Source organism: Mitsuokella sp. AF21-1AC, from assembly GCF_003458855.1.
In the GTDB taxonomy this organism is placed as follows: domain Bacteria; phylum Bacillota; class Negativicutes; order Selenomonadales; family Selenomonadaceae; genus Mitsuokella.
In genome coordinates this window covers 264-56,692 of the sequence record NZ_QRVW01000016.1, presented here as the reverse complement: position 1 = coordinate 56,692, position 56,429 = coordinate 264, and the positions used below count along the sequence as shown (strand labels likewise).

The following is a 56,429-nucleotide window of genomic DNA, read 5'->3' as shown; positions in this document are numbered from 1 at the left end:
GAAGCAGCAGGGCAGATTCGCGGCGATGCCGGGAAAGGCATGTATGTCAGGATTTGTATCGGGATGATCGGATTTTGTCATAAAAATACCTCATTCCAATCGAGAAGTTCAAGTATATTCTAACTGAATTATACCATATCCTGCTGCATTTCGTCGCGGTTTGCATTCTTGATTCAGCGCTTTTCGTGTGACTGAGTTACGAAAGAAATTGTGTTCGCATGATAAAATAAACATATCATTTGTAAGCGTGTACGCGAAGCGCGTGCCGGAGAAGGGGGAACCATCATGAGTATTGTCGATTCCATTGCCAAACGTCGTACGTATTACCAGCTCAACAAGAATCTGCCCGTTGCGGAGCAGGAGGTCATCGGGCTCGTCGAGACGATTACGGAGCTCGTGCCGGATGCCTTCAACATGAAGAGCGCCCGCGCCGTCGTCGTGACGGGCGGCCAGCAGGATGCGCTCTGGGATGCCATCTACGACGCGTTTGATGGCAAGGTCGCCCGCGAGAAGATCGACGGTTTCCGCGCCGCCTACGGCACGATCCTCTATTTCTTCGACACGGACGTCGTCAAGGGCCTGCAGGAAAAGTTCCCGCTCTATGCAGCGAACTTCCCCGTCTGGGCCCAGCAGGCCAACGGCATGCTGCAGTTCTCCATCTGGAGCGGCCTGCGCGATCTCAACGTGGGTGCCAACCTTCAGCACTACAACCCGGTCATCGATGAGAAGGTCAAGGCCATGTTCGGCCTGCCTGCCTCGTGGCGGCTCGTCGCGCAGATGCCGTTCGGCGGCATCGTCGCGGAGCCCGATGCCAAGGAAAAAGAAGACATCGCGAAGCGCGTCAAGGTCATCCGCTAAGAGCCGGCGGCTCCTGCGGCAATGCCAACATACACGGATAGAAAAGCCCCGGTTCCTTTTGATGGGAACCGGGGTTTTTGACTGCGGATTCATTTGACTTTTTCCTGTTTGGACTGACGTCGGGCATGGGGCAGGTAGAAGAGGAGGCCGAAGAGCACGGCGCAGGCCGCAATCGCCGCACCGACAAAGCCGATGTCCGGCAAGAGAGAGGCGGCGGCCAGGCGCCCGCCGATGAAGGTGCCGCCGCCGATGCCAACGTTGAAGATGCCCGAGAAGATGGACATGGCGACGGGCGCTGCGGCCAGCGAGCAGTTGCGGATGAGCTCGGCCTGCATCGTCACGTTGAACAGCGTGGAGATTGTGCCGAGCAGCATGCAGCAGGCGATCATCGACGGCATGAAGGCGGCAGATGGCAGGAAGCACATGAGCGCCACGAGCAGGCCAAGGAGCCCCGCGCGGAAGATGGGGAAGCGGTGGCGGCCGTAGAAGCGCGAGAACAGGACGCTGCCGAAGAAGCCGCAGACGCCGAGCACCATGAGCGTCCAGGTGATGGCATCCGGCGCGAAGCCGGCGATCGTGCCGAGGAACGGCTCGATGTAGCTGTACGTCGTGAAGTACGCCGTGGCGAAGAGCACGGAGAGCACGAAGATGCCCGAGACGAGCGGATTGCGCACGAGCGCCGGCAGGTCGCGCGTCGAAAACGTGGAGTTGTTCGTGAGCGAGGGGAAGACGCGCCAGAGATAGAGCAGGGCCAGCGTCGAGATGACGGCGAGCACGAGGAAGGTCATGCGCCAGCCGAGCGCGAGGCCGACGACGCGCCCGAGCGGCAGGCCGAAGATCATGGCGACTGAGGACCCCGTCGCAATCGTCGAGAGCGCGAAAGGCTGATGCGTCCTCGTCACGAGGCGCGTGGCGAGTGGCGCGGCAATCGACCAGAAGATGGAATGCGCGCAGGCGACGAGGATACGCGCCCCCATGAGCATCGGGAAATTCACGGCGAGCCCCGAGCCGGCCTGGCCGAGGGCGAAGAGCGCGAGCGTCAGGAGCAGCAGACGCTTGAGCTCCATGCGGCAGGTCGCGAGCATCAGCGGCAGCGACAGGATGCCGACGACCCAGGCGTAGACCGTGATCATGATGCCCGTCGCGGCCGGCGTCATGCCGAAGGAGTCGGAGATGTCTGTCAAAAGTCCGATGGGCATGAACTCCGACGTATTGAACACGAAGGCGGAGACCGCCAGCCCCGTGAGCGGCAGCATGTATTTGAAGGGAATGGGTGGCAGCATGTGGATACAAACCGTCCTTTCATCTTGTCATCGTGGATTGGCAACAGTTCCATGCTAGCGGTGCTTCTTCCTTTTGTCAAGCCTTGTTCCAAGTCTTGTTCCAGAAATAAAGCCGGAGATTTTTTCCCGCACATGGATGTCAGGAAGCCGCAAGTTGTGATAGGATACATAGGGATAGTTTTCAGTATACGCGGCTTGGATTCGCATTCGATTAGAAACGGAATAGAAAAGGAAGAGTATATGGCATATCAATGGAACTGGCAGCACTTCACGCCGCAGGATTTTGCGGCCCTGCAGAGGAGGCTGCGGGATGCTTGGCGGGAAGTCCTGCCGGGCGGAGAATATTTCGGACAGATCCGAACCCAGGATGTCTGCTGGGACATCCAGACGGAATGGCTGAGGGAAGAGGAGGAGCCGTATGTGACGCTAAGCCCCTTTTTCCCGCACGATGCAGCCTCGCCGGAGCCTCCGTATCAGGAAATGGTGCCGGGCATGCCCTTCGATACATATGATGAGGCGAGCCTCGTCATTTCCCGCCGCGCCTTCCTGCGCTGGCCGTATTTGCAGTTCTGCGACTTCGTCACGCGGCATTTGGCAGAGAAACTCAAGGCCCCCGTCTTTGCGGCGGCTCTGGCAGAAGATACGGGCTTCTGGGACCGCCATGACGCGCGCCTCCGGGCCCTGCGCGAGGTGGCCGCCGCGGAGAAGCGGGATGACCCCGGCGGCAAGATGTGATATGATATGGACGTATGATAGTTAGACCAGGACAGATAAGAGAAGGACAGGATGAAGAAATGATCAAAGCAGATTATCATGTGCATTCCGCATTCAGCCGCGACAGCCAGACGCCGATGGCAGACCAGGTCAAAAGAGCCGTCGAGCTCGGGTTCCAGGAACTCTGTTTCGCCGAGCACGTCGATTACGGCATTGCCGTTGACCCGTCGGAGGACGCCCCCATTGTTTATCTTTCCGGACAGCCGATGGTCAACGTGGATTACCCCGCGTATTTTGCAACGCTTGCACGCCTGCGCCAGGAATACGCAGACCGCATCAAAATCCGGGGCGGCCTGGAGTTTGGCGTGCAGGTGGAAACCATCCCGCAGTTTGAGAAGCTTTACCACGCGTATGAGGATCAGTTGGATTTCATCCTGCTTTCCTGCCATCAGGCGGAAGGCAAGGGCTTCTGGACGGGTGAATTCCAGGAGGGGCGCACGCAGCAGGAATACAATGAAGGCTATTACGATGCCATCTACCACGTCATGCAGAACTACAAGGACTACAACATCCTCGCGCATCTCGACCTCATTGTGCGCTACGATCCGGCCGGCGTCTATCCGTTCGCCAAGATTCGTGATCATGTGGCAGCCGTCCTCGAGCTTGCGATTGCCGACGGCAAGGGCATCGAGATCAACACGTCGAGCTGGCGTTACCATCTCCCCGATACGCAGCCCTCGCGCGACATCCTGAAGCTTTACAAGGACCTCGGCGGCAAGATCATCACCATTGGCTCCGACGGCCATACGACGTCGCAGCTCGGCGCGCATTACGAGGAGGCCGCCGCCATCCTGCGCGATGAGATCGGCTTCCCTGCCATCTACACGTTTGAAAAGGGCAAGCCCTGCGGCCACAAACTGTAAGATTTCGCAGCGGGTCGTCTGGCGGCATGTTCGGCAGCAGTTTGAGAAAGGACGATTGCCATGAAGAAATGTATCGTAGTCATCGATATGCAAAAGGATTTCATTGACGGCAGCCTCGGCACGCCGGAGGCACAGGCGCTCCTGCCGCGCCTCCTTGCGTATGTGCAGCAGGCAAAAGACGCCGGTGCGGCGCTCGCCTTCACGCTCGACACGCACGGCGCGGACTACCTCTCAACGCAGGAGGGCCGCAAACTGCCCGTCCCGCACTGCATCAAGCCCGAGGCGGGCTGGCAGCTCGCGGAGGAGCTTCAGCCGCTTGCCAAAGAGGCCGTGGCCGTCGTCGAGAAGCCGGCCTTTGGCTCGCTCGAGCTGCCGAAGCACCTCGCCGCTTACGACGAGATCGAGCTCGTGGGCCTCTGCACGGATATCTGCGTCATCGCCAACGCCATGATCCTCAAGGCCGCCTTCCCCGAGAAGACGATTGCCGTCAAGGCCGATTGCTGCGCCGGCGTGACGCCCGCGAGCCACGAGTGCGCCCTGGCCGCGATGCAGGCCTGCCAGGTCGACATCCGCTGAGTCTGCCGACAGACGAAAAAGAAAGGAATCATATGGACGAAAAACACGAAGCACATACATGCGGCTGCGGCTGCCACCACGGCCATGATCATGCACATGACCATATGTCTCTGCCTGGCATGCAAACGCCCGCCGGGGACAGCCTCGACCCGCAGGATATCCGCTTCCGCCAGACCCTGCAGAAGATGCAGACCATGGCGAAATCGATGCAGGGCCTGCACGCGGAGATTGACGCGGCACTTGCAAAAGTCAGCCGGCAGAACGTCGGCTACATCCTGACGCAGAAGAAGAACGTCAAAAAACTCGAGCAGCTCTACGAAGACTGCTTCTCGCAGCCGCTCGGCCACCCGCTCTACGAGACCATGCGTCAGGCCGAGCAGGAGTACCTCGTGAACATCAAGAGCATCCTGCACGAAGCCCAGCAATTAAAGCGCGAGCAGGCCATAGCCAAAACGACGACAGAAAAATAAATCCGGAAACAGGACAGCAGAACAAACTGCTGTCTTTTGTTTTTCAACGCCAAGCCTTCCCCGCGCACGGGGAAGGGGGACCGCGAAGCGGTGGAAGAGGTCCATGGACGGACGGGCAAGGACAATACTTGCCTGTAAGTTCTTGCAAGCGTCGTAGCCCGCGCACGAGAGCGAAGCGAAGGCGCTGCGGGATGTATTCCGGCTTCAACGCGCAGCTAAATGTGCCCCAACATGCTGCGAGCAGCGAAGAAGTTTCGCCGCCTGCCGCGGCGTTCCGACATCCGGCGCGAAGAGCCTTTCGTATTGGGTCCCAGCCCTGCGGGCAGTCGCTGTGCGTCTCCAGGCGGAATACATCCCTCCGCTCAAGCTCTTGCTTTTCGGCAGAACACGAGCGCAGCAAGTTGCGTGCCTTCTCCGCGCACGGAGAAGGTGCCCCGTAGGGGCGAAAGAGGTCCTTGAGCTGACGGGCAAGAACAAAACTCAACTGCAAGTTCTTGCAAGCGTCGTAGCCCGCGCACGGGGGCGCGAAGCACGGGATGCCGGTGGCATCCTCGGGTGTGGCCCGCAGGGCCGAAAGGGGTCCTTGAGCTGACGGGCAAGAACAAAACTCAACTGCAAGTTCTTGCAAGCGTCGTAGCCCGCGCATGGGCGCGAAGCGCGGGATGCCGGTGGCATCCCCGGGTGTGGCCCGCAGGGCCGAAAGGGGTCCATGGGCGAGGATCTGTGCATGACCGATGACGCTGCGGGACGCATTCCGGCTTTAGCGCGCAGCTAAATGTGAAAGACGGGGACGAGGGCGCAACGCTGCGCGAAGTCGGCTGGCTAAAGGGATTTTTCCTTTTTAACGAAGCCTGACGAACGTGCGAAACGCGCGCTGCTTGAACGACGCTCGTTCGCCAGGAAGCTGGCAAGGAAAAATCCCTTCTTAACGCCAGGCGCCAACGCTCCGCTTATGCGCCCTCGTCCCCTCAGGTATTATCGCGGGCAGTCGCTGCGCGCCTCCAGGCGGAACACATCCCTCCGCTCGGTATTCCACAAACTGTGCATCGAAGCGCAGCCTTCCCCGCGCACGGGGAAAGTGCCCCGTAGGGGCGGAAGAGGTCCTTGAGCTGACGGGCAAGGACAATACTTGACTGTAAGTCCTTGCAAGCGTCGTAGCCCCGCGCACGGGGAAGGGGGACCGCGAAGCGGTGGAAGAGGTCCATGGACGGACGGGCAAGAACAATACTTGCCTGTAAGTCCTTGCAAGCGTCGTAGCCCCGCGCACGGGGAAAGTGCCCCGTAGGGGCGGGAGAGGTCCTTGAGCTGACGGGCAAGGACAATACTTGACTGTAAGTCCTTGCCAGCGTCGTAGCCCCGCGCACGGGGAAGGGGGACCGCGAAGCGGTGGAAGAGGTCCATGGACGGACGGGCAAGAACAAAACTCAACTGCAAGTTCTTGCAAGCGTCGCAGCCCGCGCATGGGCGCGAAGCGCGGAATGCCGGTGGCATCCCCGGAGAAGGTGGCCCGCAGGGCCGAAAGGGGGCTGTGGGCGAGGGGTCGCGCATATTTCGATTTACATGGAAATAGCAAGCTGCTGTGAGCAGTTACCCCTTCAGTCAGCTGCGCTGACAGCTTCCCCGAAGGGGACGCCATCTGCACGAGCCCCTAGCCTTCCCCGCGCACGGGGAAGGGGGACCGCGAAGCGGTGGAAGAGGTCCATGGATGACGGGCAGCAACGTTACTCGATTGCAGGCCCGCACAAGCGTCGCAGCTCCCCGCAGGGGGAAGGGGGACCGCGAAGCGGTGGAAGAGGTCCGTGGACGGATGGGCAAGAACAATACTTGCCTGTAAGTTCTTGCAAGCGTCGTGGCCCCGTGCACGGGGAAGCGACGGGCGGCACCTCTTTTTTGACAATTGCTGGTAAACTTGTTAAACTGTAAACCATACAGTCCCGCGAAACGAAAATGGAGCGTGATTTTTATGAAACGACAAGAGATATCCTGGCATAGTCCCAGGCTGGACCGCAATATGAATATCCGGATCTTCGGCCATACGGGAACGCCGTTCCTCATTTTGCCGACGCAGGATTCCATGTGCGACAACTTCGAAAACTTCGGCATGATCGATACGCTGCGCGAGCCCATCGAGCAGGGGAAAATCCAGCTGTTCTGCGTCGATACGGTCGATCAGGAAACGTGGTCGAACGTCTGGGGCGACAAGGGCTGGCGCGCCGCGCGGCAGGAGGCGTACTACAACTACCTCATCGAAGAGGTCCTGCCCTTCATCCGGCAGGAGAACGGCACGGGACGCCTGCCGGTCGCGGCGGGCTGCAGCCTCGGCGGTCTGCATGCGGCCATCGTCTTTTTCCGCCGCCCCGAGTGCTTTTCGGCCATGCTCTCGCTCTCGGGCGTTTACGATGCCAAATTCTTCTTTGACGGCTGGCTCGACAGCACGCTGTACCAGAACTCGCCGCTCGATTTCCTCGCGAATATGCCAAAGGATCATCCGTACATCAATATGTACAACGAGAAGCGCATCGTGCTCTGCGTCGGCCAGGGCCGCTGGGAAGAAGAAGGCCGCCGCACGACGGCGCTCATGCGCGACGTCTTCCAGCAGAAGGGCATCCATGCCTGGGTGGACTTCTGGGGCTACGATGTCGACCACGACTGGTGCTGGTGGAAGAAGCAGATCGTTTACTTCCTGCCGTATGTCCTCGGCGAGACGAATCAGCCGGGCTGAACGGACGCGATGGCTGGAGCCGGCAGCTCAGGCAGCGCGTAAAGGTTCGTAAAGGACAGAAAGACTAGAAAGAAAGCAAGAAAGGGTAAGAAAGGAACCGACACATCATGAATTTCGTTTTTATCTCCCCGCATTTTCCCAAGCATTACTGGCAGTTCTGCGACCGCCTGCACAAAAATGGTGTCAACGTGCTGGGCATCGGGGATTGTCCGTATGATGACCTGCAGGAGGAGCTCAAGGGTGCTTTGACGGAATACTACTATCTGCCGCATCTCGACGACTACGAGCAGATGCTGCGGGCCGTCGCCTTTTTTACCTTCAAATATGGCAAGATCGACTGGATCGAATCGAACAACGAGTTCTGGCTCGAGCAGGACGCCCGCCTGCGCACGGACTTTCATGTGACGACGGGGGAGCAGGCTGACAACATCCAGCGCATCAAGAACAAGTCGGCCATGAAGGCGTACTATGCCAAGGCCGGTGTGCCGACGGCCCGCCTGCACAAGGTCACGGACGAGCAGGCGGCGCGCGCCTTCATCGCCGAGGTTGGCTACCCCGTCATCGTCAAGCCGGATGTCGGCGTCGGCGCCTGCGATACGTACAAGCTCTCCTCGGATACCGACCTTACGGCCTTCTTCGAGAAGCTTCCTGCCGTGCCCTACGTCATGGAAGAATTCATCACGGGCGACATCTGCTCCTACGATGCCATCGTCAATGCGGAGTCCGAGCCCCTGTTCGAGTCGATGACGGTATGGCCGCCCTCGGTCATGGACATCGTGCTGCAGCAGCTCGACCTCTCGTACTACACGGCAGCCGAGCTCCCCGAAGCCCTGCGCCGGGCGGGCCGCGCCACGGTCAAGGCGTTCGGCGTCAGGAGCCGCTTCGTGCACCTGGAGTTCTTCCGCCTGACGAAGGCGAAGCCGGGCCTCGGCGAGGTCGGGGACTTCGTCGGCCTCGAGGTCAATATGCGCCCGGCAGGCGGCTACACGCCGGACATGATGAACTACGCGCATTCGACCGATGTCTACCAGATCTGGGCCGACATGGTCACGACGAACCGCCGCATCCTGCCGGACAGCGGCAAACACTGCTACTGCGTCTACGCCAGCCGCCGCGACTCCCATTCTTACGTGCACAGCCATGAGGAGATCATGGAGCGCTACGGGAAGGATATGGTCATGTGCGAGCGCATGCCCGAGATGATGGTGCCGCAGATGGGCAACCAGATGTACACGGTCAAGCTGCCCGACCAGGCCGCCACGGACGCGTTCATCGCGTTTGTCCAGCAGCAGAACTGAAAAAAGGAAGCCGAGACGCTTCGCAGCAGTCAGCATTTGTCTGGCCGCTGCGAGGCGTCTTTTCTTTGTCAAACATTTGTGCGAAGTACATTTCAGACGCACTTTTGTAGATTTGCCCATTCAAAGAATACAAAATACTTTCTGAAAATTTGTTTACAACCACATGGTTTTGTGGTACTTTAAACATAGATAAAACGTTTTATCAAAACAACTGAAGAGAATCGGGCTTCAACGTTGGAAGTAAACTTGATGAAACGCTTAATCAATTTGTTTGAGATGGGAGTGTTAAACATGAAGAACATGGGCAAGTTAACGGTCTTTTTGATTCCTGTTGGCATCGCGGTCAACATTGTCGGCGGCCAGATCGCCATCCTCCTGAAACTGCCGATCTGGCTCGACGCCATCGGCACGATCTTAATCGGTGCCATTTGCGGCGTCGTTCCAGGTCTTATTGTTGCAGCCATCACACAGATCATCAATGCAATTTCTCTGCCGACGGTCCTGCCGTACATGGTGGTCGGCTTCGCCATGGCCATCGTCTCGGCTTATTTCACGAAGAAGGGCTTTTTCCATTCGTTCAAGCGTGCCGTGCTGCTCGGCATCATCATCGCCGTCATCACGACCTGCATCTCGGTACCGATTGATGTCCTCGTCTTCGGCGGCTTCATCGGCACGGGCAACAGCATCGTCGCAGCCGGCCTCATGACGCTCGGCCTTTCGGTGCCGGTGGCTGTCACCATCAGTTCCTTCACGTTCGGCCTTGTCGATAAGACGCTGAGCGTGCTCGTCAGCTACTTCATCATCAAGAGCATGCCGATGCACTTCCTCGCCAAGCTCCCGATGAGCGAATATATCCTGCCGGATAAGAAATGAGTACCGGTAAAATTTCATAACAGTTGCAATATGGATAAGGGGGGAGGGCTTTCCCCTTTATCCATATTTATTTGAAAGGAGATGAAGAGATTGGACTGGTCTTTTGCTCATGATTACTTAAAGCCGCGCCTCAAGGGCAATTTTGTCCTTGACCTGAACCCGATGAGCAAGGCGAATATCCTGATTGCGATCACATTATCCGCCTTCGTGGTATTTGACGTGGCGTATGCCTTTGCCCTCACGGCACTGATCCTCGTCTTTGCCGCGCTGGCAGGCAAATTCAAATCCTTCATGAAGGTGTATTGGAAAATCGTCGTGTTCTTCGCTTCGCTGCTGTTCCTCGTGCGTGCGGCGTTCACGAATGGCTCGACCGTCCTCTTTCAGATGGGCGGCATCCACGTCACGCCGGAGGGCATCCATCTCGGACTGATCTCGGCTGCCCTCGTCATGGAGTTCAGCGGCGCGTTCATCCTGTTCATGGAGACGACCGAGATGGATGAACTCGTCTACATGCTCGAGAAGAAGGGCATGTCGCACACGTTCTCCTACATCATTTTGTCGGCGTTCCAGACCATCAAGGACCTCAGCAAGTCCTCACAGACCATTATGGATTCGCAGCGCTGCCGCGGCATCGAGACGGAGGGCAGCATGCTGAACCGGGCCAAGGCGTTCGTGCCGGTGCTCGGGCCGCTCGTGCTCGGCGCCATCTCGAACGCCGAGGAAAAGAGCATCGCGATGGATGCGCGCGCGTTCTCGGCGCCGAGCAAGCATACGAGCCTGCTGCTCCTGCGCGAGGTGCCGACATCGGAGCATCTTCTTGTCTGGTTCTTTGACCTGGTGCTGATTTTGACCATAATCGGGAGGATTTACGTATGGATCGCATAGAACTCAAGCATGTGACATTCTCGTATACCCTGGCCGAGAACAAGGCGCTCGATGACGTTTCCTTCACGTTCGAGAAAGGCCGGTTCTACGGCGTCATCGGCGAGAATGGCGGCGGCAAGACGACGCTCTGCAACCTCCTGCGCGGCCTCATCCCGAATTTCTTCAAGGGGGATTTGTCAGGGCAGGTGCTCTACGACGGCACGGATATGAAGGACCTCGATGTCGATGCCCTGTCCGTCGATATCGGCTACGTCTTCCAGAATCCGTTCACGCAGATCAGCGGCGTCAAGAAAACCGTATTTGAAGAAGTCGCGCTCGGCCTCGAGAATCTCGGCGTGCCGCCCGAGGAGATCGTCAAGCGCGTCATCGATGTGCTGAAGCTCCTCGAGATCGAGCACCTCGCGCTGAACAATCCGACGGAGCTCTCAGGCGGACAGCGGCAGCGCGTGGCCTTTGCCTCGATCATCGTCATGGACCCCGATATCCTCGTCATCGATGAGCCGACCTCACAGCTCGACCCGGAAGGCTCCCGCCGCATCTTCGACATCATCGAGACGCTCAAGAAGCGCAACAAGACCATCGTTCTCGTCGAGCACAAGATCAACATGATCGCCATGTACTGCGATGAGGTGCTCGTCATGAAGGACGGGAAGCTCGTGCGCAGCGGCAGCGCCCAGGAGGTCCTCTCCGATGTCTCGCTGCCCTCGCTCGGCGTCAAACTGCCGGAGGCCGCGCAGCTTGCCTATGATCTCGCCGACAAGGGCATGCCGCTTCAGGGCATCCCCATTACGGATGAGGCCTGCTGCCGGATGATACAGGAAAGGTGGGGTATCCATGGAGGGAATTGAATTTCAGGACGTGTCCTTTCACTATCCGAACGGCTTCCTCGCCAACGAAGGCCTGAACCTCAAGGTCCGTCCGGGCGAGCGCGTGGCCATCATTGGCCAGAACGGCGCGGGCAAATCGACGGCGGCCAAGATGATGAACGGCCTCTACAAGCCCACGCAGGGCAAGGTCCTCGTCAACGGCATCAATACGAAAGAGAAGACGACGGCCCAGATTGCGCGCATGGTCGGCTACGTCTTCCAGAACCCCGATGAACAGATCTTCAACAGTACGGTCATCAAGGAAATCGAGTACATGCCGCGCTACTTCCATCTGCCCGAGGAAGAGATCAAGGCGCGCACGGAAGAGGTGCTGTCCCTGACGGGGCTGGAGCACTGCCGGGACATGAATCCGTTCGACATCTCATATTCCACGCGCAAGTTCGTGACCATCGCGGCGGTGCTGGCGACAAAGCCCCTGTACACGATCTGGGATGAGCCGACGGCCGGCCAGGACTGCAAACATACGGTCATCCTGCGCAAGATTCTCGACTACCTGCAGGAGCGGGGCGTCGGCGTCGTCGTCATCACGCACGACATGGATTTCGTCGTCAACACGTTTGACCGCATCGTCGTCATGGCCAACAAGCACATCATTGCCGACGGGACGCCCAAAGAGATCTTCAGCCGCGAGGAAATCATCCGGGAGTCCTGCATCAGCCGCCCGCAGGTCGGCAATATCGCCCATGAGGCGGGCATTGAGCAAACCATCCTGTTCCGTCAGGAACTCGTTGCGTATCTGAGCGATTGGGAGTCAAAGCGAAAGGAGAGACAGCAATCATGACAGATCTCATGAAATCCATTGAAGCCCATCGGGACGATTATGTCGAGCATCTCGTCAAACTGGTCCAGTGCGATACCCATGACATCGACCACGGCATCGGCGGCGGTCTCGAGAAGAACGGCCAGGAATACCTCCGGACCGTCTTCGAGGAGCTCGGCGCTTCCCGTATAAAGGAGGACCCGCTGACGGAAGACGTCATCACGGCCTGCCGGGAAAAGTACCACGAGGGCAATCCCGGACACGATTACAAGGATCGCTACAATCTCTATGCGTCGTTTCCGGGAACGGGCGAGAAGAGCATCCTGTTCGACGGCCATGTCGACAGCATGCCGGCCGGCAATCACGACAACTGGCTGCATGATCCCTACGGCGGCGTCATCGAGGCGGGCAAACTCTACGGTGTCGGTGCCTGCGACATGAAGGCGGGCCTCATGGCCTCCATCATGGCCGTCAAGGCGCTGCAGGATGCGGGCATCGAGCTTCCCGGCACGGTGAAGATCGCGTCGGTCTGCGACGAGGAAGGCGGCGGCAACGGTTCGCTCGTGGCCGCCATGCACGGTGAGAAGGCCGATGCCGTCGTCGTCTGCGAGCCGACGGATTACGAGCTCATCGCGGCGCATATGGGCTGGGTGTTCTTCAAGGTGGAGACGGAGGGCATTGCCGTGCATTCCGGCCTCAAGCTCAAGGGCGTCAATGCCATCGACAAGATCATCAAGATCATCCATGCGCTTGAAGAGATGGAACACCGCTGGCTGCTGACGTACAAGCATCCGCTGCTGCCGCCGCCGTCCGGCAATGTCGGCGTGATCACGGGCGGCGATGCCGGCTCGACGGTGCCGGATTACTGCAGCATCCAGCTCTGCGTCCACTACCAGCCGGGCATGACGTATGATCAGGTGGTCAAGGAGTTTACGGACGCCGTCATGCTCTGTGCCGATGGCGATGCCTGGCTCCGCGAGCACCGCCCGAAGGTCAGCGTCTACCAGACGGGCAATCCGTTCGAGATGGACCTTGCACATCCGTTCGTCAAGGTCTTCCGCGATTCGTTCCGCGAGGCCATCGGACGTGAGGTACCGATCGTGGGCTCGCCGGCAGGCTGCGATTCCCGCACCTGGCGCAACATCGCGGGTTGCCCGACGCTGCAGTACGGCCCGGGCCGCCTCGCACAGTGCCATGCCGTCAATGAATATGTGGAAATCCAGCAATATATCGATGCCATCAAGATTTACGCATCGCTTATCCTGAACTGGTGCAAATAAACAAGGAGGGGTTTTTATGCAGAAGAAAAAGATTTTAGTCGGCGGTGAATCCTGGACGAGTTTCACGACGCATGTCAAAGGGTTCGATACGTTTACGACGAGTGTCTATGAAGAAGGCATCGAGTTTTTGGCGCGTGCCATCGACCATGCCGGCTATGAGCTTGTCTATCTGCCGGGCCAGCATGTGGCGGAGCGGTTCCCCTGGACGCCGGAAGAACTGTCGGAGTACGCCTGCGTCGTGCTTTCCGATATCGGCTCGAATACGCTCCTCCTGGCCGATGAAACCTTCAAGGAAGGCCGCAAGATGCCGAACCGCTGCCAGTCCATCGCGACGTATGTCAAAAACGGCGGCGCCTTCCTGATGGTCGGCGGCTATCTTTCCTTCTCCGGCATCGACTGTAAGGCACGTTACGGCAAGACGGCCATCCAGGACATCCTGCCTGTCATCTGCCTGCCGGACGACGACCGCGAGGAGCATCCGGAGGGCGTGACGCCAACCGTCGAGCATGCGCATCCCGCCCTTGCCGCAGTTCCTCATGAGTGGCCGCATTTCCTCGGCTACAACAAGACGCTGCCGCGCGAGGGCTGTGATGTGCCGGTGACGATTGCAGGGGACCCGCTCGTGGCCTTCGGCTCGTTCGGCAAAGGGCGTTCGGCAGCCTTTACGTCTGACTGCGCGCCGCACTGGGGCCCGAAGGAATTCCTCGATTGGCAGGGCTACGATCTGCTCTGGAAAGGGATTTTCGATTATCTGACGCAGAAATGAGAGGGGAAATGCGGTCATGGCAACGATGAGGCAGGAGGAAGAAGCATTGGCGCTCCTGAAACGTCTGGTGGAGACGGATACGCAGAATCCGCCGGGCCGGGAAAGCCGTCTGGCCGATTTCCTGACGGAGTTCCTCCAAGGGACGCATGCCACGCTGCAGCGGATTCCCTGCCGCGAGACGGGGCGTGACAGCCTGGTGGCGCGCCTGCGGGGCACGGGAGAAAAGCGGCCGCTGATCCTCTGTGGTCACATGGATACCGTGCCTTCCGGTGATGAAACGGCCTGGAGTGTGCCGCCAATCGCGCTCACCATCCGGGATGGCAGGGCGTATGGCCGCGGCACGAGTGATATGAAGAGCGGCCTCGCGGCCATCGCGTACGCCTTTCGCCAGGCGGCACGCCGGGACGAGCTGCCGCAGGGCGACATTTACCTTGCGGCGACGGCCGACGAAGAATCCGGCGGCCTCGGCGCGGCGGCCATGAGCCCGCATCTTCCGCTGAGTACGGGTGTCGTCTGCATCGCCGAGCCGACGGATAATGCCATCGGCATCTCGGCCAAAGGCACGCTGTGGCTCAAGGCCCGCATCCAGGGCCGCACGGCCCACGGCGCCTACCCGGAGCGCGGCATCAATGCCATCAATATGGCGTATGAGCTGCATCGTGGGCTCGCGGCCTTCTGCGCGCGGCATGAAGATCCGCTGCTCGGGCCTGCCACCTGCACCCTCACGGGCATCCGGGGCGGCGTCAAAGCCAATATGGTCGCCGATGCCTGTACGCTCACGATGGACATCCGCACGACGCCGGACCTTCCGAATGAGGCGGTGCTCGCGGAAGCGAAGCGCCTTGCGGGAGAGCTCAGCAAGGCTCATCCTGGCCTGCAGCTGGCCTTCTCGGTCCAGAATGACCGCGCGGCCGTACAGGTGGCGCCGGATGCTCCTGAAGTCCGGCTTCTCGCCCGCATGATTGCGGAGGAGACGGGGAAGGAGCCCGTTTACAAGGGTATCAAATTCTTCTCCGATGCTTCAATCTTCGTGCGGACGAATCCTTTGGTGCCGTGCATCCAGTTCGGCCCCGGACGCGAGGATCATGCGCATATCGTCGATGAATATGTGGAGCTCTCGTCGTATTTTTCCTCGATCTTGTGCTATAATAAGCTGTTAGCAAATTATTTTGGATGATGAGGAATCGAGCCTATGCCTACTACTCTAAAAGATATTGCCAAAGCCACGGGGCTGTCGACGACGACGGTCTCCCTGGTCCTCAATGGGAAGCCGCATCGTATTTCGCAGGAGAAATGCCGGCTCATCAAGGAGACGGCAAAGAAAATGGATTACCATCCCAACCGGCTGGCAGTGGGCTTGATCAAGCATGAGACGAAAACCGTGGGGCTCATCCTGCCCGACATCACGAATGTCTTCTTTTCGGAGGTGGCAAAGGGCCTGGAAGATGTCCTGCGGGAACATGGCTACCATTTGCTTTTGTGCAATTCCAACGATCGTCACGAGCAGGAAATCTCGGCCATCCGCATGATGAACAATCAGATGGTGGACGGGCTCATCATCGTCATGTCCTCCGAGACGGTGGGGGAGAAAGAAAAGCAGACCTTCGCGGCGCTGAAGCGCATGAAGCGCCCTGTGGTGCTCATCGACTGCTTCAATGAGAGCGGCGGCTTCAGCACCATTTCCATTGATAACTTCAAGGCCTCGTACATCGCGGTGGAGTATCTCGTGTCGCTCGGGCACCGGCGCATCGCCTGCATCTGCGGCCCCCTGGGGCTCAAGACGAATGACGACCGCCTGCGCGGCTACACGGCAGCACTGTCGGACAGCGGGATCCCGTTTGAGAAGGCCCTGATCTGTCAGGGTGATTTCCGCTATCAAAGCGGCTACGACGCCATTCCCGTGCTGCTGCCGAAAAAGCCCACGGCCGTCCTCTGCCTCAACGACATGATGGCCTACGGCGCGATGAATGCACTCAACAATCAGGGCATCCGCGTGCCGGAGGACGTGTCCGTCATGGGCTTCGACGACATCTTTTTCTCGCAGATCACGAGCGTGCCGCTGACGGTGATCCGCCAGCCCGCCTCCGAGATGGGGCAGAAAGCCGGCCAGGTCCTGCTGGCCGAATTGTCGGCTCATGCCGAGCCGCAGCAGATCGTCTTCGAACCGGTCATCCGCGTGCGCAAGAGCACGAAAGCCGTCAATAACGGGAACGGGCCCCTGGGCGTTTGCTGATCTTGCCGGTATAGAAATCATCCCGTCCGTGCTGAGCCGTTTTCTGGCTGTGAAACGTCACGATGAAAAGTCCTGCCTCACTGGCAGGGCTTTTTCGTTTGCCCTGTTCTGCTGCGGGTGGAGCGCGCGGTTGTCTAGTCAGCGACGAAAACGATGTTGGGCAGTATTTTGTTTCGTTCTGTTTTATGATAGAATAGATTTGTTACTGACAGAAGAAACGCCCCAGAGGGCCTAACTCCGGGGCGTTTCGTTTGCGTGTGATACACGCGTTGACTTCTTCTTAGCCTATGATTATTATACTACGGGCTATCCAAGAAAACAAGATGTTTGCCTTTTATATGTACTTTTATGTACTTTCGTAGTGATTCAGCTCGAAAGGAGATATGATATGGAAGCGAAACAAGAACAGCCGGCGGTGATGGTGCGCGTCCGGCAGCTTCAGGCGGCGATGGAGCGGTACCGGCAGGGGCTTTCGGAAGTCACTGGGGACATCGGGACGCTTCATGCGCAGCTTGAGAAGTTGCATGAGACCCTGCAGGCAGAAGACGCCGCCAGGGTGCTCGCGCGCTATGACGAGCAGCTCGAGGCCCTGCAGGAGGAGGCGGGAAAGGCCGCGTGCCATCTGCAGGAACTCGATGACAGCCGGGCGGAAGAAGCGGGGCAGTTCCAGCACGTCTCGGAATTTGCGGCAGCCGTGCAGAATTTCACGGCCAGCATGGAGGACTTCAACCAGCGGGCCGACGCCCTGAGCCAGAAGCTTTACCACAAGGACTTCAACAATGCCGTCAAGGCGCAGCAGACGCTTGCCGCCGATGCCAAGCGGGAAAAGGACCGCGAGCTTCGCCATGTCACGGACCATGACTTCGATATCCTGAAGGAACAGTATCAGGCGTCGCTTGCAAATTGTGCGCAGCAGGAGCTCGTGCGCGCGTACCTGCAGGCCGCCGGCCGCCTCCTGCTCGGGGCCAGGCTTCGCCATGCGGAACGCGAGGCCCTGCACGGCCTCATGCTCAAGCTGCAGCACAGCGACAGCAAGGCCCTGCAATCGTTCCTCGATGACGTGCTGCAGCGGTGCGGCAAGACGATTTAACATAGAATTTACATCCCAGCAACAAACGGAATTCCTCCTTACGCTACAATGAAGATGTTGAAACGGCGTTCCGGCATATACAGCCGGAATAATTTCGGTTCGAGGAGGAACTTTCTATGAAGATGAAGGCAGAGAACCTCAACCTGTTCTACGGGGATCATCAGGCGCTGTTTGATGTGACCCTTGAGGTTCCAGAAAATAAAGTTGTCGCACTCATCGGCCCTTCCGGCTGCGGCAAATCGACCTTCCTGCGGACGTTGAACCGCATGAACGATCTCATCGATGGCGTGCGCATCGATGGCAAGATCACGCTCGATGATGAAGACATTTACCGCGAAGGCGTCGATCTCGTCAACCTGCGCAAGCGCGTGGGTATGGTTTTCCAGCGCCCGAACCCGTTCCCGATGTCCATCTACGACAACGTCGCATATGGCTGCCGCGTGCACGGCCTCACGGACAAGAAGCGTCTCGATGAGATCGTCGAGAAGAGCCTGCGCGGCGCCGCACTCTGGGATGAGGTCAAGGACCGCCTCAACGCATCGGCCATGGGCATGTCCGGCGGCCAGCAGCAGCGCCTCTGCATCGCGCGCGTCATGGCCGTCGAGCCGGAGGTCGTGCTGATGGACGAGCCGTGCTCGGCCCTCGACCCGATTTCCACGATGAAGATCGAGGAGCTCGTGCAGGAAATCAAGAAGGAATACACGATCGTCATGGTCACGCACAACATGCAGCAGGCGGCCCGTGTCTCCGATTACACGGCCTTCTTTCTCAACGGCAAGCTCATCGAGCATGACACGACGGACACCATCTTCACGAAACCCCATGACAAGAAAACGGAAGACTACATTACAGGGAGGTTCGGCTGATATGGAACGGCAGACGAGACAGGAATACATCCATGACCTGGAGGTCGTGCAGGATCTGGTGGCCTCAATGGGCGACAAAGCCCTGCTGGCCGTGGAGCGCGCCATGAAGGCACTCCTCGAGAACGATACGGCCCTTGCGCATAAGGTCATGCACGATGATGATGATATCGACGACATGATCATCAAGGTGGAGGATCAGTGCATCCTCCTGATCGCGAAGCAGCAGCCGATCGCCCATGACCTGCGCGTCATCGCGACGGGCTTCAAGATCTCAACGGACATCGAGCGCATCGGCGACCACGCCTTTGATATCGCCAAGACGGTATCCGCCGTCGAGGTGCCGCTTGACCCCGAGTGCCTGCGCTGGGTCAAGATGCTGGGCGAGTGCGCCATCGATATGCTGCGCATGGCCGTCAAATCCTACCGCGACAAGGACGTCCAGCTCGCCGACAACGTGCGCAAGATGGACAAGAAGATGGATGACGTTTTCGAGCACACGTTCTACGCGCTGTCCGACTTCGTCACGCATGAGGCAACGCGCCAGAAACGCCTGACGCAGCTGCTCTTCATCGCCCGCTTCCTCGAGCGCATCGGCGACCACGCCGTCAACATCGCCGAGTGGGTCATCTACCTCGAAACGGCGGAACGCATTCACCAGAAAAAGAACCGCATTATCTGATTGCAGATCCTGTCTGGAAGACAGAACAGCCACTTTGGAAAATCTTCGGATTTCCCAAGGTGGCTTTTTATGTCTTCACAATGAATGGAATGGTGAAGACGCTCTTTTTGCCGCTATCGGCAAATTATGTCGTAAAACATATTATTTTTATAATATAATTTGCCGATAACGGTATGTTGTGCGATAATAAGAGGAAAGGAGGGCGATGAAATGGAGTATGTATCTGTCGAAGAAACGGCAAATCGTTGGGGGCTTTCCGCACGGACGGTGCGGAACTATTGCCGTTTGGGCAAGGTTCCTGGGGCACATCAGGTGGGGCGTGCCTGGCTGATACCTGCACAGGCACAACGCCCGGCCCGTAAGGCGCGGGTATCGAAACAAGCAGATAAGATGACACTTTTAGATATTCTGCAGGCGGAGTGTGCCAGACATCAGAAGGGTGGCATTTATCACCGCGTACAGATTGATATGACGTACAATTCGAATCATATCGAAGGCAGCCGGCTGACACACGAGGAGACGCGCTACATTTTTGAGACGAATACGATTAGCCGGGAGATGCCCGTTAATGCAAACGATATCGTCGAGACGATGAACCATTTTCGATGCATGGATTGGATCATCGAGATGGCCCGGCATCAATTGAGCGAGAAGATGATCAAGGGGCTGCACCTCATGCTGAAGAATGGCACGACGGACAGCCGCCAGAGCTGGTTTGCCGTGGGCGGCTATAAGAAACTGCCCAACACGATTGGAGAGCAGGAAACGACGGCGCCGAAGCAGGTATCCGCTGCCATCCGCGCATTGCTTTCCTGGTATAAAGAAATCCAGCACCCAACTTTCGATGATTTGCTCGAGTTCCATGTCCGGTTTGAACGCATCCACCCCTTCCAGGATGGCAACGGACGTATCGGCAGGCTGATTTTGTTCAAGGAATGTCTGCGCACGAACCACATCCCCTTCATCATTACCGATGATCTCAAATATTATTATTATCGCGGACTGAAGGAGTGGGGCAGAGAAGCAGGATATTTGCGTGACACTTGCCTGACGGCACAGGATCGTTTCCGCAAATTGCTTGCTTACTACCGGCCAGACTTTGTTAAGATGCAGCCGTAAGAAGCAGGGTTATTGCCATTCATTCGATGCGTGTCTGCCAGTTGGTGTCAGCGGCGGCGTCGAAGCAGCGGTCGATTTGTTCGCGGCTCGTCTTTTCTTCGGCGATGTTTGCGGGCAGCTCGCGGCGTGCGAAATAGTGCGTTTCGATTGTTTCGATGTTGGGCTGGAAGGAGCCGCCGAGGGCCCGGCAGAGCGAGAAGATTTTGATGATGCCGTAGGGGTTGTTGATTTTATTGTGGCGGCGCCAGTCGTCGATGGCGATGACGCGCTCGACTTCGACGTCGAGGCCGGCCTCTTCCTTGGCTTCCTTGATGGTGTTGCTGGCAATCGACTGGTCGACGTCGCACCAGCCGCCCGGCAGCGTCCATTTGCCGGAGCTCTCGCGGACGAGCAGGATCTTGCCGTCCTCAAAGATGGCGGCGCGGGTATCGAGTTTTGGCGTCTGGTAGCCTTCCTCGTTGCAGAAGAGTTCCCGAATCCTTGCAAGGGGCAGGTCGGCCTGCGCGGCCATCATGCGGGCGGCGATGTCCCGGATTTCCGTGTAGCGTTCTAGGTCAAAGCGGTCGCGCCCGTAGTGGAGCCCGGCCTGGGCGAGGCTCTGGAGCCTTACGATCCAGTCGAGCCATTGCTGCTGACTGGCTGTGATGAGCCGCGTTTCGTTCCCGCTTTTTTCTTTATGCTTCTGGTCCTGGTTCATGTTATCGGCACCTTTCCGTTTGCTTCGCTTGAATGTTTTTGGCATGTATCTACATGTATCTATAGAATATTTCTGCAAGCCGAACGCGTTTCCTGCTTTTTGCGCTCGTTTCTTGCTGCTGGCGGCAGGATGCGGCTTTTTCAGTCGTCCTGCGGCCGTGCGGAGGCATCTGGCCTCGCAGACAGCGTGAGGATGTCGCGGAGGGAAATCCATTTTCCGCTGGTCAGGAGCAGGCCGTTGTGGGCGGTATCGATGGTCTTGAGCTGCCCACTGGTGGTCACGTAGAGGCCGCCTCCGGCCGCCAGGTCTTCCTGGAACCAGGTGATGGTGACGGCCGGCCGATCCTCAATATGCGCGGAAAGTGCCTGCAGGCGCTGGTCCAAGCGCGCTTTTTCGTCGTCGGAGAGCTCGATGCGCTGCACGAGCGGCCGCGTCGTCTCGGCCAGCGCGTCTTCGTAGCCGGTCAGGGCTGCAAAGGGGGCGAACTGCGCGGCCCGCTTTGCGCGCGGCATCTGCGGATGGCGGGATGAGACGTGGTGCGGCAGGTGGATGATGTCCGCATACGTTTGATTCTTCGTCATGCCTTGTGGCCTCCAATCTGTCCGTTCCGCTCGATCATCGTGGCGCCGTCCTGAAGGTTGGCGGCCCGCAGCAGGGCGTTCTTGCCGTATTTCCCTTTGATGGCCAGGATGGCGTTCTGAACGGATTTTTCCTTTTGCTCGTCCTGTTTTTCCTGTTCCTGCTGTTTCGCTTCGGCGGCGTAATCGCGGAAGAGGTCGAGTTCTTCTGCCTGCGGCTGCCTGCGGCTTTTCCTGCGCCTGCGTGCCTTCCGGCTGCGTGTGGTTGGCGACGAGTGTGATGCGCCGCACGAGCAGAGCGGGATCGGTGATCTTGTCAAAGAGTTCCATCACTTTGGCGAGGATGAGCCTGCTGGAGGAGGTGTATTTCCCGAGGGCGAGCGAGCCGTGGGCGGCCTTGGGAACGGTCCTGCCGTAACGATCGATATGCACCGGGCCGCGGTAGGCCGGACGGCCCTTTTCGCTTTTGAGGTTTTCCCGGTCGTAGCCAACGGTCAGGACCATCTGATCCGTGACGAGGTGTCTGGCCACGAGGTCCAGGGCGAGCTGGTCGGCCATCTCCCAGGCCACGAGGCGTGCCTTGTCATGCGGATAGGGGGACTGCAGGACCTGTCCGGACCCCAGGCTGTGATTTTCCGGCTGATACGCCTTGATGTCGGCCATCGTGCAGGGCTCCCAGCCCCAGGCGTGATCGATGAGCAGTTCCGCGTTGACGCCAAACAGCCGGTACAGCAGGTCTTCGTTGTAATAGTCCGCCTGGCTGCCGAGCGAACAGCGGGCAATGTCGCCCATCGTCCGCAGACCCTGTTCCAGGAGTTTTTGGGCGTAGCCTTTGCCGACGCGCCAGAAATCGGTGAGGGGCTGATGATGCCAGAGTTCCTGCCGATAGCGAAGCTCGTCGAGTTCGGCGATGCGCACGCCGTCTTCATCGGCCGGGACGTGCTTGGCCACGATGTCCATGGCCACTTTTGCGAGGTAGAGGTTCGTACCGATGCCGGCCGTGGCCGTGATGCCCGTCTCAGCGAGGATGGAGCGGATCATGTTGCGCGCAAGCTGATGCGCCGTCAGCTTGAAGTGCCGCAGGTAGTTCGTCACGTCGAGGAAGACTTCGTCAATGGAATAGACATGAATGAGCTCCGGGGCGACATAGCGCAGGTAAATCTGGTAGATTCGCGTGCTGTACGCCATGTAGAGGGCCATGCGCGGCGTGGCCTTGATGTAGTCGACGGCATATTCCCGGTGCTGCGCGAGTTCTTTGGCATCGGCGGATTTCCCCGTCAGCGTGTGGCCGGGTGCGTGAAACCGCCGCTGGCTGTTTACGTCCCTGATGCGCTGCACGACTTCGAACAGGCGCGGACGGCCCGGAAGGCCATAGGCCTTGAGCGACGGCGAAACGGCCAGACAGATGGTCTTTTCCGTCCGCGTCGGATCCGCCACGACGAGATTCGTCGTCAACGGATTGAGTCCCCGTTCCCGGCATTCGACTGAGGCGTAGAAAGATTTGAGGTCAATGGCAAGATAAGTGGGCATACGCGTTCCTTTCGTTTATGTTCAAAAAATCCCCGATTACATATGGATTTGTTGAATCTATATGTAATCGGGGATTTTTAATTTGATGATGATGGGAGAAAACCGAAAACGGTATTAGGAGGGCTACAATTCAGTCTGTACCTAGCTTTGATGAAGCTCTTGCAGAATGTTTCAATACCGAAAACGGTATTAGGAGGGCTACAATGAATTCCAAAATTCTGCGTTACGATCATCCTATTCTAAGTTTCAATACCGAAAACGGTATTAGGAGGGCTACAATTCGAAATCGTTAATGTGTTCTTTTCCGGTCTCGAGGGTTTCAATACCGAAAACGGTATTAGGAGGGCTACAATACTGTGCCCCTGAGCCCTTGGGGTTACTGGCCCCAGATTAGTAAAGTGGAAAACCTCAGTCGTTTTTCGGTTTTTCGAACGCTGCGATGAAAGCCCGTGTTCGCTTTTCAAGCAAATCAGATTGCGAGAACGCTTGACTAACAAGGCTTGGCGGTGTTCGGTGAAAAAACGGAAAACCTGGGGCGTTTTTACCCCTTAAAATGGTTTTCTATAGTTTGCAGTATACCATCATGGGAATATTTTGTCAAATTCTCGGGCAGCGAAGTATGTCGGTTTTCCTGTTTTTGCTACTCGTGCAGAACGGTCTGGCGTCAAAGGTCATGCCGGATGGAATGGATGATGCCGGAGATAAAACCGGCAATCCCGGCAATGAGACAGAGCAGCGCAAGAATGGACCCGAACATGATAGCTGCATACAACAGAAATGAAATCATGGTGAGCACTCCTTTTTAATCGAATCCCTGGTGCGTAACTATGGATATGGAGATGAATTTGCATTATGATAGCATTCGTGCTATCATAATGATAAGAACATGAAGGAAATCATGATGTATACAATTGAATTTTATGAAGACCAGCACGGTGAATCAGAAATTTGGAATTTCTTGGAAACGTTGAGAATAAAAAGTGAAACCAACAAAGATGCTCGTATTCAGTACAACCAGATTCTCTTTTATATCGACCTGCTTGCCAAAAACGGTACCAATCTGCCGGCTAATATCACGAAACATCTGGAAGAAGATATCTGGGAACTGCGTCCAAGAAACAATCGTGTCTTTTACTTCTATTATGATGAGAGCCAGTATGTGCTTCTTCATCATTTCCGCAAAAAATCACAGAAAACACCGAAACGGGAAATTACTCGCGCCAAGGCAGAACGTGACGATTACATCCGTCAGAAGGGGGAAGAACCATGAGAACATGGGCAGACTATAAAAATCATGTAAAAGCAGTTAGTGAGGAAGAACGCCGCAATATGGAGGAAATTGAAGAAGTAAGCGATATTGTTTCTTCTATCATCCAGCGAAGACAGGAACTGGGCATCAGTCAGCGCGCCCTTGCGGAGCGGTGTGGTATTCCCCAGTCTTCGGTAGCCCGCATCGAGACCTTGAAGACAACGCCAAAACTCGATACGCTTGTCAAACTCATGCAGGCCCTTAATCTAAAACTCCAAGTTTCCGCTGTCGGGTGAACACGGATGGAACTCGTGCAAGACAGTTTCAATCGAGCTCTATGTCCTCCTCTGGCAAGGCATTAAGGTCGATGCCGTTTTGGGCGGTGACCTTTTCGAAGGGGATGGTATCGGCAGGATCGTAGTGTTTCAGTCGTTCTGCGGCCGTGCGGAGAAGTTCGGCGTTGTAATCGTCCGGGGACAGCAGGACGCATTCTGGTGGATTGTTTTTCATCATAACAGTTGCACACTCCTTTTCATGGCCGCCGGAGCTCGAGGAGGCGGCCGCCGGTGGTTTCGTAGAGGCGGTGGGAGATGGAGAGCACGGCGCGGTCCCTGCAGGCCCGTTTGAGGGCTGCAAGGACCTGTTTCTCGGTGGCGGCGTCGAGGCTGGCGGTGATCTCGTCGAGCAGCAGCAGGCGCGGGTGCTTGACGATGGCGCGCGCGATGCCGAGCAGCTGGAGCTGGCCCTGGGAGAAGCCGGCGTCTTTGAGGGGCGTCGCGAGGCCCTGCGGCAGGCTTTGGCAAAGGGAGAGGAGTCCCGTGAGCGCGAGGGCCTGCCGGACTTCTTCATCTGAGATGCCGGGATCGCCGAGCGTCACCTGCTCGCGGATGCCGCCGCGGACGGGGCAGAATTCCTGCCAGACGCAGCCGATGAGGCGGCGCCGGTCACGTTCGGCGATTTCTGCGGGAGCGAGGCCGGCGATGCGGATGCTGCCTGCGCGCGGCGCGTAGAGGCCGAGCACGAGCTTGAAGAGCGTGCTTTTGCCGATGCCGGTCCGGCCCGTGAGCGTGACGTGCTCGCCCTCGCGGATGGTCAGGGAGAGGTGCGAGAATAGGTCGGGGTCCTCGCCGTAGCCAAACGCGAGGTCCTCGATGACGAGCGGCGGCAGCTTGGAGGAGGCTGCCGCTTTTTCGTCTGCGCATTTTTTCGGCACTTCGGGCATGAGCGGCAGGGCAAAGAAGTCCTGCAGGCGGCGGATGCCCGCGACGGCCGACTGGATGCTCTGGATCTCCATGCCGATGGCCTCGAGCGGCGTGAAGATGCGGCGCACGTAGGCGATGAGGGCGACGACGCTGCCGACGGTCATGCCGAACCATTCCTGCAGCGTGCCGCTCGTGACGGAGAGGGCCATCATGAGGCAGATGATGGCCGTGCCGCTCGTGAGGATGATCGGGGAGTAGATGGAGTCGCAGAAATTGCTGCGCTCCATGGCCGCGAAGCTCTGCCGGATGGCGCGCAGGTAGCGCGTGTGCATGTAGCCTTCCTGCTGGCAGAGGTGGATCGTGCAGATGTTCGCAACGGTCTCAGGAATGAGGGCATTGGTCTTCGCGATGGCCCGGCGGTTGTCGAGCTGGGCCTGCAGCATGCGGCGCTGGAAGTAGCGCGTGAGCAGGAAGAGAAGCGGCAGGCAGAGGAGGAGCAGCACGCCGAGGCCGGGGCTAAGGTGGCTGACGACGGCGAGGATGCTGACGATGGTGAAGGCGTCGGCAAACATGCTGACGATGCCCGAGTCGAAGAGGTTCTCGAGCGTGTCGACGTCGTTGACGAAGAGCGAGGTCACCTGGCCGGGCTCCTGCGTGACGAAATAGGAGGCGGGCAGCCGGCCGAGCCGCCGGCACATGGCGGAGCGGACGCCGTGCGTGATCTTCTGGCCGAGGACGGTGATGAGCGTTTCTCTGCCCGTGTCGATGAGGCCGGAGACGGTGCAGAGCGCGAAATAGAGGACGCCGAGGAGGAGCAGGGCGTCGGGGGCGATATTCCCCGCGGCCAGGCCGTCGACGGCCCGCTGCAGCACGAGGGGCGGCGCGATGCTCACGGCGATGGAGGCCGCGATGACGGCGGCGAGTCCCAGGAGACGCGGCCACTGCTGCCGCAGGATCGAAAGGATGCACTCACGCATGGCGGCCACATCCTTTCTCAGCTTCGCTGATGTTTTTTGCTGTGCGGCCTGCTGGCTCTGCCGGCGTGCTGCGGGTTCCCGGTGCCTCAGCCGGAGGCGATGGGAGCTGGCCGGCCGCTGGCGGCTCGTGCCCTTTTACGCCGTCCGGCCCGCCGCGGTGCTGGAGGTCATAGAGCCTGCGGTACGTGTCATTTTCGCGGTAAAGCGCGGCGTGCGTGGAGACGATGGCTTCGCCCGTGCCCGTCAGGCAGATGACCTGGTCGAGCTTGGGGAAAACGGCGAGCCGGTGCGAGATGAGCAGGATGACGGCGTGCGCGTGATGGCGCCGCAGGCTCTCGAGGATGGCCGCCTCGACCGCGTAATCGACGGAGGCAAACGGGTCGTCGAGTACGAGGAGCGGCGCATTTGTAAAGAGCGTGCGCGCGAGCACAAGCCTTGCCTGCTGGCCGCCCGAGAGCCTGAGACCGCCGGGCCCGATCCTCGTTTCAAGCCCCTCGGGGAAGTCCAGGAGGTCCTTCATCAGGCAGACATCTGCCAGCACCTCCGAGATGTCCCGCGTGCTGCCGAAGCGCACGTTCTCGGCAAGCGTGCCCGCGAAGAGCTCCGGCACGTGGCCCATGTAGCCGACAATGCCGAGCGGCGGGCGGTGCCCCGGACCGATTTCCTCCGCGCCGAAACAGATGTGGCCGCCGTGCGGGACATCCGCGAGAAACAGTCGGCCGAGCGTCGTCTTGCCCGAGGCCACGGGCCCCGTGATGCCGATGATCTCGCCGGGGCGCGCCGTAAACGACAGATGGGAAAAGACGGGGGATTTTTCGCCGGGATACGTGAAGGAGAGGTCCCGGACGCGCAGCACGGCGGGCCGGGCCATGGGACGCGGCGCCGGCAGCTCCTGCCCTTCGCCGCCGAAGAAGCCCCGGATGCGCCGCCACGACACCTGGGCCTTCTGGACGGCGTTGAAGAGCTTGGCGCCGTGCGAGGCCTTGACCGCGAGCTTCAGGAAGCAGGCGAGGTACGTCGAGAACGCGGCGATGTCCCAGGCCGTGAAGCCCTGGCCGAGGACGTTCCTGCCGCCCTGCCAGATGATGAGGACGGTGCCGGTAAGCGCGATGATGCGGTAGAGGGGCTGCAGCGCGTTTTCGTAGAGGTTCGCGCGGATCATGGCCTGCTCGTACTGCTGCAGGGCCTCTTCGCAGCGGCGGTCTGCATTCGTCTCCTCGCCGTACAGGCGGTATGTCAGCGCATTGCGGGTGCGGTCGAGCGTGACGCCTGAGAGCAGGCCGCTCTTTTCCTTGCTGAGGGCCGCGGCACGCGCGACGCGGCGGCGCAGGAAACTGGCGATCACGTAGGCGATGGGCGGGAAGACGAGCACGCAGAGCGTCAGGCGCCAGTCGTAATAGAGCAGCATGATGAGGTAGGCGACCATAACGACGCCCGTGTCGAAGACCTCCGTCGTCGCCTTGCGCATGCCCTCGACACACGTGTCGATGTCGGCGATGACCTTCGTCATGAGGCTGCCCGTATCCTCGTGCGCGAGCTTACCTGACGGCATCTGTACGAGGCGGCGGTAGAGCCGGTCACGCATGGCGAGGCTGACGTTGTTGGCGAATTTCCTCACGTAGAGCCGCTTGAAATAGCGCGCGCCCTGCACGACGAGGATGACGAGGAGGTAGAGCGCGCAGAGCCGATACATGTCAGAAGCCGTGCTGTGCCCGCCGAAGATGTCGTAGAGGCCCTGCGCGAGCTGCCCGTCGAACCACGGAGAGGCGATCATGCCGACATTGTAGAGCAGGCCGCTCGCGGTCACGATGGCGAGCGGCCGCTTTTCCTGCTGGAAATAATAGCGGATGGAGTCAGGAGACGTCTTCAAGGCAAACACCCCGCAATCAAATCGTTTCTTCCTATTAAATATGGCAATATTTCCGCTTTTCCAAGACATGGATGAATTTCGACAAAAGAATTACAAAATCCTGTGTCCTGCCGGTCGTATTATTAAAATCTGTAACATTTTTTCAGCGACACCTTTTCTTTTGTCTCCTGCTGTGCTATAATGACATTAAATTTTCACAGACTAAAGGAATAAAGACGGAAAGTTTCGCAGCGGGCGGGGCTTTTCGGGAGAATTTGTTTTGATAAGGAAGCTGAGGAAGCTGAGATAGAGGAGGCAAGGAAGGGTATGGTAAACCCAAAACTCAAGGATGAGCTCAACGACCAGCTCTGCCAGGCGATGCTCTCGCTGCAGACGGTGGACGAATGTTACCAGTTCTTCGAGGATATCTGCACGATCAGCGAGCTCAAGGCGATGAGCCAGCGGCTCGAGGTCGCGCGCATGCTGCGTGCCGGCCACACGTACGACGACATCGTCGCACGCACGGGCGCGAGCACGGCGACGATCAGCCGCGTCAAGCGCTGCCTCAATTACGGCGCGGACGGCTACCACATCGTGCTCGACCGGCTCGCACCGGGCGAGGACGCGCAAAAACACGCGCGGCAGAAGTGAGACATCCTGCGGCCGGGACGCCCGATGCCAGCAGATGGCAGGAGCCGGCAGATGAGATGACCGCAATCCGGCTATGACCGGATGACTATGACCTGATTAGGAGAGAACAACATGGAAAACCAGAAATTTGCCCTTGAGATCCCGTATGGTACGCGCGACTTCCTGCCCGTCGAGGCAGCGGAGAAGCGGGCCATCGAGGCGGAGCTCGCCTCGCTCTTTGCCGAGTGGGGCTATGACGAGGTCGTCACGCCGACGATCGAATACCTCGAGAACCTGACGCGCGGCACCGACCGGGAGCTCGAGCAGCATCTCTTCAAGCTCTTTGACAAGGACAACCGCACGGTGGCGCTGCGCCACGAGATGACGACGCCAATCGCGCGCCTCGCCGCGAGCCGCCTGCGCGACTACCCGCAGCCCCTGAAGCTCTCGTACATCAGCAGCGCGTTCCGCTACGAGCAGACGCAGGCGGGCCGCCAGTGCGAGTTCCATCAGGGCGGCGTCGAGCTCATGGGCAGTGCGACGGCCTTTGCCGATGCCGAGGTCATCGCGCTGGCCATCCAGGGCCTCTTGCGCGTCGGCCTCAAGGATTTCACAATCTGCCTCGGCCAGGTCGAGTTCGTCACGGGCATCATGAATCAGTTCCAGCTCGCGGCGGCGACGCAGGAGAAGCTCAAGGCCGCCATGGAGAAGCACAACCTCGTCGCGTTCGGCGAGATCGTCGCGGGGCTTGACCTCCCCGAGAAGGCCCGCGAGACGCTCAACCGCCTGCCGCTCTTGAATGGCGGCGCGGAGCTTTTGCAGCAGAGCTATGCGCTCGCGCTCAATGAGCAGAGCCGCCGCGCGCTCGACAACCTCGCAGCCATCTACCGCCTGCTCCAGTCGTACGGCGTTGAGCAGTACGTGCGCTTCGACCTCGGCATCATCCGCGACTTCAGCTACTACACAGGCATGGTCTTTGAGGCGTATACGCCGGGCCTCGGCTTCCCGCTCGCGGGCGGCGGCCGCTACGACCACCTGCTCTCGGAGTTCGGCACGGCCTGCCCGGCGACGGGCTTTGCAATCGGCATCGAGCGCATCCTGCTCGCGCTGACGCGCCAGGGCCTCGAGAAGCCCGACCAGCCCAAGGATGTCTACCTGAGCTATGCGGCAGGCCGGGAAGCGGAGGCCATCACGAAGGCACAGGAGCTGCGCGATGCCGGCAAGGTCGTCGAGCTTGCCCTCATGGGGCAGACCCGCGCGGAAGCGGCCGCCATGCAGCAGGCCAAGGGCTACGACGAGCTGGTGTATCTCGGATGAGAAGGCATGGTGCAGGGCGGGAAGGAAAACTTTGGCGCCTGCCGGGGGCAAGGCGCGTGCGCCAGTTTGCGCGTGCCATGACGGAGCACATGACGGGGGATGACTGGCGCCACGTGCAGGCCCTGCTGCCGGCTGACGCCCTGCCGCTTTTCCGCGCGATGCATCCGGCGGATCAGTGCCACGTGCTGCATGTGGAGCGCACGGCGGAGGAGATGGCTGAGCGCGAAGGACTTTCGCGTGAGGAACGGGCGCTTCTCGCGCGCTGCGCGCTCCTGCATGATGTGGGACGCGTCAGGGGGGACCTCGACGTCATGGGCAAGGTCTTCGCCGTGCTCGTGATGCACGGCCTGCCCGCCGTCGGCAGACGGATGATGTGCCGTGACGCACATGTGCCGTGGCAGAAACTCGGCCATGCGCTCTACGTCTACCGCCATCATCCATCCATCGGCGCCGCGAAGCTCCGCGCCGCCGGCCTTGCCGAGGAAGCCGCCATCATCGCGCAGCACCACGAGCCGCCGAGCCTTTTAGACCCGCCCGTCCTGCGCATCCTCAAGGCCGCCGATGAACAGAACTAGAAAAAATCTTGACGAAAACAGGATTACATGTTAACATATTTTACATGTTAACGCTTTAATTAGATAAAGACTAACAGAAAAACTTGGAGGTCCGCTATGACGTCAAACAATATGGAGTACTTGACCATCGCCCTGCCGAAGGGCAAGCTGTTTTCCCTTTCCGCCGACCTGCTCGCGAAGATCGGCTATACGGCAGAAGGGCTCTCGGACAAGTCGAGGAAGCTGGTCATTACGAATGAAGAGAAGAAGATCCGGTTCATCGTCTCAAAGACGGCCGATGTGCCGACTTACGTGGAGTACGGTGCGGCGGATATCGGCGTCATCGGCAAGGATGTGCTGCTGGAGTCCGGCAAGGATGTCTATGAGCTTCTGGACCTCGGCTTTGGCCGCTGCCACCTCATGATGGCCGTGCCGAAGGCCGAGAAGCGCGAGAAGCTCGTCGACTACGACCACACGCGCGTCGCGACGAAGTTCCCGCACATCGCGGAGCAGTTCTTCAACCAGCATGGCATGCAGATGGAATACATCAAGCTCAACGGCTCCATCGAGCTCGGCCCGATTGTCGGGCTCTCGGAAAGCATCGTCGATATCGTCGAGACGGGCACGACGCTCCGCGAGAACGACCTCGAGGAGATCGCCTACATCCTCGACGCGACGGCGCGTCTCATCGTCAACCGCGTGAGCTTCAAGCTCAAATTTGACCGCATCAGCCAGATGGCGGCCGATCTGAAGAAAATCCTGGAAAGCGAGGAAGCATAAATGAGAATCATAAAAGCCAGTGAAGCAGGAGAGGCTGAGGTCGAACGCCTTCTGACGAAGGCCGCCTTTGATGAAGTCGAGCTCAACCCGAAGATCCGCGAAGCCAACAAGAAGACGTTTGGCCGCGACATGACGGCTGCCGAGCTCGTGCGCCAGATCGTCGGCGATGTGCGCCGCGAGGGCGACGCTGCCGTCATCCGCTACACGCACCTCATCGATAAGGTCGATTACAAGCCCGAGGACTTCCTCGTGACGGAGGAGGAGTTTGCGGCGGCTGAAAAGGCCGCGGACCCCGCCGTCGTCGAGTCGCTGCGCAAGGCGGCCGCGAATGTGCGCCGCTACCACGAGGAGCAGAAGCCGAATTCGTGGATGACGTACCGCGAGAAGGGCTCGATCCTCGGCCAGTCCCTCATCCCGCTTGACCGCGTCGGCATCTACGTGCCGGGCGGCACGGCCGCCTATCCGTCTTCCGTCATCATGAATGCGGTGCCGGCCGCTGTGGCAGGCGTCGGCGAGATCATCATGATGGTGCCGCCGAAGAACGGCAAGATCAACCCGTACGTCCTCGTCGCCGCGCGCGCGGCCGGCGTCAAGAAGATCTACAAGATTGGCGGCGCGCAGGCGATTGCCGCGATGGCGTTCGGCACGGAGACGATTCCGCGCGTCGACAAGATCACGGGCCCGGGCAACATCTTCGTGACCCTGGCGAAGAAAGAGGTCTACGGCCACGTCGATATCGACATGCTCGCAGGCCCGAGCGAAATCCTCATCGTCGCGGACAAGACGGCCGACCCCGTCTACACGGCTGCCGACATGCTGAGCCAGGCCGAGCACGACCCGCTGGCGTCGAGCATCGTCATCACGGACGACGCGGAGCTCGCGGCAAAGGTCGCAGAAGAAGCGGAGAAGCAGCTCGCGAAGCTGCCGCGCCGCGAGATTGCGCAGGCCTCGATTGACCGCAACGGCCTCATCGTTATCGCCGACGACATGATGCAGGCCATGCGCTTTGCCAATGTTTCGGCTCCGGAGCACATGGAGCTTTTGACGGCTCAGCCCTTCCAGCTGCTGCCGTACGTGCGCCATGCCGGTGCCGTCTTCCTCGGCGCGTACTCGCCGGAGCCGCTCGGCGATTACTTCGCGGGGCCGAACCACGTGCTGCCGACGGGCGGCACGGCACGCTATTACTCCGTGCTCAACGTCGAGACGTTCATGAAGCGCACGAGCATCATCTCGTACACGCAGCCGGCGCTCGAGGATGTCAGCGAGGACATCATCCGCCTCGCCGAGACGGAGGGCCTGCAGGCCCATGCCAACGCCATCCGCCTGCGCAAGCGCGAAAAATAAGCCGCACGGCTGCCGCGCACGCCGATACGGGCGATATTCCGGCCGTCTTGCCGGATTTGTTTTGCCAGGCAGGCGTTATGCGCCGGGAACATGGATGAACGAATGCATGAGAGATACCGAGATACTGAGATATTGAGATATTGAGATACGATGAGGGGGAAAGGGAATTGACGAACTTCAACTATCGCGAAGGCCTTGCCGATATGCCGTCCTACGACGTCGTCGAACGCGACTGGGACATCAAGGTCAATGCCAACGAATGCAATATGAACATGCCGCCGCTCGTGGCGGAGCGCGTGATGAGCCGCCTTTCGTGCGTGGCCTTCAACCGCTACCCGAATGAGGAGTACGACCTCCTGCGTGAGCAGATCGCGCGCAACTTCAAGCTGCAGAAGGAGAACATCCTCATCGGCAGCGGCTCGAGCGAGATCATCGAGAAACTCTTCTACTGCTTCGGCGGCTCGCCTGCGCACAAGATCGTCTACCCGCAGCCGTCGTTCTCGATGTACACGATTTACGCAAAGGCCGCCGAGGCCACGGGCGTGCCCGTCGACCTCTCGCCGGTGGATTACTCGCTCGACATCGAGAAATTCGTGCGCACGGTCAACGACGAGAAGGCGTCACTTGCCGTCATCTGCAACCCGAACAACCCGACGGGCAACGGCTATACGCTCGACCAGATCGAATACATCGCGAAGAACATTTCCTGCCCGTTCCTCGTCGATGAGGCCTACATCGAATTCTACGGCCAGACGGCCACGGGCCTCCTCAAGAAGTACCCGCACCTCATCATCGCGCGCACGTTCTCGAAGGCCTACGGCCTCGCCTCGTGCCGCGTCGGCTACATGCTCGCAAGCCGCGAGATCGTGGCGATGATTGACAAATCGTACATGCCGTACCACATGAACGTCCTGTCGCTCGTCACGGCCGACATCTGCTACCAGATGCGCCAGGAATTCATCCCGCACATCCAGATCATGATTTCCGAGCGCAAGCGCATGCAGGAAGAGCTCAAGAAGCTGCCGGGCGTCACGGTCTACCCGTCAGAGACGAATTTCATCCTCGTGCACTACGCCGAGGCTCAGAAGCTCAACGAGCTCTTTGAGTCGAAGGGCATCGGCGTGCGCCACTTCGGCGATGCGCCGGGTCTCAAGGACTGCCTGCGCATCTCGATGGGCCGCCGCGAGGAGAACGACACCTGGTACAATTACTTCAAGGCATTCACGGAGGGCAGAGCATGAGTATGCGCACGGCAACCGTCGAACGCAAGACGGCAGAGACGAACATCAAGCTTATCCTGAACCTCGACGGCAACGGCCACGGCGTCATCGACTCGGGCATCGGCTTTTTCGACCACATGCTCAACCTCATGACCTCGCACGGCCTCATGGACCTCACACTGGCCTGTGACGGCGACATCGACGTCGACGGCCATCACTCGGTCGAGGACATCGGCATCGCGCTCGGCGACGCCTTCAGGAAAGCCATCGGCGACAAGAAGGGCATCCGCCGCTATGGCACGTTCTACCTGCCGATGGATGAGGCGCTGGCCTTCGTCTCGCTCGACATCAGCGGCCGGCCGTACCTCGTCTACGAGGGCGGCGAGATGGCCCCGATGATCGGCGGCTTCGACACGGAGCTCACGGAGGAATTCCTGCGCGCGTTTGCCGTCCATGCGGGCATCACGCTGCACGTCCGCGTGCTCTACGGCAGGAATTCGCATCACAAGGTCGAAGCCATCTTCAAGGCACTCGGCCACGCGCTGCGCATCGCCGTCGAGGACGACCCGCGCGTCGAGGGCATCCCGTCGACGAAGGGTTCATTGTAAGGGGGCAGGAGTATGATTGCAGTAATCGATTACGGCGTGGGCAACCTCTTCAGCGTCGAGAAGGCCTTCGCGGCACTTGGCGCCGATGTCCGCGTCACGAGTGACGAAGCGGTCATCCGCGCGGCCGACAAAATCGTGCTGCCGGGCGTCGGGGCCTTCGGCGATTGCATGAAGAACCTCGAGGCAAGCGGCCTCATTCCGGTGCTGCTGGACTGCGTCGCAAAAGGCAAGCCGCTGCTTGGCATCTGCGTCGGCCTGCAGATCCTCTTTGACGGCAGCGAGGAGAGCCCGGGCGTCCGCGGCCTCGGCCTGATTCCAGGGCTCGTGAAAAAGATTCAGGCCCCGGGACTCAAGGTGCCGCACATGGGCTGGAATTCGCTTGCCATCCGCGAGCCGCGGCAAAAGGCGGACCTTTTCGCAGGGCTCGGGGAGAAACCCTACGTCTACTTCGTGCACAGCTACCACGCCGTGCCCGAGGACCCCGCGGTCATCACGTCCGTGACGGAGTACGGCGAGCAGCTCACGGCATCCGTCGCCAAGGGCAACGTCCAGGCCACGCAGTTCCACTCCGAGAAATCCGGCGACGTGGGCCTGCACATCCTGAAGAATTTCATCGAAGCAGAAGCATAAGAGGCAAAGCTGAGAGGCAGCCATATACAGGAAAACGAGAACGGCGAAGCGGCTGAACGTGATTTCGGCCGTTTGCCGTTTTTTCGGAAGAAGACATACGAGACGAAACCATACAAATGGAAAAATGGAACAATCAGCAATGAACAGCGAGAGGCAGGAGGATTTCCGATGATTATTTTTCCAGCAATCGATATCCGCGGCGGGAAATGCGTGCGGCTCTTGAAGGGTGACTTCAAGCAGGAGACGGTCTTCTCGGACCGCCCCGAGGAAATGGCGAAGAAATGGCAGGCACAGGGAGCACAGTTCCTGCATCTCGTCGACCTCGACGGGGCGCTCGCGGGCGAGTCGCGCAACCTTGAGACGGTGAAGAAGATCCTTGCGGCCGTCGACATCCCCGTGGAGCTCGGCGGCGGCATCCGCACGATGAAGAACATCGACGACGTGCTCGCGCTCGGCGTGCGCCGCGTGATCCTGGGTTCCGTGGCCGTGCGCGATCCAAAGCTCGTGCGGGAAGCCTGCGCGAAGTACGGTGACCGCATCGTCGTCGGCATCGACGCGAAGGACGGCATCGTCGCCGTCGACGGCTGGGGCGTCTCGGGCGATGTCGAGGCCACGGCACTCGCCAAAGAGATGAAGAAAGCAGGCGTCAGGACGATCATCTACACGGATATTTCGCGCGACGGCACGCTGGCGGGTGTCAACGTCGAGGCCACGGCCAAGCTTGCGCGCGAGAGCGGCGTCGCGGTCGTCGCCTCGGGCGGCGTCAAGTCGCTCGCGGACATCGAGGCCCTGAAGCCGCATGAAGCGGACGGCATCGAGGGCGTCATCGTCGGCAAGTCCATCTACATGGGCACGCTCGACCTCGCGCAGGCTATTGAAATCGCGGCGAAGGAGGACTAAAATATATGTATACAAAACGCATTATTCCTTGCCTGGATGTCAAGGATGGTCGTGTCGTCAAAGGCACGAATTTCGTCGGGCTGCGCGACGCGGGCGACCCGGTGGAGCTCGCGGCCCGCTACGACGCCGAACGCGCCGATGAGCTCGTCTTCCTCGACATCACAGCCTCGAGCGACGACCGCCAGACGATGGTAAAGGTCGCGCGCGACTGCGCCTCGCAGGTGTTCATCCCGTTCACGGTGGGCGGCGGCATCCGCACGGTCGAAGACATGCGCCGCATGCTCAAGGCTGGCGCCGACAAGACGTCCCTCAACACCGCTGCCGTCAAGAACCCATCGCTTCTGCGCGAGGGGGCCGAGCGCTTCGGGCGCCAGTGCATGGTGCTCGCCGTCGATGCGCGCCGCGCGGGCGACCACAAGTGGGAAGTATACGTCAACGGCGGCCGCACGCCGACGGGGCTCGACTGCCTCGAGTGGGTCAAAAAAGCCGTCTCCCTCGGTGCCGGCGAGATCCTCTTGACGAGCATGGACGCCGACGGCACGAAGGACGGCTACGACATCGAGCTCACGCGCGCCGTATCGGAGGCCGTCGATGTGCCCGTCATCGCCTCGGGCGGTGCCGGCAAGCTCGAGCATTTTTACGATGTGCTGACGCTCGGCAAGGCCGACGCCGTGCTCGCGGCTTCCGTCTTCCATTACGGTGAGTTCACGGTCCGTCAGGTCAAGGAATACTTGCAGTCCCGCGGAGTGGAGGTTCGATTCTGATGGAACAAATGCAAAACAACGTCGATATCTCGATGGTCAAATTTGATGAAAAAGGCCTCGTGCCTGCCATCGTGCAGGAGGAGAACGGCCAGGTCCTCATGCTGGCCTACATGAACGAGGAATCCCTCAAGAAGACGCTTGCGACCGGCTACACCTGGTTCTTCAGCCGCAGCCGCCAGAAGCTCTGGCAGAAGGGCGAGACGTCCGGCAACGTCCAGCGCGTGCGTGAGATTTCCTACGACTGTGACGGCGATACGCTGCTCGTGCGCGTGCACCAGACGGGCGTGGCCTGCCATACGGGCACGTACACCTGCTTCTCGGGCCGCAGGCTCGCGGGCGAGGAGCAGAAGGGCATTGCCGTCATCCCGCCGGAGAAAAAGGCCAACCTTGCGACCGTCCTTTACGACCTCTACAACGTCATCCAGGACCGCCGCGTCAACCCGGTCGAAGGCTCCTACACGAATTACCTGTTTGAAAAGGGCCAGGACAAGATCCTGAAGAAAGTCGGCGAGGAGGCCGTCGAGACCATTATCGCCTCGAAGAACAACGTGCGCAAGGATATCGTCTACGAGATGGGCGATCTCTGGTACCACTGCCTCGTGCTGCTCGCGTACCACAACATCTCGCCGGAGGAGCTCTTCGCCGAGCTCATGGGCCGCCGCAAAGGTGCCAGCTACCATAAATTCACGGGCAAGACAGGTGTCCGCCCGGATCTCTGAGGTGATGATGTTGGATCTTTCGCTTGAAGAACAGTTCATGGCCGGCACGACGCTCGAGCACTGCCAGGACGTGCCGCTGAAAGAGGGCATGCCCGTGCCGGCCCCCGAGAAATACGTGCCGCCGCAGAACGGCAGGAGCTTTGTGACGTTGCCCGAGCCGGATTTTTTCCCCGACATCAACGTCAATTTCCTTGAAACCATTGAGCTGCGCACCTCCGTGCGCCAGTACCAGCAGGACGAGCCCATCCCCGTCAAGGAGCTCTCGTATCTCCTCTGGTGCACGCAGGGCGTCAAGATGGCCCTGCCGAACGGCGGCAGCATGCGCAACGTGCCGTCGGCCGGCGCGCGCCACGCGCTCGAGACGTACCTTTTCGTGCAGCGCGTCGAAGGGCTGAAGCCCGGTTTTTACCGCTTCCTGCCGTTTGACCACGCGCTCTTGCCGCTCACGGACCTCGACAAAGAAGCGTTCCTCGCGGCCTTTCCGGGCCGCCGCATAGTGGAAAATAGCGCCGTGACCTTCGTCTGGTCGGCCGTGCGCGACCGCATGACGCACCGCTACGGCCCGCGCGCCTACCGCTACCTCTTCCTCGATGCCGGCCACGTCTGCGAGAATCTCTATCTCGCCGCCCAGACCGTCAAGACCGGCGTCTGCGCCGTCGGCTCGTTCGACGACGCGGCGCTCAACCAGGCGCTGGCGCTCGATGGCCGTGAAGAATTTGCCATCTACGCCGCAACGGCCGGCAAGCCCGTGCGCTGAGGTGAGAGCATGAACGTATATTCACTTTATTTATTCGTGCTGATCATAATCATCGGCGTGTTCGGCCTGGAGATGTACCATTCCCTGCACCGCTCGTCCGTCGTCAACCGCCTCATCCAGGCCTACAGCGACGACGTCCACAACTCCGCGCTGCTGCCGAAGATTTACGCGTACTGCCAGTCGGACTGGAAGCTCCGGCGCATCATGAAGAAATACGAAGCGACCCCCGAGGACTTCGCCAAGATTTACCACAAGCTCCTGATCTGGGGCAACTTCCGCAAAGGCCGCCGCTTCGTCCCAATCTCTTCGTTCTTCTACGTCTACACGCTCGAGTACCTGCTCAAGCACAAAAACGCCGACGCCAAGCAGCTGACCATGAAATGCATGAACTTCTTCCATATCTGACGCCATTAGGCGAAAAAACTCCAGCAACCCCGCTGGAGTTTTTTTATGCCTTCCCCAGAGGGGAAGGCAATGGGGACGCCATCTGCACGAGCCTCAAGCTGTCCCCGCGTGCGGGGAAAGTGGCCCGGAGGGCCGAAAGGGGTCCATGGACGAGGACCTGCACATATTTTGATTTGCATCGAAATGGCAAGTCGCTGCGAGCCGTCACCCCTTCAGTCAGCTGCGCTGACAGCTTCCCCAAAGGGGACGCCATCTGCACGAGCCCCTAGGCCTTCTCCCCGCACGGGCGCGAAGCGCGGGATGCCGGTGGCATCCCCGGGGAAGGTGGCCCGCAGGGCCAGAAGAGGTCCATGGGCAAAGTACTTTGAATGGAGAAAAAGCCATGCTCAAAATACGAACATGGCTTTTTCGCTTTTGTATTAAGGGACTAGTCAGAAGGCCAGACCGTTATCTTTGGCGATTTTGCGGATCTCTTCAAGTGAGAGGTTGGTCGAGTCGGTGATGATGCCTATTGGAAGGCCTTTTTTTAAAAGAGACAGCGCGATCTTCATCGAGGCTTTGCGCTCGCCATCAGCGAAACCGTCTTCTTTTGCGACTTCGAGCGCGCGTTTCTGATCCCATTTGAAGTTGACCATATCGAACACCTCACTTTCGTTCTTCTGGAAATAATCTGCTAATATGTCATGTGTCTTGCAGTAGGTAATGGCTTGACGTATGGCAATTTTGAGCTCAAGTCCGTCTCGGAGGCCATCGCGGACTTTCTGTACGAAGATGCTGTAACAGCGAAGCTCGTAGCAGGAATCAAGGAGCCTATTTTGGGTGGAGTAGTTGATGTTGTAACAGTTGACGACGAGCTCAAGGGAATTGGTTGCGTGAGAGAAGGCACTGGAAAGATGGAGTTCCTGGTAGTCGGGTTCGTCGTGACTGCCGTTGTAGAAGACGTAGAATTCCGGCGCGGGAATGGGGATGAGACGCGAGCGGTAGACGAGCTCCCGGGAGTCGAGCTGGCGGCTGTAAAGCTTGGCGATGTACCAGAGCATGCGCAGCGGCATGTTGGGATTCCATGAGCTCTGGTGTTCCATGAGGATGATGTCGCGGTCGCCGATGCGGAAGCTGATGTCATTCTTGATGTCGTTGAAGAACACACCGCGCAGCGTCGTGATCGTGATGTCCTTCGGAGCAACGCTGCGGCCGGTCAGGGCCGTGTAGAGGCTGGCGAGCCGCCGCTTGTCGTTGAAGATGTGACGGAAAAGCGAATCTTTGTAAGACCGTTTCGGCTTCATGGCAGGCACCCTTTCTTTTTGTCTTTATTATATCATATAAAACGAAAGGTTGTCAGGGGCTGGAGGCAGCTAGCAGCAAGACGCTGCGGGATGTATTCCGGCTTCGTCGCGCCGCTAAATGTGAAAGGACAGGGATGAGGGCGCAACGATGCGCGGAGTCGGCTGGCTAAACAAGTTTTCCCCTTGGGGAAAGTGGCCCGCAGGGCCGATAGGGGATTCAGCAGGTATTGGCGTTGCTGCTCGATGAAATGAGATTGTGATACGTGATGTTTGTTTACACGGAAGCACTATGATTCTGCGAGCAGGTACCCCTTCAGTCAGCTGCGCTGACAGCTTCCCCAAGGGGTCGCTCAAAGCCGTCCCCGCGCACGGGCGCGAAGCGCGGGATGCCGGGGGCATCCCCGGAGAAGGTGGCCCGTAGGGCCGGAAGAGGTCCATGGGCAAGGCGCTGCGGGATGTATTCCGGCTTCAGCGCGACGCTGAATGGGGACCAATCTACTACGAACGACAAAGACAGCTCGCCGCCTGCCGCGGCGTTCTGACATTCAGCGCAAAGGATTTTTCTTGTTGGGTCCCAGCCCTGCGGGCAATCGCTCTGCGCCTCCAGGCGGAATACATCCCTCCGCTTGGCTTCTTCTAACAGAACATCGAAGCGAATGCCGTCTCCCGCAGGAGAAGGGGGACCGCAAAACGGTGGAAGAGGTCCATGAACGGCAGTGCGTAACCCCTTGTCCAAGGACCTCTTCCGCCTCGCAAGCTCGGCACCTTCCCCGTGCGCGGGGAAGGCAGCGCGTTAGCGGTGGAAGCTTCCCCTTTCGGGGGAAGTGGCCCGCAGGGCCGATAGGGGGCAGGCAGGTATTGGCGTTGTTGTCCAAGAAGGATACATTCTTCTACATTATCAGTCCTGTACCGCAATACAAAAGTTTTACAAAATTTATTTTTATACTGTCTGAGTACGCGCAATCCCTTGTACTGCCTTGATCCTAACTCTAATATCGATGTCTCACCAAGAAAGACTATGAAAAATGGACTAAAATTTCATTACAGTATGATTAAGACTGTGGATAAGAAAGAACCGATATTTAGCACTGTTTTTTTTTTTTTGATATGTGCTACAATCCTCCCGGTTTATGTAGAACGAGAGCCATGATGATGTAAACCGGATTTACATCATATGTATTATGGGAGGGTTTCGTATGAATCGAAAAAAAGCAAAGCAGCTGCGGATCATGCTGGCTGTTATGGCCGTTACAGGGGGTTGCGTGTTCCAGGATCATGCTTGGGCAGCGGAGTTTAACGGAAACCCCGGCACGTATACGGATTTCGTTGACTATGATGGTGAGATCATCACCCCGACTGGCAAGTCTGACTACACATTCGCCAAAGGCGCGCGGCTGAACAATCCGAAAGGGCAAGAAGCCTTTCAGGTTGATGATCCGGGTCAGGATGTGACGATTCATGTCGGTAAGGCAGATGGGCACACATACGATTTTGAAGCAAATGGCTATAATCTTAGTTTCAGAAATATAAATGAAGGTTCACCTGTCAGCAGGTTAACTATTGATGATACCATTGATGGCAAGTCGACCGGAGCGGACTATCATTTTACGAACAATGAGAAGAGCCGGGAAGACGAAGAAAGCGGCTCAGTGAAGACGCTGTTCTTCTATGGGAACTCTGAGACTGCAATTAAAGGTCATTCCGTAACCATTGATTCGGCTCGATACAGAGATACTACGATTACGCCGAAAAAAAACAGCCATGGCATATTGTCTTCCAATGCCAAAAGCGTACAGTTTGATCTGTCTGGAGACTTTAACCTCGACAATGAGCAGCGGGGCATTTACATGACCGCGGATACGCACGACAGCTCTATGGATATCCAGGCCAAAAATATTCAGATAACCTGTAAGGACCCAAATGAAAATCTTTTGTATAGTCGGGTAGGTGTTTCGGCATACGGAGATCCATATACCTCAACATTGCAGATGAACTCCGCGGGCGATATCAATATATCTGGCTACAGCATTGCTTTGCAGGGGCTGGGCTATGTAGATATGAAGCTTGAGGGCAAGAATATCACACTGGACGGCAATCCGTCAGATGGCAAAAGCTTACGGGGCGTATTCTTGAATGGCGCATCGCCAGAGGAAAGTAAGATTGCGTTAAAGGCTCAGAACTCGCTGGACATCATTGGGGGAACAGGAGAAAACGGGTATGGCGTAAAAAATACGGCTGGTGCCGTGACGGGATCTGCTGAGAATATTTCTGTATCCGGTTCTGTGGATGCGCTTTACAGCGATTTCGGCGGAACGATTCAGATGACAGCCAATCATGCCGAATATCAGGGAAATTTGATGTCCTATAGTGACAGCGCGATTCAGCTCAATGCGGACACCAATATTATCAAGGGAAATGTTACGGCCTTGGATGGCAGTATGGTTACCTTTGATGGGAAGCAGGAAGATGGAAGCGGCACGGTGACGATCCTGAATGCAGGCGGGGCTGGCGTTTTGGCAGGGATTTATAACCCCGCAGAAGAGCATGCATTATCGGAAGTAACTGTCAAGCAGAATGCTGTTGTAAATGTTCATGATGACAGTAATGACCGCAGCTATCAGGATAAGGAATTTACCGATGTCGATTCTTCCGCTTTGATGGCGCAGACGAATTCGAAGATCACGGTGGACAAAGCTCAGGGCATCTACGGCAACATCACGGCGGATATCGATACGACAGCGGCGCCGGCTGCGGATGCAAAGACCGGCGGCACGGTTGACGTGACGACGGCGGCAGGCGGCGAGATCAAGGGCAATATCTCGGCCGGTCATGGCGGTACGGCGAATATCACGCTGGCGAAGGGCGACTGGGAAGGCCGCGCCACGGATTATCAGGGTACGGATGCAGCCGGCACGACGAATCTGACCATGCAGGACGGTGCGGCCTGGCATATGAGGGGCGACAGTTATCTGACTTCGCTGAACAATACCTCGTCGCTGGTCGATATGAAGGCGCATGATGCGTATCAGACGCTGCATATCGGCACATTCACGGGAAAGAATGGCACGTTCCTCATGAAGACGGACCTTGACAGCCAGACGGATGGCGATAAGATTCAGATCGCTGATGCGGCGGCCGGCAGTCAGGGCAGCGTGCAGGTTTACGACAAGAGTTTCCTCACGGGCAAGGAGGTGACCGGCGTCAGGAATCTGCTGCTCATCACGGATGAAAGCAGGAACGCCGTATTTGCCGGCAAGTCCCTCGATAAAGGCGGGCTCTGGGATGTGACACCGACCATTCAGCGCGGCGATACGGTAAAGGATGCGCAGGGGAATGTCGTTGGGAAAGAGACGGAATGGTACCTGACGAAAATCCAGAAGAGCATCAACAAGGATACGAAGCCTTTGCTCGGTGTGGCGGATTACGCCTATGGCTCGTACCGCATGGATATCGAGACACTGCGCCAGCGCATGGGCGAGCTGCGCTTCCTCAAAGACAAGCAGGATGCGTCGGGCATCTGGGCGCGCATGTACGGCGGCGAGTTCGACGGCCCGGGCTACGACAGCCGCTATCACGCTTTGCAGCTCGGCTATGATTACGCGGCGGATCCCAAGAGCTTCTACGGCTTCTTCGGCGAGCGCGGCATTGCTTCGCCGCATTACGACTACGGCACGAGCAGCAACCATTCGCTTGCGGCTGGTGTCTACGGCACCTGGTTCGGCGATTCGGGCGTCTACACGGACGCCGTCGCCAAGTGGGGACGCGACGATGTGGACCTTCATACGTTTGGCTCGTATCCGGATCAGGCGAATTACCGCACGCGTGCGGCGAGCCTGAGCCTCGAGTATGGCAAAACGATGAAGCTCAATGACAAGGGGCTCTTCATCGAGCCGCAGGCCCAGCTCGTCTACGGCCATCTCGGCAGCACGCACTACACGACGGCCCGCGAGAAGCAGGTCCATCTCGATGACTACGACAGCTTCATCGGCCGTATCGGCTTCGTCTTCGGCCGCCGCACGCCGGATGCTGAAAAGCCGCTCGACTACTACCTGCGCCTCTCCGCGCTGCACGAGTTCGGCGGCCGCCGCGGCATGCACTTCTCTGCAGCCGACGGCGAGACAATGGACTGGTCGCGTGACTACGGCAGCACCTGGTACGAAGCCAGCCTCGGCGGCACGTACCGCCTGAATGACCGCACGACGCTCTACGGCGACGTCCAGCGCTCGTTCGGCAGCGACTGGCACAAGAAATGGCAGGGCAACATCGGCATCAACTGGCAGTTCTGATAGAAAAAATGACGCAGCAGACATCACGCCTGCCGCGTCATTTTTGCATTGCCGTCCCCGCGCACGGGGAAGGGGGACCGCGAAGCGGTGGAAGAGGTCCTTGAGCTGGTGGGCATGAACAATGATCGATTGCAAGTCTTTACATGCAGCGTAACCCCGCGCAGGGGTGCGAAGCGCGGGATGCTGGTGGCATCCCCGGGTGTGGCCTGGAGGGCCGAAAGGGGACTATGAGCGAGGATATGCGTACGACCGATGATGCTGCGGGATATATTCCGGCTTCAGCGCGCAGCTGAATGTGACCCAACTGACTGTGAGAAGCAAAGGTACTTCGCCGCCTGCCGCGGCGTTCCGACATCCGGCGTGAAGAGTTTTTCGTATTGGGCCCCATCCCTGCGGGCAATCGCTGCACGCCTCCAGGCGGAACACATCCCTCCGCTCGGGTTCCTCATGCCCTTTTGTAGAACAAGAGCGCGGCAAGTCGCGCAGCCTTCCCCGCGCACGGGGAAGGGGGACCGCGTAAGCGGTGGAAGAGGTCTATGGACGGACGGGCAGGGACTATACTCGATTGGAAGTCCTCACAAGCGTCGCAGCCCCGCGTGTGGGGGCGCGAAGCGCGGGATGCCGGTGGCATCCCCGGGTGTGGCCCGCAGGGCCGAAAGGGGTCCATGGACGAGGACCTGCGCATATTTCGATTTGCATGGAAATGACAAGTTGCTGCGAGCCGTCACCCCTTCAGTCAGCTGCGCTGACAGCTTCCCCCAAGGGGACGCCATCTGCACGAGCCCCAGCCTTCCCCGCGCACGGGGAAGGGGGACCGCGAAGCGGTGGAAGAGGTCCATGGACGGACGGGGAAGAACAATACATAACTGCAAGTCCTCACAAGCGTCGCAGCCCCGCGCACGGGGGCGCGAAGCGCGGGATGCCGGTGGCATCCCCGGGTGTGGCCTGAAGGGGCGGAAGAGGTCCATGGACGAGGACCTGCGTATATTTCGATTTGCATGGAAATGACAAGTTGCTGCGAGCCGTCACCCCTTCAGTCAGCTGCGCTGACAGCTTCCCCCAAGGGGGCGCCATCTGCACGAGCCCCAGCCTTCCCCGCGCACGGGGAAGGGGGACCGCGTAAGCGGTGGAAGAGGTCCATGGACGGACGGGGAAGGTCACGCGACTCGTTACAGTCGTGCGTTCTGTCGAAGAAGACGAGCCTGAAGCCTGAAGACGCGAAAGGAGCTGCCGTTTGGCAGCTCCTTTTTGGTGGTGTGTCAGTTTTTGCGGTCGACGCCCCAGGCGTAGACGCCGCGTTCATCGCCTAAGATGGCAGGGTCGAAGACGGGCTCCTCGATGCCCTGTTTTTTCTGCTTGACGTAGTCAAACAGCGCGATGCGCGCGTATTTGGAGAGACGCGCGACGGCGTAGAGGTTCGTGAGGCAGAGGAAGCCCATGAAGAGGTCGGCGAGGTTCCAGACGAGGGAGAGTTCGGCGAGGCAGCCGAAGAGGACCATGAGCACGACGCCGATGCGGAAGACGGTCAGTGCCTTTTTCGTGTTGCCCTCGAAGAAGGCGATGTTGATTTCGCCGTAGTAGTAGTTGCCGACAATCGAGCTGAAGGCGAACATCAGGATGAGAATGGCGACGGCCGCCGGGGCCATGGGGCCGAAGATGCTCGCGAGCGAGGCCTGGGCGAGCGCGATGCCCGTGAGGTCGCCGCCGATTGTGTACTGGCCCGTCAGCAGCACGATGAAGGCCGTGGCCGAGCAGACAATCCAGGTGTCGACGTAGACGCCAAACGACTGCACGAGGCCCTGCTTGATGGGGTGCGTGACGTCGGCCGTGGCCGCGGCGTTCGGCACGGAGCCTTCGCCGGCTTCATTCGAGAAGAGGCCGCGCTTGACGCCCGTGAGGATGGCCGTGCCGAGTCCGCCGCCGACGGCTGCCTGCGGCGAGAAGGCGTCGTGGAGGATCAACGCGAACATCGAGGGAATCATGCCGATGTGCAGCACGATGATGACGAAGGCTGTCAAAAGGTAGAGGCCCGCCATGATCGGCACGAGGAATTCCGTGAATTTCGCGATGCGCGTCATGCCGCCGAAGATGACGAGGGCCGTGAGCACGCAGAGGAAGGCGGCCGAGAGCAGCGGGTCGATGCCGAATGCCGTCTTCGCGGAGAGCGCGATGGTATTGGCCTGGACCGAGACGTAGATGAGGCCGAACGTCACGGAAATCAGGATGGCGAAGAGCTTGGCGATGCCGGGCTGGCCGAGCGCGTTCTTGATGTAGTACGCGGGGCCGCCGTGGAATTTGCCGTTGCCGCGCGGCAGCTTGTAGATCTGCGCGAGCGTGCTCTCGACAAAGCCCGTCGCACAGCCGAGGAAGGCGATGGCCCACATCCAGAAGACGGCGCCCGGGCCGCCCGTGACGATGGCAATGGCGACGCCCGCGATGTTGCCGACGCCGACGCGTGAGGCCGTGCTGACGCAGAAGGCCTGGAACGAGCTGATGGCCTCGCCTTCGGTTTTCTTGCCGATGCCCTCGGTCAGGAGGCGCAGCATCTCGGGCAGCAGCCGCAGCTGCACGAAGCGCGTCGAGAATGTGAACCAGAGGCCGCAGCCGACGAGCACGACGATGAGGACGTAGGACCAGAGTACATTGTTGATTGCATTGACAATCGAGTTCAGGATTTCCATTTCATCAAACTCCATTTCTGCCGGTGATCCGTTTTAACTATAAAAAAATGACATACCTATTATATAGAATATTTCTAAGGCGGTCAAGCCTGGCACGCCATCGCAACGAACCAGGCACAACGGCCGCGGTACGCAGGCAATCATGGGCCGCCGGCGGCCATAGATTACAGGCAGCCAGGGAGTGTGAGCGCATGAAAATCTGGCTCCGGCCGGCCGCACGGGGGCTATGACGCTGAACGGCAGGTGGAGCGGAAGCGGCGAAGTCATGGGAACCGGGCAAAAAAAAGAGGACGAGGCTCGCGGGGCTGCGAACTTCGTCCTTTATGGCAAACTACGATTTATTGGGTATGTGGGTATGGAATCCGGCTATGCACTTATTTGACGTAAGCCGTGATCTTCTGGAAGTGGCGCTGGAAGAACTCCTCAGCGACCTGCGGGAACAGGGCGTAGGAGAGAACATCCTCATCCGACGGATTCAGATAGCCTTTGTCCTTGAGCTCCGCCTTGAAGTCGGCGAACGTCTTGGCCTTGGCATCCTCGATGGAGCAATCCTCGATGATGTCTTCCGGTGCGATGCCGAGCGTCTTCGTCAGGAAGTCGCGGTCGACAGGAACCGGCGTGCGGCCGAACTTGCCGCGGGCAAGATCCTTGAACTCCGTCGGGACCATCTTGTAGCGCTCGCCGGCCATGACGTTGAACGTGGCCATCGTGCCGACAATCTGGGAGGACGGCGTGACGAGCGGCGGATAACCGAGGTCCTTGCGGACGCGCGGCATCTCGTCGAGCAGGTCCTGATACTTGTCTTCCATGCCGGCTTCCTTGAGCTGGTTGGCGAGGTTCGAGAGCATGCCGCCCGGGATCTGGAAGTCGAGGACGTTCGGGTTGATGTCGAAATAGCCCTTGAGGTTGAATTCCTTGATGAGGCGTTTCTTGACTTCGAGGAAGTACTTGGAAATCGGCGTGAGCTGCTGGACATCGATGCCCGTGTCGTGCTCCGTGCCTTCGAGCATGCGGATCATCGTCTCCGTGCACGGCTGGGACGTATCGGAGGAGAACGGTGCGAGTGCGCAGTCGATGACGTCGACGCCGGCTTCAACAGCCTTGAGGTACGTTGCATGGCCGAAGCCCGACGTGCAGTGCGTGTGGAGCTCAACCGGGATATCGAGGGCAGCCTTGAGTTTCTTGACGAGGTCCTCGGCGACATACGGCTTCAGGAGGCCGGACATATCCTTGATGCAGATGGAATGGCAGCCCATCTCCTGCAGCTGTTTGGCGAGGTCGACGAACATTTCGTTCGTGTGGACCGGGCTGACCGTGTAGACGAGGCAGCCCTGGACTTCCGGCTTCTCCGGGCATTTGAGGGCGGCATCGATGGCCACGCGCAGGTTGCGGACATCGTTGAGGGCATCGAAGATACGGAAGACGCCGACGCCGTGTGCCGAAGCCTTCTGGACGAATTTCTCGACGACATCGTTGGAGTAGTGGTTGTACCCGAGGAGGTTCTGGCCGCGCAGCAGCATCTGGATCGGGGTCTTGAGCTTGGATTTCAGCGTATCCAGACGCTCCCACGGATCTTCATCGAGGAAACGCAGGCAGGTATCAAACGTGGCACCGCCCCAAGCTTCAAGAGCCTTGTAACCGACGGCATCGAGTGCCTCAAGCTGCGGCAGCATGTCAGACGTGCGCATGCGCGTCGCGCAGAGGGACTGATGACCATCGCGCAGGACAGTCTCCATGATTTGAACGGGTTTCTTAGCCATAGATAACACTCTCCTTAGGATAATTGCTCCATAAATGGAACTTATTGAGAATACATAGTTAAAATGGGCAAAAACGTTTTGTGAAATAGGGGAAACGCGCGTCGTACATTGTTTTTCACGAGTTCACACAAATTCGCATCACAAGACTAGTATAGGTACTAAAAATGACTTTGTCAATGGAGAACGTGATTTTTTTCCCATACGATAACCAATTCGAATCATTAGCTGTGTTTATCCAATCATAAAAGAATCGTTTCGATAACATGCGGCTATAGTACGCCGAAAGAGACGAAAAAACGGCCAAAAAATCCGCATAAACCAGCCGAAAAAATAGGGCTGGCGGCAGATCGGGGACAGGTGAAAAAAGCGCCCACGGCAGAAAGCTGCTGTGAGCGCGGGGGATAGCTTCGGCGGGCCGTTTTCGTCTGCATGCTGCTTTTTGCTTATCGAAGCTGCTTTTGGATGAAGTCCCGGTAGGCTGCGGCGAGGGACTGCGTGATGGGGCCGGGCTCGCCCGTGCCGATGGGCTTGCCGTCGATCTTCGTGACGGAGGCGATGCCGCGCGCGGTGCTTGCGACGAAGGCTTCCTCGGCTGTCAGCGCGAAGGCCGGCGCGAACGCCTTCTCGACAACGGTCAGCTGGAGCTGCGGGAAAATCTGCCCGAGGAGCTGCGCGCGCGTCACGCCGCTGCGGATGAGGTGGCCTTCAGGATGCGTCCAGATAAGGCCGTCCTTGACGATGAAGAAATTGGCGTCGGTGCCCTCCGTGATGAGGTTCGTATCCTGGCGGCAGAGGATGGCCGTATCGGCGTGGCGGCGCATGGCTTCCTCCTGCGCGAGCACGTTGCCGAGCCGGTTCAGGGAATTGATGTCGCAGCGCAGCCAGCGGCAGTCCTCGGCAAAGATGGCTGCAATCCCTTTTGGTGCGTTGTCATCCGTTTCGCTGCCGGCGTCGTCCGCTTCCCCTGCGGCCTTACCGAGGTCGTGGATGGCAGCCGAGAGCAGCGGCACGACCATTTTGGGGAAGGCGAGGCCGCTGCTGCCGAGGCCGCGCGTCACCTGCAGGCGGATGAGGCCGTTTTTGACGCCGCTCCTTTTGATGAGGTCCTCGTGGATGGCCGTGAGTTCCTCATCCATGTAAGTGATCGGGATGGCAAGCTCGCGCAGCGACCGGCGCAGGGACTTGATATGCTCGGGCAGCGCGAAGCATCTGCTGTCATAGACGCGCGTGACCTCGAAGGCTCCGTCGCCCATCGCATAGCCACGGTCGTTAACGGCCGCCGCGGCTTCATCAAGCGGCACGAACGCGCCATCAAAGAATCCATAATCCATATGGTATCATCCTTTCATCTGAGTCTGGGGCCCGCCGCTGCACGCCGCAGGCCGCTTCCTTCATTATATCATATCCGGCAAAATTTGCCGTGGCCCCACGCTGGCAGATTGGCCCTGCCGGAAACTGTGAGCGGGCAGCCGTCGCTTGCTGTTCTCATACGAACAACCTTTCTGTTACAGGGCTGGACCTGGCTTAGAATTTACTAGAAATTTCCCGCGGGGTATTGGTTTTTCCAGAGAGCCTTGTTATAATGGAAGAAATCATTGTGCTGATAGACGGTGCGTTATCGTTACAGGCGCGCGGTACGAAGCAGAAGAAAAGGGGTAATGTGTAAATGAAACTCGTAGTAACGGTTGTCGGCAAAGACCGCGTGGGCATCATCGCCATGGTCAGCCAGATCCTGGCCGAGAACAACGTCAACATCCTGAACATCAACCAGAACATCATGGACGGTTTCTTCAACATGGTCATGATCGCCGAGATCAGCGAGAGCAAGATCAAGCTCGCCGAGCTGCAGAAGACGCTCAAGGAGAAGGGCCAGGAGATCAACGTCGAGATCAAGGCCCAGCATGAGGACATCTTCAACGTCATGCACCGCATCTGATTGAGCATGCGCCGCATCTGAGTGAGACAGAAGGGAAAGGACAAGTATCTGTGATAACGATTGATGATATTTTAGAAACAAACCGTATGATTACGGAGAACAAGCTCGATGTCCGCACGATCACGATGGGCATTTCGCTGCGCGACTGTGCGCATCCGAACATCGAGAAATTCTGCCAGAACGTCTACGACAAGATCACGACGTCGGCGGAATTCCTCGTCAAGACGGGCGAGGACATCGAGGCGGAGTACGGCATCCCCATCATCCACAAGCGCGTCTCGGTCACGCCGATTGCCATCGCGGCCGATGCCTGCAAGACGGATTCCTACGTGCCGGTCGCCGAGGCCATGGACCGCGCGGCCAAGGAAGTCGGCATCAACTTCATCGGCGGCTTCTCAGCCCTCGTCGAGAAGGGCTTCACGCACGGCGACCGCGTGCTCATCAACTCAATCCCGCAGGCACTCGCGACGACGGATCTCGTCTGCTCGTCCGTGAACCTCGGCTCGACGAAGACGGGCATCAACATGGACTGCGTGCGCGAGATGGGCGAGGTCATCAAGCGCACAGCTGAGCTCACGCGCGACCAGCAGGCCTTAGGCTGCGCGAAGCTCGTCGTCTTCTGCAACGCGCCGGGCGACAACCCCTTCATGGCCGGTGCCTTCCACGGCGTCAGCGAGGCCGACAAGGTCGTCAGCGTCGGCGTCTCGGGCCCGGGCGTCGTCAAGCACGCGCTCGAGGACCTCAAGGGCGCGGATTTCACGGAAGTCGCCGAGACCATCAAGAAGACAGCCTTCAAGATCACGCGCGTCGGCCAGCTCGTCGCGCGCGAGGCCTCGAAGCGTCTCGGCGTGCCGTTCGGCATCATCGATCTGTCGCTGGCCCCGACGCCGGCCGTCGGCGACAGCGTCGCGCGCATCATCGAGGAAATGGGCATCGAGAGCTGCGGCGCGCCGGGCACGACGGCCGCACTCGCCCTCCTCAACGACGCCGTCAAGAAGGGCGGCCTCATGGCCTCTTCGCACGTCGGCGGCCTCTCGGGCGCCTTCATCCCGGTCAGCGAGGACGAGGGCATGATTCACGCCGTCTCGGAGGGCAGCCTCTCGATTGAGAAACTCGAGGCCATGACGTGCGTCTGCTCCGTCGGCCTTGACATGATCGCCATCGAGGGTGACACGACGGCCGCGACGATCTCGGGCATCATCGCCGACGAAGCCGCCATCGGCATGATCAACAACAAGACGACGGCCGTGCGCGTCATCCCGGTCCCGGGCAAGAAAGTCGGCGACGTCGTCGAGTTCGGCGGTCTCCTCGGCTACTGCCCAATCGTCCCCGTGCGCAACCAGTACAGCTCCGAGGCGTTCATCGCGCGCGGCGGCCGCATCCCGGCGCCGATCCGCAGCCTGACGAACTGAGGCAGCGGAAGCAGTTTGGGCCGCTGAGGCGCCTTTGGCCGCGGAAGCAGCTTGAGCTGCTCGGGCCGCATCTTGCCAGACGGTCGGAATCTGCTATAATGGAATAAATCGTGAAACTCAGGAAAGGGCTCAATTCATGGATTGGGCCCTTCCTTTTGCCATGACAGGAAGTGGATTTATGCGCATTACCAAGAAAATACGGGCCGAGCAGCTCGCCATCCTCGAGGAGACGTACCGCGGCGCGAAGCCCGAACTCATTTTCCATAACGCTTTCGAGCTCCTCATCGCCGTCATCCTCTCGGCGCAGTGCACCGACAAGCGCGTCAACGTCACGACGAAGCGGCTCTTCGCGAAGGTCCACGGCCCCGAGGACATCGTCGCGATGGGCCTGCCGGCGCTCGAGAATGAGATCCGCGACTGCGGGCTCTTCCGCAACAAGGCCAAGAACATCCTCGCGGCCTGCCAGATGCTCTGCACGCAGTACGGCGGCGAGGTCCCCGCGGACTTCGAGGAGCTCCAGAAGCTGCCGGGCGTCGGGCGCAAGACGGCCAACGTCGTCATGAGCGTGGCCTTCCATCAGCCGGCCATCGCCGTCGACACCCACGTCTTCCGCATCGCGAACCGGCTGAAGCTCGCGACGGGCACGACACCGCTCGCCGTCGAGCAGGGCCTCATGAAGAACATCCCGCGCGAAAAATGGTCCGACGCGCATCACTGGCTGATCTGGCACGGCCGCAAGATCTGCAAGGCCAGGAAGCCCGCCTGTGACATCTGCCCGCTCGCACCCGTCTGCCCAAGCTGTGAGGCTGCAGCAGACACGCCGGCCAAGGCGTTACGCTCTGCCAAAGCCGCCAAAGACGCACCGGCAGCCAAAGATGCACCGGAAAAGGAGAGGAAATAACAGAATGGAATACCGCAAAGCAACCTTTCAGGATATCGAAGCGATCTATGATCTCGTCAACAACTACGCGACGGACGGCGTCATGCTCGCGCGTGCGCGCAACACGCTCTACGAGACGCTGCGCGACATGATCGTCGCGGTCGACGATGACGGCAAAGTCGTCGGCGTCGGCGGCCTGCACATGATCTGGGACAAGCTCGCCGAAGTCCGCACGATGGCCATCTCGCCCGCACTCACGCGGCAGGGCATCGGCGCCGAGATTGTGCGCCGCCTCATCGAGGAGGGCGATGCGCTGGGCGTCGAGAAGTACTTCACGCTGACGTACAAGCCGGGCTTTTTCCAGAAGCTGGGCTTCCAGACGATCACGAAGGAAGAGCTGCCGCACAAGGTCTGGAAGGAATGCATCGACTGCCCGAAATTTCCGAACTGCGACGAGATCGCCATGGTGCGCGTCTGAGCCGTGCCTGCCATCGCGGGCGGGCGTGTGACACGCGGGCCGCGGGTGGTTCAGACGCCTGCCTTTGTTGATATAAATGTCTGCAAGGACGGTACAGTTTTTGCCGTTTTTGCGAAAAAACGTTGACAATTCCCGCAAAAACTGTTATCGTAATATACATCAAGTGAAATGCGACGATTGAGAGAAGTACTCCGAGGACTTCCTGACAGAGAGCGGCGGGCCGGTGAAACGCCGCAGGAGGCACGGACGAAATACACTCAGGAGCAGCAGGCTGAAAGGAGTAGGCCGCGCCGGAATGCCACCGTTATCAGAGGCTAGGATATGTCAGTATCCGAAAGGAGAGGCTTGCATCGGCAAGCAGGGTGGTACCACGGGTATATCAGCTCGTCCCTGTAGAGGGGCGGGCTTTTTTTGTTTCGGGACATGTCCAATTCTCATCACCACCGCCATCATCCGCAGAAACAGGGGAGGAACTCATTATGATCATTGTCATGAAACCGAATGCCACGAAAGAGAACATCGAACACATCGAGGACCGCCTGCACCAGGTTGGCCTCAAGGCCCACCTCTCGACGGGCGAGGACTGCACGATCATTGGCGTCATCGGCGACCGCAAGAAGATCGCGAACCTCGAGATGAACATGATGGAAGGCGTCGAGAAGACCGTGCGCATCACGGAGAAATACAAGCTCGTCAGCCGCCATTTCCATCCGGAAGACACCATCGTCGACGTCGACGGCGTCAAGATCGGCGGCAAGGAAGTCGTCGTCATGGCAGGGCCGTGCTCTGTTGAGAGCATCGACCAGCTGCGCGAGGCTGCGCATGCCGTGAAACAGGGCGGCGCCCAATTCCTGCGCGGCGGTGCGTTCAAGCCGCGCACGAGCCCGTACGATTTCCAGGGACTCGCCGAGGAAGGCCTCAAGATGCTGCGCCAGGTCGCCGATGAAGAGGGCCTCAAGGTCGTCACGGAGATCGTCGACAAGGACGACATCGAGCTCGTCGGCAAATACGCCGATGTCTACCAGGTCGGCGCGCGCAACATGCAGAACTTCCAGCTCTTAAAGGCGCTCGGCAAGGCGAAGAAACCCGTCATGCTCAAGCGCGGCCTCGCGGCAACGATCAGCGAATGGCTCAACGCGGCCGAATACATCATGGCGGGCGGCAACGAGCAGGTCATCTTCTGCGAGCGCGGCATCCGCACGTATGAGACGTTCACGCGCAACACGCTCGACCTCAGCGCCGTTGCAGCCGTCAAGGAACTCTCGCATCTGCCAATCATCGTCGACCCGAGCCACGGCACGGGCCGCTGGGAAATGGTGCGCCCGATGGCACGCGCTGCCGTCGCCGCGGGCTGTGACGGCCTCATCATCGAGGTCCATCCGCATCCGGAAGTCGCGCTTTCAGACGGCGACCAGAGCCTGACGCCGAAGAACTTCAACGCGCTCATGAGCGAGCTCGGCAAGATCTGCGAAGTCATGGGGCGTACATTATGAGCCAGATGAACCAAGCGAAATTGAAATTTGCCATCATCGGCGTCGGCCTCATCGGCGGCTCGCTCGGCCTCTGCCTCAAGGACAAGCTCGGCGACGCCATCTACATCACGGGCCTCTGCCGCCACCAGTCCTCGATGGACAAAGCCGTCGCGCTCGGCGCCGTCGACTACGCATCGTCGGACCTTCCGTCCGTCGTCGCGGACGCCGACATCGTCTTTCTGAGCCCGCCGGTTCTCCAGATCGTGCCGATGGTCGAAAAGATCCTGCCGTATTTAAAGCCCGGCACCATCCTCACCGACGCAGGCAGCACGAAGGGATACATCTGGCAGCACCTGCAGAAGATCCTGCCGAAAGACATCTACTACATCGCCGGCCATCCGATGACGGGCCGCGAGAAAAGCGGCGTCGAGGCCGCCGTCAAGGACCTCTTCGTCGGCAAAGCCTACGTCATCGTTGAAGACACCGGCGCGCCGCCTGAGGCCCACGCAAAGCTCATGAGCGTGCTCCAGTACACGGGTGCGAACTTCACGACGCTCGACATCGCCCAGCACGACCGCTGCGCCTCTGTCATCAGCCATGTGCCGCACGTCACGGCCGCCGCGCTCGTGACGCTTTTAAACCGCTCGGGCGACGACCGCGAGTCGTGCATCAAGCTCATCGGCGGCGGTTTCAAGGACACGACGCGCATCGCCTCCTCGAACGCCGACATGTGGGCCGATATCTGCATGACGAATGGTGACGCCATCGCCAGCGACCTGAAGAACCTCCAGAATATCCTCGGCGAAGTCATCGGCGCCATCGAGCGCCACGACCGCGCCGCCATCCACGACTACTTCGCCGCGTCCAAAGCCTGCCGCGACAGCCTGCTCGAAAACGCCACGAAGAAATTCGATCCCAATTAATACTCTGTACCAAACATACCGCACGCAAAAACGCCCTGACGAGAAACCGTCAGGGCGTTTTTATGCGAGCCCAAGCCTTCCCCTCTGGGGAAAGGGGACCGTGTCAGCGGTGGATGAGGTCTATGGCCGGCAGAGTGCGACAGCGTCCTCGTCCCCGCCTTCCACATTTAGCCGCGTGCTGAAGCCGGAATACATCCAGCAGCGCCTTTTACGCCTGTTTACATCGAGCTGCTGCACGAGCCCCCAGCTGTCCCCGCGCACGGGGAAAGTGGCCCGCAGGGCCGAAAGGGGTCCATGGGCGAGGTTCCGCGCATATTTCGATTTAC

55 protein-coding genes, 1 CRISPR repeat array and 1 other annotated feature (1 of these 57 only partly in view) are annotated in these 56,429 nt (G+C 59.1%); of the genes, 41 read left to right on the top strand and 14 right to left on the bottom strand.

What is annotated here, in order from left to right:
- A protein-coding gene (locus DWX75_RS07300) for an EAL domain-containing protein (protein WP_118015674.1) crosses the window boundary here: on the bottom strand, window positions 1-81 show its beginning. It extends 2,808 nt beyond the left edge of the window; 81 of the gene's 2,889 nt are visible here — the first part of the coding sequence; it begins with the start codon at window positions 79-81; the stop codon falls past the left edge of the window.
- A 204-nt stretch (window positions 82-285) separates the two neighbouring features.
- Here DWX75_RS07300 and DWX75_RS07295 point away from each other — a divergent pair, with 204 nt between their 5' ends.
- The gene (locus DWX75_RS07295) at window positions 286-858 is read left to right on the top strand and encodes a nitroreductase family protein (protein ID WP_118015673.1); all 573 of its coding nucleotides are present in this window, start codon (window positions 286-288) and stop codon (window positions 856-858) included.
- 89 nt (window positions 859-947) lie between these two features.
- Here the strand turns inward: DWX75_RS07295 and DWX75_RS07290 are convergent, their stop codons facing one another.
- A complete protein-coding gene (locus DWX75_RS07290) occupies window positions 948-2,141 on the bottom strand; it encodes an MFS transporter (protein ID WP_118015672.1) in 1,194 nt (397 codons plus the stop codon).
- Between the two features lie 240 nt (window positions 2,142-2,381).
- Between DWX75_RS07290 and DWX75_RS07285 the strand changes: the two genes are divergently transcribed.
- The 18 genes from DWX75_RS07285 to DWX75_RS07200 all read left to right on the top strand — a co-directional run bounded on the left by DWX75_RS07285 (window position 2,382) and on the right by DWX75_RS07200 (window position 20,282).
- A complete protein-coding gene (locus DWX75_RS07285) occupies window positions 2,382-2,876 on the top strand; it encodes a hypothetical protein (protein WP_118015671.1) in 495 nt (164 codons plus the stop codon).
- 59 nt (window positions 2,877-2,935) lie between these two features.
- The gene (locus tag DWX75_RS07280) at window positions 2,936-3,778 is read left to right on the top strand and encodes a histidinol-phosphatase HisJ family protein (protein ID WP_233519519.1); all 843 of its coding nucleotides are present in this window, start codon (window positions 2,936-2,938) and stop codon (window positions 3,776-3,778) included.
- Between the two features lie 60 nt (window positions 3,779-3,838).
- Window positions 3,839-4,354: a cysteine hydrolase family protein gene (locus DWX75_RS07275; RefSeq protein ID WP_118015670.1), complete on the top strand. Its 516-nt coding sequence runs from the start codon at window positions 3,839-3,841 to the stop codon at window positions 4,352-4,354.
- A 32-nt stretch (window positions 4,355-4,386) separates the two neighbouring features.
- Window positions 4,387-4,824: a hypothetical protein gene (locus tag DWX75_RS07270; protein WP_118015669.1), complete on the top strand. Its 438-nt coding sequence runs from the start codon at window positions 4,387-4,389 to the stop codon at window positions 4,822-4,824.
- 1,963 nt (window positions 4,825-6,787) lie between these two features.
- Window positions 6,788-7,546 carry an esterase family protein gene (locus DWX75_RS07265; protein ID WP_118015668.1) on the top strand — a complete coding sequence of 253 codons (759 nt, stop codon included), beginning with the start codon at window positions 6,788-6,790 and terminating at the stop codon, window positions 7,544-7,546.
- A 107-nt stretch (window positions 7,547-7,653) separates the two neighbouring features.
- Window positions 7,654-8,844, top strand: coding sequence for an acetyl-CoA carboxylase biotin carboxylase subunit family protein (locus DWX75_RS07260; protein ID WP_118015667.1), 1,191 nt, complete (start codon window positions 7,654-7,656; stop codon window positions 8,842-8,844).
- Window positions 8,845-9,135: 291 nt separating this feature from the next.
- Window positions 9,136-9,717, top strand: a complete 582-nt coding sequence (locus DWX75_RS07255; protein WP_118015666.1) for a hypothetical protein — start codon at window positions 9,136-9,138, stop codon at window positions 9,715-9,717.
- 81 nt (window positions 9,718-9,798) lie between these two features.
- Window positions 9,799-10,602 (top strand): energy-coupling factor transporter transmembrane component T, encoded by an 804-nt coding sequence (locus tag DWX75_RS07250; protein ID WP_118015665.1) that lies wholly within the window; start codon window positions 9,799-9,801, stop codon window positions 10,600-10,602.
- Window positions 10,590-11,450, top strand: coding sequence for an energy-coupling factor ABC transporter ATP-binding protein (locus DWX75_RS07245; RefSeq protein WP_118015664.1), 861 nt, complete (start codon window positions 10,590-10,592; stop codon window positions 11,448-11,450). Before DWX75_RS07250 ends, DWX75_RS07245 begins: the two co-directional genes overlap by 13 nt.
- The gene (locus DWX75_RS07240; RefSeq protein ID WP_118015663.1) at window positions 11,437-12,270 is read left to right on the top strand and encodes an energy-coupling factor ABC transporter ATP-binding protein; all 834 of its coding nucleotides are present in this window, start codon (window positions 11,437-11,439) and stop codon (window positions 12,268-12,270) included. Before DWX75_RS07245 ends, DWX75_RS07240 begins: the two co-directional genes overlap by 14 nt.
- On the top strand, window positions 12,267-13,529 hold the full coding sequence (locus tag DWX75_RS07235) for a M20 family metallopeptidase (protein WP_118015662.1): 1,263 nt from the start codon (window positions 12,267-12,269) through the stop codon (window positions 13,527-13,529). The genes DWX75_RS07240 and DWX75_RS07235 overlap by 4 nt, the downstream gene beginning before the upstream one ends.
- Window positions 13,530-13,545: 16 nt before the next feature.
- A complete protein-coding gene (locus DWX75_RS07230; protein WP_118015661.1) occupies window positions 13,546-14,295 on the top strand; it encodes a glutamine amidotransferase in 750 nt (249 codons plus the stop codon).
- 16 nt (window positions 14,296-14,311) lie between these two features.
- Window positions 14,312-15,472, top strand: a complete 1,161-nt coding sequence (locus DWX75_RS07225) for a M20 family metallopeptidase (RefSeq protein WP_233519518.1) — start codon at window positions 14,312-14,314, stop codon at window positions 15,470-15,472.
- Window positions 15,473-15,487: 15 nt separating this feature from the next.
- Window positions 15,488-16,528 (top strand): LacI family DNA-binding transcriptional regulator, encoded by a 1,041-nt coding sequence (locus tag DWX75_RS07220; protein ID WP_118015660.1) that lies wholly within the window; start codon window positions 15,488-15,490, stop codon window positions 16,526-16,528.
- Window positions 16,529-16,916: 388 nt separating this feature from the next.
- Entirely contained in the window at window positions 16,917-17,618 is a 702-nt protein-coding gene (locus DWX75_RS07215; protein WP_118015659.1) for a hypothetical protein, read from the top strand.
- Between the two features lie 116 nt (window positions 17,619-17,734).
- Entirely contained in the window at window positions 17,735-18,484 is a 750-nt protein-coding gene (gene pstB, locus DWX75_RS07210; protein WP_118015658.1) for a phosphate ABC transporter ATP-binding protein PstB, read from the top strand.
- 1 nt (window position 18,485) lies between these two features.
- The gene (gene phoU, locus DWX75_RS07205; RefSeq protein ID WP_118015657.1) at window positions 18,486-19,163 is read left to right on the top strand and encodes a phosphate signaling complex protein PhoU; all 678 of its coding nucleotides are present in this window, start codon (window positions 18,486-18,488) and stop codon (window positions 19,161-19,163) included.
- Between the two features lie 210 nt (window positions 19,164-19,373).
- Window positions 19,374-20,282 carry a DNA-binding protein gene (locus tag DWX75_RS07200; RefSeq protein WP_118015656.1) on the top strand — a complete coding sequence of 303 codons (909 nt, stop codon included), beginning with the start codon at window positions 19,374-19,376 and terminating at the stop codon, window positions 20,280-20,282.
- Between the two features lie 19 nt (window positions 20,283-20,301).
- Here DWX75_RS07200 and DWX75_RS07195 read toward each other — a convergent pair whose 3' ends face one another.
- From DWX75_RS07195 to DWX75_RS12290, 3 genes are all read right to left on the bottom strand, one after another.
- Window positions 20,302-20,979, bottom strand: a complete 678-nt coding sequence (locus tag DWX75_RS07195) for an NUDIX hydrolase (protein WP_118015655.1) — start codon at window positions 20,977-20,979, stop codon at window positions 20,302-20,304.
- Between the two features lie 140 nt (window positions 20,980-21,119).
- Window positions 21,120-23,087 carry a hypothetical protein gene (locus DWX75_RS07185; protein ID WP_369974339.1) on the bottom strand — a complete coding sequence of 656 codons (1,968 nt, stop codon included), beginning with the start codon at window positions 23,085-23,087 and terminating at the stop codon, window positions 21,120-21,122.
- 93 nt (window positions 23,088-23,180) lie between these two features.
- Window positions 23,181-23,440: direct repeats of the CRISPR family, unit length 37 nt; unit sequence GTTTCAATACCGAAAACGGTATTAGGAGGGCTACAAT.
- A 311-nt stretch (window positions 23,441-23,751) separates the two neighbouring features.
- Window positions 23,752-23,874 carry a hypothetical protein gene (locus DWX75_RS12290; protein ID WP_255424263.1) on the bottom strand — a complete coding sequence of 41 codons (123 nt, stop codon included), beginning with the start codon at window positions 23,872-23,874 and terminating at the stop codon, window positions 23,752-23,754.
- Window positions 23,875-23,973: 99 nt separating this feature from the next.
- On the opposite strand from DWX75_RS12290, the gene DWX75_RS07180 reads away from it, so the two are divergent.
- Complete coding sequence (locus DWX75_RS07180; protein ID WP_233519517.1) at window positions 23,974-24,357, top strand: type II toxin-antitoxin system RelE/ParE family toxin; 384 nt, start codon at window positions 23,974-23,976, stop codon at window positions 24,355-24,357.
- Window positions 24,354-24,632 carry a helix-turn-helix transcriptional regulator gene (locus DWX75_RS07175; protein WP_118015653.1) on the top strand — a complete coding sequence of 93 codons (279 nt, stop codon included), beginning with the start codon at window positions 24,354-24,356 and terminating at the stop codon, window positions 24,630-24,632. The genes DWX75_RS07180 and DWX75_RS07175 overlap by 4 nt, the downstream gene beginning before the upstream one ends.
- 28 nt (window positions 24,633-24,660) lie before the next feature.
- Here the strand turns inward: DWX75_RS07175 and DWX75_RS07170 are convergent, their stop codons facing one another.
- From DWX75_RS07170 to DWX75_RS07160, 3 genes are read right to left on the bottom strand one after another with little or no spacing between them, the layout of a single operon-like run.
- On the bottom strand, window positions 24,661-24,849 hold the full coding sequence (locus DWX75_RS07170) for a hypothetical protein (protein WP_199497544.1): 189 nt from the start codon (window positions 24,847-24,849) through the stop codon (window positions 24,661-24,663).
- Window positions 24,850-24,868: 19 nt separating this feature from the next.
- Entirely contained in the window at window positions 24,869-26,515 is a 1,647-nt protein-coding gene (locus DWX75_RS07165) for an ABC transporter ATP-binding protein (protein WP_118015652.1), read from the bottom strand.
- The gene (locus DWX75_RS07160) at window positions 26,508-28,385 is read right to left on the bottom strand and encodes an ABC transporter ATP-binding protein (RefSeq protein ID WP_233519516.1); all 1,878 of its coding nucleotides are present in this window, start codon (window positions 28,383-28,385) and stop codon (window positions 26,508-26,510) included. Before DWX75_RS07160 ends, DWX75_RS07165 begins: the two co-directional genes overlap by 8 nt.
- 306 nt (window positions 28,386-28,691) lie before the next feature.
- On the opposite strand from DWX75_RS07160, the gene DWX75_RS07155 reads away from it, so the two are divergent.
- The 13 genes from DWX75_RS07155 to DWX75_RS07095 all read left to right on the top strand — a co-directional run bounded on the left by DWX75_RS07155 (window position 28,692) and on the right by DWX75_RS07095 (window position 38,992).
- A complete protein-coding gene (locus tag DWX75_RS07155) occupies window positions 28,692-29,015 on the top strand; it encodes a YerC/YecD family TrpR-related protein (RefSeq protein WP_118015650.1) in 324 nt (107 codons plus the stop codon).
- A gap of 111 nt (window positions 29,016-29,126) precedes the next feature.
- Complete coding sequence (gene hisZ, locus DWX75_RS07150) at window positions 29,127-30,311, top strand: ATP phosphoribosyltransferase regulatory subunit (protein WP_118015649.1); 1,185 nt, start codon at window positions 29,127-29,129, stop codon at window positions 30,309-30,311.
- Complete coding sequence (locus DWX75_RS07145) at window positions 30,308-30,886, top strand: HD domain-containing protein (protein WP_118015648.1); 579 nt, start codon at window positions 30,308-30,310, stop codon at window positions 30,884-30,886. Before hisZ ends, DWX75_RS07145 begins: the two co-directional genes overlap by 4 nt.
- Before the next feature lie 96 nt (window positions 30,887-30,982).
- On the top strand, window positions 30,983-31,645 hold the full coding sequence (hisG, locus tag DWX75_RS07140; RefSeq protein WP_118015647.1) for an ATP phosphoribosyltransferase: 663 nt from the start codon (window positions 30,983-30,985) through the stop codon (window positions 31,643-31,645).
- Window positions 31,646-32,989, top strand: coding sequence for a histidinol dehydrogenase (gene hisD, locus DWX75_RS07135; RefSeq protein ID WP_118015646.1), 1,344 nt, complete (start codon window positions 31,646-31,648; stop codon window positions 32,987-32,989).
- 203 nt (window positions 32,990-33,192) lie between these two features.
- The gene (gene hisC, locus DWX75_RS07130) at window positions 33,193-34,230 is read left to right on the top strand and encodes a histidinol-phosphate transaminase (protein WP_118015678.1); all 1,038 of its coding nucleotides are present in this window, start codon (window positions 33,193-33,195) and stop codon (window positions 34,228-34,230) included.
- Window positions 34,227-34,817, top strand: coding sequence for an imidazoleglycerol-phosphate dehydratase HisB (gene hisB, locus DWX75_RS07125; protein WP_118015645.1), 591 nt, complete (start codon window positions 34,227-34,229; stop codon window positions 34,815-34,817). The genes hisC and hisB overlap by 4 nt, the downstream gene beginning before the upstream one ends.
- A gap of 12 nt (window positions 34,818-34,829) precedes the next feature.
- A complete protein-coding gene (hisH, locus tag DWX75_RS07120) occupies window positions 34,830-35,447 on the top strand; it encodes an imidazole glycerol phosphate synthase subunit HisH (RefSeq protein ID WP_118015644.1) in 618 nt (205 codons plus the stop codon).
- 168 nt (window positions 35,448-35,615) lie between these two features.
- Window positions 35,616-36,347 (top strand): 1-(5-phosphoribosyl)-5-[(5-phosphoribosylamino)methylideneamino]imidazole-4-carboxamide isomerase, encoded by a 732-nt coding sequence (hisA, locus tag DWX75_RS07115; RefSeq protein ID WP_118015643.1) that lies wholly within the window; start codon window positions 35,616-35,618, stop codon window positions 36,345-36,347.
- 5 nt (window positions 36,348-36,352) lie between these two features.
- Window positions 36,353-37,111, top strand: coding sequence for an imidazole glycerol phosphate synthase subunit HisF (hisF, locus tag DWX75_RS07110; protein WP_118015642.1), 759 nt, complete (start codon window positions 36,353-36,355; stop codon window positions 37,109-37,111).
- Window positions 37,112-37,119: 8 nt separating this feature from the next.
- Window positions 37,120-37,830, top strand: a complete 711-nt coding sequence (gene hisIE / locus DWX75_RS07105) for a bifunctional phosphoribosyl-AMP cyclohydrolase/phosphoribosyl-ATP diphosphatase HisIE (protein WP_118015677.1) — start codon at window positions 37,120-37,122, stop codon at window positions 37,828-37,830.
- Between the two features lie 4 nt (window positions 37,831-37,834).
- Complete coding sequence (locus tag DWX75_RS07100; RefSeq protein WP_233519515.1) at window positions 37,835-38,587, top strand: SagB/ThcOx family dehydrogenase; 753 nt, start codon at window positions 37,835-37,837, stop codon at window positions 38,585-38,587.
- 9 nt (window positions 38,588-38,596) lie between these two features.
- Window positions 38,597-38,992: a hypothetical protein gene (locus DWX75_RS07095; RefSeq protein ID WP_118015641.1), complete on the top strand. Its 396-nt coding sequence runs from the start codon at window positions 38,597-38,599 to the stop codon at window positions 38,990-38,992.
- A gap of 431 nt (window positions 38,993-39,423) precedes the next feature.
- Here DWX75_RS07095 and DWX75_RS07090 read toward each other — a convergent pair whose 3' ends face one another.
- Together DWX75_RS07090 and DWX75_RS11990 are read right to left on the bottom strand one after the other, a co-directional pair.
- The gene (locus tag DWX75_RS07090) at window positions 39,424-40,275 is read right to left on the bottom strand and encodes an Rpn family recombination-promoting nuclease/putative transposase (RefSeq protein ID WP_118015640.1); all 852 of its coding nucleotides are present in this window, start codon (window positions 40,273-40,275) and stop codon (window positions 39,424-39,426) included.
- Between the two features lie 313 nt (window positions 40,276-40,588).
- A complete protein-coding gene (locus DWX75_RS11990) occupies window positions 40,589-40,786 on the bottom strand; it encodes a hypothetical protein (RefSeq protein WP_147671543.1) in 198 nt (65 codons plus the stop codon).
- 1,546 nt (window positions 40,787-42,332) lie between these two features.
- Between DWX75_RS11990 and DWX75_RS07080 the strand changes: the two genes are divergently transcribed.
- Window positions 42,333-44,561, top strand: coding sequence for an autotransporter outer membrane beta-barrel domain-containing protein (locus DWX75_RS07080; RefSeq protein WP_158558772.1), 2,229 nt, complete (start codon window positions 42,333-42,335; stop codon window positions 44,559-44,561).
- A 1,259-nt stretch (window positions 44,562-45,820) separates the two neighbouring features.
- Here DWX75_RS07080 and DWX75_RS07075 read toward each other — a convergent pair.
- The 3 genes from DWX75_RS07075 to DWX75_RS07065 all read right to left on the bottom strand — a co-directional run bounded on the left by DWX75_RS07075 (window position 45,821) and on the right by DWX75_RS07065 (window position 50,333).
- The gene (locus DWX75_RS07075) at window positions 45,821-47,242 is read right to left on the bottom strand and encodes a sodium:alanine symporter family protein (RefSeq protein ID WP_118015637.1); all 1,422 of its coding nucleotides are present in this window, start codon (window positions 47,240-47,242) and stop codon (window positions 45,821-45,823) included.
- Between the two features lie 374 nt (window positions 47,243-47,616).
- Window positions 47,617-49,002 (bottom strand): pyruvate carboxylase subunit B, encoded by a 1,386-nt coding sequence (locus tag DWX75_RS07070; protein ID WP_118015636.1) that lies wholly within the window; start codon window positions 49,000-49,002, stop codon window positions 47,617-47,619.
- Between the two features lie 443 nt (window positions 49,003-49,445).
- Window positions 49,446-50,333: an aminotransferase class IV gene (locus DWX75_RS07065; RefSeq protein WP_118015635.1), complete on the bottom strand. Its 888-nt coding sequence runs from the start codon at window positions 50,331-50,333 to the stop codon at window positions 49,446-49,448.
- 335 nt (window positions 50,334-50,668) lie between these two features.
- Between DWX75_RS07065 and DWX75_RS07060 the strand changes: the two genes are divergently transcribed.
- The 6 genes from DWX75_RS07060 to DWX75_RS07035 all read left to right on the top strand — a co-directional run bounded on the left by DWX75_RS07060 (window position 50,669) and on the right by DWX75_RS07035 (window position 56,103).
- Complete coding sequence (locus tag DWX75_RS07060; protein ID WP_118015634.1) at window positions 50,669-50,938, top strand: ACT domain-containing protein; 270 nt, start codon at window positions 50,669-50,671, stop codon at window positions 50,936-50,938.
- Between the two features lie 50 nt (window positions 50,939-50,988).
- Window positions 50,989-52,350, top strand: a complete 1,362-nt coding sequence (locus tag DWX75_RS07055) for a PFL family protein (RefSeq protein WP_118015633.1) — start codon at window positions 50,989-50,991, stop codon at window positions 52,348-52,350.
- 178 nt (window positions 52,351-52,528) lie between these two features.
- Window positions 52,529-53,251, top strand: a complete 723-nt coding sequence (gene nth / locus DWX75_RS07050; RefSeq protein WP_233519514.1) for an endonuclease III — start codon at window positions 52,529-52,531, stop codon at window positions 53,249-53,251.
- A gap of 4 nt (window positions 53,252-53,255) precedes the next feature.
- On the top strand, window positions 53,256-53,708 hold the full coding sequence (locus DWX75_RS07045) for an N-acetyltransferase (protein WP_118015632.1): 453 nt from the start codon (window positions 53,256-53,258) through the stop codon (window positions 53,706-53,708).
- A 164-nt stretch (window positions 53,709-53,872) separates the two neighbouring features.
- Window positions 53,873-54,103: a binding site (T-box leader), on the top strand.
- An 84-nt stretch (window positions 54,104-54,187) separates the two neighbouring features.
- Window positions 54,188-55,201: a 3-deoxy-7-phosphoheptulonate synthase gene (aroF, locus tag DWX75_RS07040; RefSeq protein WP_118015631.1), complete on the top strand. Its 1,014-nt coding sequence runs from the start codon at window positions 54,188-54,190 to the stop codon at window positions 55,199-55,201.
- 5 nt (window positions 55,202-55,206) lie between these two features.
- Window positions 55,207-56,103 (top strand): prephenate dehydrogenase/arogenate dehydrogenase family protein, encoded by an 897-nt coding sequence (locus DWX75_RS07035; RefSeq protein WP_118015675.1) that lies wholly within the window; start codon window positions 55,207-55,209, stop codon window positions 56,101-56,103.
- 120 nt (window positions 56,104-56,223) lie between these two features.
- Here DWX75_RS07035 and DWX75_RS12200 read toward each other — a convergent pair.
- On the bottom strand, window positions 56,224-56,429 hold a 206-nt coding region (locus DWX75_RS12200), incomplete at its 5' end, for a hypothetical protein (RefSeq protein WP_233519513.1).

What these genes read in the sequence shown, in the direction of transcription:
- DWX75_RS07155 (WP_118015650.1), top strand. Translation starts at nt 28,692, where the DNA reads ATGGTAAACCCAAAACTCAAGGATGAGCTCAACGACCAGCTCTGCCAG.
- DWX75_RS07270 (WP_118015669.1), top strand. Translation starts at nt 4,387, where the DNA reads ATGGACGAAAAACACGAAGCACATACATGCGGCTGCGGCTGCCACCAC.
- DWX75_RS07035 (WP_118015675.1), top strand. Translation starts at nt 55,207, where the DNA reads ATGAACCAAGCGAAATTGAAATTTGCCATCATCGGCGTCGGCCTCATC.
- DWX75_RS07230 (WP_118015661.1), top strand. Translation starts at nt 13,546, where the DNA reads ATGCAGAAGAAAAAGATTTTAGTCGGCGGTGAATCCTGGACGAGTTTC.
- DWX75_RS07075 (WP_118015637.1), bottom strand. Translation starts at nt 47,242, where the DNA reads ATGGAAATCCTGAACTCGATTGTCAATGCAATCAACAATGTACTCTGG.
- DWX75_RS07060 (WP_118015634.1), top strand. Translation starts at nt 50,669, where the DNA reads ATGAAACTCGTAGTAACGGTTGTCGGCAAAGACCGCGTGGGCATCATC.
- DWX75_RS07180 (WP_233519517.1), top strand. Translation starts at nt 23,974, where the DNA reads ATGAAGGAAATCATGATGTATACAATTGAATTTTATGAAGACCAGCAC.
- DWX75_RS07240 (WP_118015663.1), top strand. Translation starts at nt 11,437, where the DNA reads ATGGAGGGAATTGAATTTCAGGACGTGTCCTTTCACTATCCGAACGGC.
- DWX75_RS07080 (WP_158558772.1), top strand. Translation starts at nt 42,333, where the DNA reads ATGAAGCTTGAGGGCAAGAATATCACACTGGACGGCAATCCGTCAGAT.
- hisH (WP_118015644.1), top strand. Translation starts at nt 34,830, where the DNA reads ATGATTGCAGTAATCGATTACGGCGTGGGCAACCTCTTCAGCGTCGAG.
- DWX75_RS07295 (WP_118015673.1), top strand. Translation starts at nt 286, where the DNA reads ATGAGTATTGTCGATTCCATTGCCAAACGTCGTACGTATTACCAGCTC.
- DWX75_RS07245 (WP_118015664.1), top strand. Translation starts at nt 10,590, where the DNA reads ATGGATCGCATAGAACTCAAGCATGTGACATTCTCGTATACCCTGGCC.
- hisZ (WP_118015649.1), top strand. Translation starts at nt 29,127, where the DNA reads ATGGAAAACCAGAAATTTGCCCTTGAGATCCCGTATGGTACGCGCGAC.
- DWX75_RS07185 (WP_369974339.1), bottom strand. Translation starts at nt 23,087, where the DNA reads ATGCCCACTTATCTTGCCATTGACCTCAAATCTTTCTACGCCTCAGTC.
- DWX75_RS07045 (WP_118015632.1), top strand. Translation starts at nt 53,256, where the DNA reads ATGGAATACCGCAAAGCAACCTTTCAGGATATCGAAGCGATCTATGAT.
- hisG (WP_118015647.1), top strand. Translation starts at nt 30,983, where the DNA reads ATGACGTCAAACAATATGGAGTACTTGACCATCGCCCTGCCGAAGGGC.
- DWX75_RS07225 (WP_233519518.1), top strand. Translation starts at nt 14,312, where the DNA reads ATGGCAACGATGAGGCAGGAGGAAGAAGCATTGGCGCTCCTGAAACGT.
- DWX75_RS07265 (WP_118015668.1), top strand. Translation starts at nt 6,788, where the DNA reads ATGAAACGACAAGAGATATCCTGGCATAGTCCCAGGCTGGACCGCAAT.
- DWX75_RS07175 (WP_118015653.1), top strand. Translation starts at nt 24,354, where the DNA reads ATGAGAACATGGGCAGACTATAAAAATCATGTAAAAGCAGTTAGTGAG.
- DWX75_RS07285 (WP_118015671.1), top strand. Translation starts at nt 2,382, where the DNA reads ATGGCATATCAATGGAACTGGCAGCACTTCACGCCGCAGGATTTTGCG.
- DWX75_RS07145 (WP_118015648.1), top strand. Translation starts at nt 30,308, where the DNA reads ATGAGAAGGCATGGTGCAGGGCGGGAAGGAAAACTTTGGCGCCTGCCG.
- pstB (WP_118015658.1), top strand. Translation starts at nt 17,735, where the DNA reads ATGAAGATGAAGGCAGAGAACCTCAACCTGTTCTACGGGGATCATCAG.
- DWX75_RS07220 (WP_118015660.1), top strand. Translation starts at nt 15,488, where the DNA reads ATGCCTACTACTCTAAAAGATATTGCCAAAGCCACGGGGCTGTCGACG.
- phoU (WP_118015657.1), top strand. Translation starts at nt 18,486, where the DNA reads ATGGAACGGCAGACGAGACAGGAATACATCCATGACCTGGAGGTCGTG.
- DWX75_RS07090 (WP_118015640.1), bottom strand. Translation starts at nt 40,275, where the DNA reads ATGAAGCCGAAACGGTCTTACAAAGATTCGCTTTTCCGTCACATCTTC.
- hisD (WP_118015646.1), top strand. Translation starts at nt 31,646, where the DNA reads ATGAGAATCATAAAAGCCAGTGAAGCAGGAGAGGCTGAGGTCGAACGC.
- DWX75_RS07235 (WP_118015662.1), top strand. Translation starts at nt 12,267, where the DNA reads ATGACAGATCTCATGAAATCCATTGAAGCCCATCGGGACGATTATGTC.
- aroF (WP_118015631.1), top strand. Translation starts at nt 54,188, where the DNA reads ATGATCATTGTCATGAAACCGAATGCCACGAAAGAGAACATCGAACAC.
- hisA (WP_118015643.1), top strand. Translation starts at nt 35,616, where the DNA reads ATGATTATTTTTCCAGCAATCGATATCCGCGGCGGGAAATGCGTGCGG.
- DWX75_RS07100 (WP_233519515.1), top strand. Translation starts at nt 37,835, where the DNA reads ATGATGTTGGATCTTTCGCTTGAAGAACAGTTCATGGCCGGCACGACG.
- DWX75_RS07065 (WP_118015635.1), bottom strand. Translation starts at nt 50,333, where the DNA reads ATGGATTATGGATTCTTTGATGGCGCGTTCGTGCCGCTTGATGAAGCC.
- DWX75_RS07290 (WP_118015672.1), bottom strand. Translation starts at nt 2,141, where the DNA reads ATGCTGCCACCCATTCCCTTCAAATACATGCTGCCGCTCACGGGGCTG.
- hisF (WP_118015642.1), top strand. Translation starts at nt 36,353, where the DNA reads ATGTATACAAAACGCATTATTCCTTGCCTGGATGTCAAGGATGGTCGT.
- DWX75_RS07170 (WP_199497544.1), bottom strand. Translation starts at nt 24,849, where the DNA reads ATGATGAAAAACAATCCACCAGAATGCGTCCTGCTGTCCCCGGACGAT.
- hisC (WP_118015678.1), top strand. Translation starts at nt 33,193, where the DNA reads ATGCCGTCCTACGACGTCGTCGAACGCGACTGGGACATCAAGGTCAAT.
- DWX75_RS07195 (WP_118015655.1), bottom strand. Translation starts at nt 20,979, where the DNA reads ATGAACCAGGACCAGAAGCATAAAGAAAAAAGCGGGAACGAAACGCGG.
- DWX75_RS07070 (WP_118015636.1), bottom strand. Translation starts at nt 49,002, where the DNA reads ATGGCTAAGAAACCCGTTCAAATCATGGAGACTGTCCTGCGCGATGGT.
- DWX75_RS12290 (WP_255424263.1), bottom strand. Translation starts at nt 23,874, where the DNA reads ATGATTTCATTTCTGTTGTATGCAGCTATCATGTTCGGGTCCATTCTT.
- hisB (WP_118015645.1), top strand. Translation starts at nt 34,227, where the DNA reads ATGAGTATGCGCACGGCAACCGTCGAACGCAAGACGGCAGAGACGAAC.
- DWX75_RS07255 (WP_118015666.1), top strand. Translation starts at nt 9,136, where the DNA reads ATGAAGAACATGGGCAAGTTAACGGTCTTTTTGATTCCTGTTGGCATC.
- DWX75_RS07280 (WP_233519519.1), top strand. Translation starts at nt 2,936, where the DNA reads ATGATCAAAGCAGATTATCATGTGCATTCCGCATTCAGCCGCGACAGC.
- DWX75_RS07200 (WP_118015656.1), top strand. Translation starts at nt 19,374, where the DNA reads ATGGAGTATGTATCTGTCGAAGAAACGGCAAATCGTTGGGGGCTTTCC.
- DWX75_RS07250 (WP_118015665.1), top strand. Translation starts at nt 9,799, where the DNA reads ATGAAGAGATTGGACTGGTCTTTTGCTCATGATTACTTAAAGCCGCGC.
- DWX75_RS07215 (WP_118015659.1), top strand. Translation starts at nt 16,917, where the DNA reads ATGGAAGCGAAACAAGAACAGCCGGCGGTGATGGTGCGCGTCCGGCAG.
- DWX75_RS07165 (WP_118015652.1), bottom strand. Translation starts at nt 26,515, where the DNA reads ATGCGTGAGTGCATCCTTTCGATCCTGCGGCAGCAGTGGCCGCGTCTC.
- hisIE (WP_118015677.1), top strand. Translation starts at nt 37,120, where the DNA reads ATGCAAAACAACGTCGATATCTCGATGGTCAAATTTGATGAAAAAGGC.
- DWX75_RS07260 (WP_118015667.1), top strand. Translation starts at nt 7,654, where the DNA reads ATGAATTTCGTTTTTATCTCCCCGCATTTTCCCAAGCATTACTGGCAG.
- DWX75_RS07095 (WP_118015641.1), top strand. Translation starts at nt 38,597, where the DNA reads ATGAACGTATATTCACTTTATTTATTCGTGCTGATCATAATCATCGGC.
- DWX75_RS07275 (WP_118015670.1), top strand. Translation starts at nt 3,839, where the DNA reads ATGAAGAAATGTATCGTAGTCATCGATATGCAAAAGGATTTCATTGAC.
- nth (WP_233519514.1), top strand. Translation starts at nt 52,529, where the DNA reads ATGCGCATTACCAAGAAAATACGGGCCGAGCAGCTCGCCATCCTCGAG.